Here is a 55,303-nt window from a genome sequence, read left to right on the forward strand (position 1 = left end):
GCCCGCGCCTTGCTCAAGGCTTCTGGCAACTTGCCCTCGCGCCAGGCCTTTTCATCCAGCTCACCCAGGCGGATGCTGTCTTGCGCGGCATGCCCGCGGTTGTCCAACGCCACCATCAACTGCTGCTGACGCAAGGCCAGCAAGCGTAATACCGTGTCGTCCACGGTCAGCTCGCGCTTGCCCTTGAGCTTGCCCATCAACCGCGACCCATAGTTGCGCGCGGTCTGTAGCGCGCCTCCGGCTATTGCCCCGGCCAATGCCGCCGCGCCCAGGGTGAGGCCGCCAACCAGCAAATCGACTCCGGCACCGGCTGCAGCGCCGGCAGCCACGCCGCTGCCCAGGCGAACACCGAGTAATTTCAAGGTTTCGGGGTTGAACAGATCGTCACCCCAGCGGCCATCCAGCAATGGAAGTTCGCCCGCATGGGCATCCTCACGGCGGAAGGCATACAGCTTCAACAAGGCTTCGACGCAACGCTGTTCACGTTGACGTATATCTTGTCGCAGCGCTTCTATGGCTCGGGCTTCGGCGGCCGGCTCGGCCGCGACACTGCGGCGGCAGGCGGCGCAGTCCAACAGCAGTTCGGCGATCAGACGTTTGCCGCTTTGCTGGCGAGCCAGGCGCTGTGCCTGCTGGTCGTCGATCAAGCGCTGCAAGGCTGGGCGGGCCTCCTCCAACAACAGGGCCAGGCTTTCGTACAAGCGGCGTTCACCGTCTTCGGGCGGGGCCACGCTATCGAACCGCACCAGTGCGTGCAGGCCCAGTCGGGCCAGGGCTTCACGCCACTGCGGTTCGCGGTGTTGGTGGCTGGCGACGAAGTTGAGCACGGGCAAAAGCGGCTTGCCACAGCCGGCCAACACCTCCAGTTCGTCTCGGTACTTGGCCAGCACCGGTTCGCGGGCGTCGATCACGTACAGACCGGCATTGCTGGCCAGCAACTGACGCAGGACCTTGGCCTCCTGCTCGAAGCGCTGGCGCGCTTCGCTGCCCTGAAGAAACCGTTCCAGTCGGGCCGGGCCGTCGAGGCGCTCGCCGGGGCGTTCCAGGCGCTCCAGGTAGTCGAGCAGGGCGATGGCATCTTCAAGGCCCGGGGTGTCGTAGAGCTCAAGCAGCGGCTGGCCATCCACGGACAGGCGTGCGCCTTCGACGTGGCGGGTGGTGCTCGGTCGATGGGATACTTCGCCGAAGCCGACATCGCGGGTGAGGGTACGCAGCAATGAGGTCTTGCCCACATTGGTGTGGCCTACCACGGCCAGTTTCAATGGCTCAGTCATGGCCTTGCTCCAGCCAGGTCAGGGGCGAAGTGTCGGCGTGTGGCAGGCCCAGGCGATCCAGGGCTTCATGCCAGTCGCCCAGTCGTTCGGCATCCAGTGCCTCGCCCGGTGCTGCTTGCAGCAGCCAGATGCGCGTGGCCCCGGCATTGCGTGCCAACTCGGCAAGCAAGGCGAGGCTGCCGCGGTCCGGCGAGCGGCGGGGGTCGCAGGCGATGGCCAGGCGGGCCGGGGGGAAACGGCTCAACTGTTCGAGCAGGCGGTTGCGCGACTCGCGGCTGTCGAGCACGCCAGCATCGGTGACGGCCTTGGGCAAGACGGGAGGCCAGGGGCGCTGGTCATCGAGCTCCAGCCCTACCAGCAGCGCGCCGCCATTGCCGCGCTGAGAGTGGCCCGCTTCGAAGTGCGGCAGGGTGTCGGGGGCAGCATCCTGCACACCGATACGCTCGCTACGAGGCATCAGCACTTCGCGCAGTTGCGCATAGCCTGGCAAACTCAAGTCCAGGGTCAGGCGTTCGCGACCCTGGCGCCAACGCCACAGGCAAAGCCCGGCCAGTAATAGCCGAGGGAGCAGGCCATAGACCAGCACCACGCCTAGCAACCAGCTGGCCCAGGCCTGACGAGCGACCTCCAGGGCCGGTAGTGTGTCGCCGCTGGCTCGAATCATGGTTTCGTCTGGCGTGGCGAAGCCCAGAAGCGAGGGCAGGGCACCCAGTACCTGGGTCAGGTGAATGAATGGCTCGGCGGCCAGCAAGGTGGTTTCCCAGACGAAGCCATAGCGTCGGGTGGCGAGCAAGGCGAGCAGCATCCCCAAGGCGCTTAGCATTGCCAGCAGCCATAGTCCGTGCACCAGCAGGCCAAGCAGCCAGCGATTCAGGCGTTGGCGTTGCAGCAGCACCATCAGGGCGGGCGCCAGATGCGCGGCCTTGGCATCGCGAGCGAAGCGCTCACTGAGCCAGAGCCAGAGGCGCCCAAGGCTGGCGCCATGTTCACCGCTCAGGGTGAAGCCAACAGCCCAGCCCACCAACATCAGCAGGTTCAGCCCGAGCAGGCTGCCCAGCGCCCAGAACACATTCACCGCCCGCTGGCCATCACCCAAGGCCGCCAGCGCCAGGCCAGTGCCGCTGAATACAGCCATCAGCAGCAGAGCCAGCAGCGCCAGGCGGGCGCCTTGCTTCCAGTGGTGCAAGGCAGCGGTCATGCCATCGCGCTCGGCAAGGAACAAGGCGCGGCGCTCGATGCGCACCGCCAGGTCGCCGCCTTGCTGGCGGGCGTGTCGGTTGGCTTCCTGGTCCTCCAGGGGGCCGGCGTGTTCCTCGCGCAGGCGCACCGCTTCGGTGAGCCAGCGCTTGTCGAGTTCGGTCGGTCCAGTCACAAGGTCTTCCATTGCACGGTTCAGGGCAGAAGCATAACCCACGGCGGGTTTGCTATCCTCGCCGGCATGACTACCTCACTCCCCCTCAGCCTGATCGCGGCGCTCGCCGAGAACCGTGTGATCGGCATCGACAATTCCATGCCCTGGCATCTGCCGGGGGATTTCAAGTATTTCAAGGCCACCACCCTGGGCAAGCCGATCATCATGGGGCGCAAGACCTGGGATTCTCTGGGGCGGCCGCTGCCGGGGCGCTTGAACATCGTCGTCAGCCGCCAACCTGGCCTGCAGTTGGCGGGTGCCGAGGTGTTCGCTTCGCTGGAAGCGGCGTTGGCCCGTGCCGAGCAGTGGGCGCGTGAGCAGGGCGTCGATGAGCTCATGCTGATCGGCGGGGCGCAGCTGTATGGGCAGGCGCTCGAAAAGGGGCTGGTCAGCCGGATGTACCTGACCCGGGTGGAGCTGTCTCCGCAAGGGGACGCGTGGTTCCCCGAGTTCGACAAGGCGCAGTGGGCTCTGCGCTCGAGCGATCCGCAACCCGCAGAGGGCCAGGGGCCGGCGTACCATTTCGAGGTCTGGGAGAAGGCCTGAGGGTTGGGCTTTCGGTCTTGTGACGGGGCTATGGCCTACACCCCCCCTACATCAATGGCGGTGTAGGGGCGGTTCGCGGGCGATCAGCGCTATGAACGGCTCAGGAGTGACTCAGCTCTGCATGCTGATCACCTGCCAGCACATCCTTGTTGGTCTCTTTCAGTAGCTGACTGGTCACCACACCAGCAGTCATCGAGCCATTCACGTTCAGCGCCGTGCGGCCCATGTCGATCAGCGGCTCGACCGAAATCAGCAGCGCCACCAACTCCACTGGCAGTCCCATGGCCGGCAGCACGATCAGCGCCGCGAAGGTCGCACCGCCGCCGACGCCGGCAACGCCTGCCGAACTCAAGGTAACGATGGCCACCAGCGTGGCGATCCACAGGGGGTCGAAGGTGTCGATGCCCACGGCGGGTGCCACCATCACCGCGAGCATCGCTGGATAGAGACCGGCGCAGCCGTTCTGGCCGATGGTCGCACCGAACGAGGCGCTGAAGCTGGCGATCGACTGCGGTACGCCCAAACGGCGAGTTTGCGCTTCGATGTTGAGCGGGATGCTGGCTGCACTGGAGCGGCTGGTGAAGGCGAAGGTGAGCACCGGCCAGACCTTGCGCAAGAAGCGCAGCGGGCTGACGCCGGTCATGGCAAGGATGATACCGTGGACCACGAACATCAGGCCCAGGCCGATGTACGACACCAGTACGAAGCTGCCCAACTTGAGGATGTCCTCCAGGTTGGAGCTCGCCACTACCTTGGTCATCAGGGCCAATACGCCGTAGGGCGTCAGTTTCATTACCAGGCGCACCAGGCGCATTACCCAAGCCTGTAGGGTGTCGATGGCCGACAGGGCGCGCTGGCCTTTTTCAGCGTTGTCCTTGATCAGCTCGAGCGCGGCAAGGCCGACGAACACGGCGAAGATCACCACACTGATGATCGAGGTTGGTTTGGCCCGGGCCAAGTCGCCCACCGGGTTGCTGGGGATGAACGAAAGCAGTAACTGCGGGATGTTGAGGTCGGCGACCTTGCCTGCATAGTCGCTGTGGATGGCTTGCAGGCGCGCGCTCTCTTGGGCGCCAGCTACCAGGCCCTCGGCGCTAAGGCCGAACAGGTTGGTCAGGGCGATACCGATCAGTGCTGCGATGGCCGTGGTCAGCAGCAGCGTGCCGATGCTCAGCACACTGATGCGACCCAGCGAAGAGGCATTGTGCAGGCGAGCCACTGCGCTGAGGATCGAGGCGAAGATCAGCGGCATGACGATCATCTGTAGCAAGCCAACGTAGCCGTTGCCGATCAGATCGAGCCAGCCCAGGGTGGCTTTGAGAACCGGGTGACCTGCACCGTAGACAGTGTGCAGCGCCAGGCCGAAGACCACGCCTAGCACCAGCCCCAGCAAGACTTTCTTCGCCAGGCTCCAGTCGGTGCGGCGGGTTTGTGCCAGGCCCAGCAACAAGGCCAGGAATGCCAGCAGGTTGAGTAACAGCGGCAGATTCATTGAAGCTCCAGGAAAAAGCAGAAGAGGCATCGCCTCTGTGAGCGATTGCGAACAGAAATGCTAACAGCCTGAAAACAAACGAATTTATATCTAAAAGTAATTTGGATAGTCGCTAATGGAATAACACCGTGTCGCAGGTGGCAATCAACACGGCGTTTGCAGCTGTGTGAAGGTCGTTGTGGGCCTGGGGTCTTGTTGCTTCCTGAACTAGTTTTCTTCGGTCATTTCAGGAGATCCGCACATGAAGTTCGCTCCGAAAGCTCTGGCCATCGGCCTTTCTTTGTTATTCAGTGTCGAAACCTGGGCCACCGAGCTCAAGCATTGGCCGGCCGAGGCGGCCAAACAGCTCGATTCGATGATTGCCGCCAACGCCCACAAGGGTAATTACGCGGTGTTCGACATGGACAACACCAGCTACCGCTTCGACCTTGAGGAGTCGCTGTTGCCGTTCATGGAGAACAAGGGGCTGCTCACCCGCGACAAGCTCGGCCCTTCCCTCAAGCTGATCCCGTTCAAGGACACCGCCGAGCACAAGGAAAGCTTGTTCAGCTACTACTACCGCTTGTGCGAAATCGACGACATGGTCTGCTACCCCTGGGTGGCGCAGGTGTTCTCCGGGTTCACCTTGAAAGAGCTGAAGGTCCAGGTCGATGAGCTGATGGCCTTGGGCAAGCCGATTCCCAGCACCTATTTCGAAGGCGACCAGGTAAAAGCCATCGAGGTACAGCCGCCCAAGGTGTTCACCGGGCAGACCGAGCTGTACAACAAGTTGATGGAGAACGGCATCGAGGTGTACGTGATCTCGGCCGCCTCGGAAGAGCTGGTACGCATGGTGGCTTCCGACCCCAAGTACGGCTACAACGTGAAGCCTGAGAACGTCATTGGCGTGAGCCTGCTGCTCAAAGATCGTGCAAACGGCCAGCTGACCACCGCGCGCAAACAGATTACCGAGGGGAAATACGATGCCAAGGCCAACGAGGGCCTGGAACTGACGCCTTACCTGTGGACCCCTGCCACCTGGATGGCGGGCAAGCAGGCGGCGATTCTCACCTATATCGACCAGTGGAAGAAGCCAGTGCTGGTGGGCGGCGACACCCCGACGAGCGATGGCTACATGCAGTTCCATGGGGTGGATGTGAACAAGGGTGGAATCCACCTGTGGATAAACCGCAAGGCCAAGTACATGGACCAGCTCAACGGGATGATCTCGAAGAACGCGGCGGCGCAGGCCAAGGAAGGCCTGCCGGTGACGGCGGACAAGAACTGGGTGATCGTGACGCCGGAGCAGATTCAGTAAGGGGCAGACCCACTCCATCGCTGGCCAGTCAGCGCCGACAGAGGGTGACGCACCCTATGTCGAGGCCTTGGCAGGCAAAGAAAACCGGCGCACCAGGCGCCGGTTTTTTTGCCGCGGAGCCTTACAACCCTTCGAGCATCGCTTTGTTGCGCACAGCACCCTTGTCGGCACTGGTCGCCAGCAACGCATAGGCCTTCAGTGCGGTAGTGACCTTACGGGGACGCGCTTCGACCGGCTTCCAACCCTTCTTGTCCTGCTCGACGCGGCGCTCGGCCAGCTCTTGGTCACTGACCAGCAGGTTGATCGAACGGTTGGGGATGTCGATCAGAATCTTGTCGCCATCGCGCACCAGGCCAATTGCACCACCGGCAGCCGCCTCTGGCGAGGCGTGGCCGATCGACAGGCCCGAGGTACCGCCAGAGAAGCGGCCGTCGGTGAGCAGGGCGCAGGCTTTGCCCAGGCCCTTGGACTTCAGGTACGAAGTCGGGTAGAGCATTTCCTGCATGCCCGGGCCGCCTTTCGGGCCTTCGTAGCGGATGATGACGACGTCACCGGCTTTCACTTCGTCGGCGAGGATGCCGCGAACGGCGCTGTCCTGGCTTTCGAAGATCTTCGCGGTGCCTTCGAACACGTGGATCGACTCGTCGACACCGGCAGTCTTCACCACGCAGCCGTCGAGGGCGATGTTGCCGTACAGCACGGCCAGGCCGCCTTCTTGCGAGTAAGCGTGCTCGACGCTACGGATGCAGCCTTCGGCGCGGTCGTCGTCCAGGGTTTCCCAGCGGGTCGACTGGCTGAACGCGGTCTGCGTCGGAATGCCCGCCGGACCTGCCTTGAAGAAGGTGTGCACGGCTTCGTCATCGGTCTGGGTGATGTCCCACTTGGCGATGGCTTCTTCCATGCTGCGGCTGTGCACGGTCGGCAGGTCGGTGTGCAGCAGGCCGCCACGGGCCAGCGAACCGAGGATGCTGAAGATGCCGCCAGCGCGGTGGACGTCTTCCATGTGGTACTTCTGGATGTTCGGCGCCACTTTGCACAGTTGCGGCACCTTGCGGGACAGGCGATCGATGTCACGCAGGTCGAAGGCCACTTCGGCCTCCTGGGCCGCGGCCAGCAAGTGCAGGATGGTGTTGGTCGAACCCCCCATGGCGATGTCCAGCATCATGGCGTTCTCGAACGCCTTGAAGTTGGCGATGTTGCGCGGCAGTACCGAATCATCGTTCTCGCCGTAGTAACGCTTGCACAGCTCGACGATGGTGCGGCCAGCGGTGAGGAACAGCTGTTCGCGGTCGGAGTGGGTAGCCAGGGTCGAACCGTTGCCCGGCAGGGCCAAGCCCAGGGCTTCGGTCAGGCAGTTCATTGAGTTGGCGGTGAACATACCGGAGCAGGAACCGCAGGTCGGACAGGCGCTGCGTTCATATTCGGCGACTTTTTCGTCGCTGGCCGACGAGTCGGCGGCGATGACCATGGCGTCGACCAGGTCCAGGCCGTGGCTGGCGAGCTTGGTCTTGCCGGCTTCCATTGGGCCGCCGGAGACGAAGATCACCGGGATGTTGAGGCGCAGGGCGGCCATCAGCATGCCGGGGGTGATCTTGTCGCAGTTGGAAATACACACGATGGCATCGGCGCAGTGGGCGTTGACCATGTACTCCACGGCGTCGGCGATGATCTCGCGGCTCGGCAGCGAGTACAGCATGCCGTCGTGGCCCATGGCGATGCCGTCGTCGACCGCGATGGTGTTGAACTCCTTGGCCACGCCACCGGCGCGCTCGATTTCGCGGGCGACCAGCTGGCCCAGGTCCTTCAGGTGCACATGGCCCGGGACGAACTGGGTGAATGAGTTGGCGATGGCGATGATCGGTTTCTTGAAGTCTTCGTCTTTCATCCCGGTGGCGCGCCACAGGGCGCGGGCGCCGGCCATGTTGCGGCCTTGGGTGGATGTCTTGGAACGATAATCAGGCATGAAGCACTCCTGGCGGCTGAATCAGGTCACAAAAAGGGGAGTGAGCTTCTCTTGTCCTTTGCGCCGCAGGCCGGTTGCCACTGGCACGGATGAGGCCGAAGACACTGCGGGATCGCCGCATGTTCGACCAGAGCTCATAAACCCGCCGGGGATGACTGGCGATGAATAGGTCGATTCTACACCGCTGGCGCCGCGAGGGAATGGCGATGTGTCTGGGCGGTGACTTTGACCGAATGGCCGGTCGTTTGTAGGACCGTTCTGAAATGCCTCCGGAGGGGCTGACACACCCAGCCTGGCTACCTATGATCCGCCGCGCCGCATGTGCGGCTTCACGAGAAATGACCTCAATGGACCTTCCCAGTTTCAGTTCGTACAGAACCTGCAAATTGGCACTGAGCGCGCCGTCGCCAGGGCTGCCGAGGGCTTGAGTCCGTATGACTGAGGTCTGCGGGCGCCTGGCGCGGCGTCTGGAGAACCTCATGCAACATCCAATCGATAACGACACCCTGCACCTGGACACCCGTGCAGCCCTCGAAGCAGAGCGGCGCGAAGCGACCGAAGACATTCACAAAGGCGCGTCGATCACCAATCATGTCGGCAACCTGCGGGATGCAACCCTTGGGCTGCTCTACCGCAAGCGCGTGCTATGGCTGGTGGTGCTGGTTTTCGGAAACCTGTTTTCCGGGGCTGGCATCGCGGCCTTTGAAGAAACCATCGCTGCCAACATCGCCCTGGTGTTCTTCCTACCCCTGCTTGTGGACAGCGGCGGTAATGCGGGGGCCCAGTCTGCAACGCTGATAGTGCGGGGGCTGGCGACCGGCGAAGTGGTCATGCGCGACTGGTGGCGGATGCTGGTCCGTGAGCTTGGTGTCGCTTTGGCACTTGGATGCACCATGGCATTGGCGGTGGCGTCGTTGGGCTTGTTGCGCGGCGGGCCGCTGATTGCCCTGGTGGTGGCCAGCAGCATGGTCGTGATCGTGCTGGTCGGTAGTCTGATCGGTATGAGCTTGCCGTTCCTGCTCAGCCGCTTCAGGCTCGACCCGGCCACAGCGAGTGGGCCGCTCATCACATCAATTGCCGATGCGGTGGGGGTGATGGTGTATTTCGGGGTTGCTTCGTTCGTTCTGGGCGTCTGAGACGCAGCGACCGATTCTTGAAAGGTCACCCATGGGCCAGTTCGAGAGCTGGCCCATGGGTGACCTTGGTTCTTTCAGGCTTTCATCAGCTGTTGGGCAGCAACCGGCACGTAATGCTCTTGATATAGCGGGTTTCGGCAATGGCCGGATGCACCGGGTGGTCTGGGCCTTGGCCGCCGCGTTCGAGCAGCTGCATGTTGCGGTCCAGGTGGCGGGCGCTGGTCAGCAGGATGTTGTGCAGGTCGTCCTCGGGCAGGTGCATCGAGCAGGAGGCGCTGACCAGGATGCCGTCCTTGGTCAGCATGCGCATGGCCTGTTCATTCAGGCGGCGGTAGGCCGCTTCGCCGTTTTTCAGGTCCTTCTTGCGCTTGATGAACGCGGGTGGGTCGGCAATGATCACGTCGAAGCGTTCTTCGGCGGCCTTGAGCTCACGCAATGCCTCGAAGACATCGCCTTCGATGCAGGTGAGTTTTTCGCTGATACCGTTGAGCGCGGCATTGCGCTCCACGCCATCCAGGGCGAAGCCCGAAGCATCGACGCAGAACACTTCGCTGGCGCCGAAAGCGCCGGCTTGCACACCCCAGCCTCCGATGTAGCTGAACAGGTCGAGCACGCGCTTGCCCTTCACGTAGGGGGCCAGGCGTGCACGGTTCATGCGATGGTCGTAGAACCAGCCGGTCTTCTGGCCTTCACGTACCGGGGCCTCGAACTTCACGCCGTTTTCTTCCAGCGGCACCCAGTCCGGAACTTCGCCGTAGACGGTCTCGACGTAGCGCTGCAGGCCTTCTGCATCACGCGCGGCGGAATCGTTCTTGAACAGGATGCCGCTGGGCTTGAGCACCTGGACCAGTGCCGCGATGACGTCATCCTTGTGCAGTTCCATGGTGGCCGACGCCAGCTGAACCACAAGGATGTCGAAGAAGCGGTCGACCACCAGGCCTGGCAGCATGTCGGAATCGCCATAGACCAGGCGGTAGCACGGTTGCTCGAACAGGCGCTCGCGCAACGACAGGGCGACGTTCAGGCGATGCACCAGCAACGACTTGTCCAGCGGCAGCTTGGCATCGCGCGACAGCAGGCGGGCGCAGATCAGGTTGTTGGGGCTCAGCGCGACGATGCCCAGCGGTTTGCCGTTGGCTGCCTCGAGGACGGCCTGCTGTCCGGCCTGCAAGCCTTGCAGCGGGGTCGCATTGACGTCGACTTCGTTGCTGTAGACCCACAGGTGGCCGGCGCGCAGGCGGCGGTCGGCATTGGCTTTGAGGCGAAGGCTGGGCAGGGACATGACGTCGCTCCGGGAAAAAAGAGCGGGATTATATCCTTTTGCTACGGGATCCGGGGCCAGGCGCGACAAAGTGGCGGCTGTACCGACAGGAATACGCGGCGCCGGCACGGTTCATCTGGGTTAGAATCCCCTCGACCTTCACGAGTGTGCACGTATGTCCCAAGAACTCAGCGCCGAGCAGATCCAGCAAGCCTTGCAAGGCATCACCATTCCGCCGCAACCGCAGATCATGGTCGATTTGCAGTTCGAGCAGTACATGCCTGACCCGGACCTGGAAACCATCGCCAAGCTGATTTCCCAGGACCCAGGCCTTTCGGGCGCCTTGCTCAAACTGGTGAACTCCCCGCAGTTCGGTCTCTCCAACAAGATTGGCTCGATCCAACGTGCGGTGAACCTGCTGGGCAGCCGCTCGATCATCAACCTGATCAACGCCCAGTCGATCAAGGGTGAAATGAGCGACGAAACCATCGTCACCTTGAACCGCTTCTGGGACACCGCCCAGGATGTGGCCATGACCTGCCTGACGCTGGCCAAGCGTACCGGTATCCAGGCCGTGGACGAGGCCTACACGCTCGGGCTGTTCCACGATTGCGGCGTACCGCTGATGCTCAAGCGCTTCCCCAACTACATGGATGTGCTTGAAGAGGCCTACGCCCAAGCCGGTGAAGAAACCCGCGTGGTCGATACCGAAAACCGGGCCTTCAACACCAACCACTCGGTGGTCGGCTACTTCACCGCCAAGTCCTGGCGCCTGCCAGAGCACATCAGCGGGGCCATCGCCAACCACCACAACGCCTTGGCGGTGTTCCGCGACGAATCCTCGCGCAATGCCCAGACCCAGCTGAAGAACCTGCTCGCGGTGCTGAAGATGGCCGAGCATATCTGCGCCTCGTATCGCGTGCTGGGTAATCAGGCCGTCGACCATGAGTGGAATGCGCTCGGCCCGCTGGTCCTCGATTACATCGGGTTGTCGGAGTACGACTTCGAGAACCTCAAGCAGACCCTGCGCGAGTTGGGGCACTGATTCATGCCTGAGTTACCAGAAGTCGAGACAACCCGACGTGGCATCGAGCCCCATCTGGTTGGCCAGCGTGTCAGCCGGGTAGTCGTGCGTGATCGGCGGCTGCGCTGGCCAATCCCTGAGGATCTGGACATACGCCTTTCGGGCCAGCGCATCCTCAGCGTGGAGCGACGCGCCAAGTACCTGCTGATCAACGCAGAGGTTGGCACCTTGATCAGCCACCTTGGGATGTCGGGGAACTTGCGCCTGGTCGAATTGGGGGCGCCGGCGGCCAAGCATGAGCATGTCGACATCGAGCTGGAATCGGGGCTGATGCTGCGCTACACCGACCCGCGCCGCTTCGGCGCGATGCTCTGGAGCCTCGACCCGTTCAATCACGAATTGCTATTGCGCCTGGGGCCGGAGCCGCTGACCGACCTGTTCGATGGCGAGCGCCTGTTCCAGCTTTCCCGCGGGCGCTCGATGGCCGTGAAACCGTTCATCATGGACAACGCCGTGGTGGTAGGGGTGGGCAACATCTACGCCACCGAGGCGCTGTTCGCCGCCGGTATCGACCCACGCAGAGAGGCGGGCGGCATCTCGCGGGCCCGTTACTTGAAGCTGGCCATCGAGATCAAACGGGTGCTGGCCGCAGCCATCGAACAAGGTGGCACGACGCTGCGCGACTTCATCGGTGGCGACGGGCAGCCTGGGTACTTCCAGCAGGAGCTGTTCGTGTATGGCCGAGGCGAACTGCCGTGCAAGGTGTGCGGGACGACCTTGCGAGAGGTTAAGCTGGGACAGCGGGCCAGCGTGTACTGCCCGCGCTGCCAGCGCTGAATTCCAAGGCTAGATCGCCGGCAAGCCGGCGATGGCGGCATCACGCTTTACCGGTGATCCGCCGGTACTTGGCCATCAGCTCATCATGGGTTTCTGGATGGGCCTCATCCAGCGGAATGCAATCTACCGGGCAGACTTGCTGGCACTGCGGCTCGTCGTAGTGGCCGACGCACTGGGTGCACAGATTGGGGTCGATCACGTAGATCTCTTCGCCTTGGGAGATTGCCTCGTTCGGGCACTCGGGTTCGCAGACGTCGCAGTTGATGCAATCGTCGGTGATGATCAGGGACATTGGGACTCCGGCCGGGGCTCACAGCCCGGGCATGTTCAACGCGGTAGGCACAATTGTGCCGCATTCGCGCCCGCAGTGCACGCGGGCGCGATGGTCAGGCGATGAGGGTTACTTCTTGAAGCGTTCGGTCAGGGCGTCGGCCACCGCTGGGTGGACGAACTTGCTGATGTCCCCGCCCAGCGCTGCGATCTCCCGGACCAGCGTCGAAGAGATGAACGAATAACGCTCCGATGGCGTCAGGAACAGGCTCTCGACATCGGGTGCCAGTTGCCGGTTCATGTTCGCCAGCTGGAACTCGTATTCGAAGTCGGACACTGCACGCAGGCCACGCAGGAAGACGTTGGCGTTCTGTTCCTTGGCAAAATGCGCCAACAGGGTGGAGAAGCCGATGACTTCGACATTGGGCAGGTGCTTGGTGACCTCACGGGCCAGCTCTACCCGTTGTTCCAGTGGGAACAGGGGGTTTTTCTTGGGGCTGGCCGCCACCGCGATGATCACATGGTCGAACAGGCGCGAAGCGCGTTCGACCAGGTCGCCATGGCCCTTGGTAATGGGGTCGAAAGTACCCGGGTACAACACTCGGTTCATCGCGTCATCCTGGCTGGAGTGCGTTGGGGAGTCGGATGGTAGCGCAGCGACTGCGCCCGGCCAAGTCGCGCGGCCGGAAGTTGGCACTATAGACAGAGGGGGCGCAGGTTGTCATGCGCCCTGTGCCAGCCGGGTAATCAGGGCATCGGTGAGCTTGGCGCTAATGGCGTAGACCGATAGCTGCGGGTTGGCACCGATGCTGGTGGGAAACAGTGAACCGTCGTGAATCGACAGGTTTTCCAGCTGGTGATGTCGGCCCAGGCTGTCGCACACCGCTTGGCGCGGGTCCTCGCCCAGCGCGCAGCCGCCCATGACGTGGGCGCTGCCAAGGCGGGTACGGAAAAGCTCCAGGCGCAGGCCATCGATCAGGGTCAGGGCCTGTTGCAGGTTGTCGACATAGCGGGCATCGCTATGTACGGGGGCTACCTGTCTCGCTCCAGCGGCGAACTGGATCTGCGCCATGCTTCGATAGGCCCGCCGCAGGCCGTCGCGCAGGTAGTCGGTGACGGGGTAGTCGAGCACAGGCGAGCCGTCGCCCCGCAGTTCCACTTCTCCCCCTTGGCTCTGCGGATGAAAACCGTCACGCAGCAACGCCAGCATGACATGGGTGTGGGGCAGGTCAGCCATGCGCTGGGCGTTCTCGGCGCCATACCCGCCCAGCAAGGTGCTGGCCAGGGCCGGGTGCAACGGTGGTACCTCCAGTTTGTAGCCCACAGGGCCGTCGGTACCGTCCTGCCACTGGAAGTGGTCGCTATAGATGGATTGCGGGGCGCCGTAATAAGGGTCGATGCGCGCGTCGAAGCGTGCTGCGCTGAAGTTCACCAAGTGCAGGAAGGTGCGTTTGCCCAGGCGCTTGTGCGGGTCGGGGGCTTGCGAGCGCAGCAGCAGGGCGGGGCTGTTGATGCCGCCGCCGGCGAGAACGAAGTGTCGGGCACGAACCGTGATCTGCCGGCCGTTGGGGTGCACTCCCTGAGCGTCGAGCGCCTGGCAGTGCAGTTGCACGATGCGTTCTCCGTTGTGTTCCAAGCGCACGGCCCGCGCCAGGTAAAGCAGCTCGCCCCCGTTGTCGAGGGTGGCCGGGATATGGGTCACCAGCATCGACTGCTTGGCGTTGACCGGGCAGCCCATGCCGCAGTAACCCAGGTTCCAGCAGCCGCGCACGTTGCGTGGGATCACCGCCCAGCGGTAGCCCAGGCTTTCGCAGCCACGGCGCAAGACGTCATTGTTGGCATTCGGGGGCACGGCCCAGGGGGTGATTCCCAGTTGTTGCTCCACACGCTCGAACCACGGCTTCAGCACGTCCTCGGCCAGCCCTTTCACGGCATGTTCCCTGGCCCAGTGCGCCAGGGTCTGGGGCGGCGTACGGAAGCTGGAAGTCCAGTTGACCAGCGTGGTACCGCCCACTGCACGGCCTTGGAGGATAGTGATGGCGCCCTCCTTGCTCATTCGCCCCAACCCTTCCTGATACAGACTGGCGTAGGCCTCATCCTCCAGCAGGTGGAAGTCGCTGCTGGTCTTGAGCGGGCCTTCTTCGATCAGCAGTACCTTGAATCCGGCTTCGGCGAGCATGTGCGCGCTGGTAGCGCCGCCCGCGCCGCTGCCGATGATGGCGATATCGGCCTGCAGGCTCAGGTCGTGCTCCAGACGCGAGCCGTCGTGGGTGATCCAGCCGCGTTCGAGGCCTTGACGAAACGGGTCGATGACAGGCATTGGCGATGCTCTTGTTGGGGGGTCAAATGTTCGGGGGGCCTGGGTAGCCGCACGCGGCCCAGGCTTCGGGCCGTTCGTACCAGGCCATCAGCAGCAGTTGCAGCAAGGATGAGTGGCCCATGCGTAGCAGGTTCAGCGAACTGTCCTGCCAGCGTTGCAGAAAGGCATTCACCTGCTGGGCGTCGGCCTGTTCCCAGCTACCCCAGATGCCTGTCAGTGGGCCGCGGGTGAGGGGCAGGCTCAGCACATCGAACAGCTGCCGGGTGAGCTTGAGCATCTCTGGCGACAATGCCGCCAACGTGTGATCGAGGCTGTGCAGCACCAGCTCCCGTGACGCTCGTGTACCCGCCAGCACCACGGGAATCAGGGCCTGAAGCACAGGCACATCGTCGTCTCGCAGCACCTGGAAGCCCGCCGCGGGCAATTGGGACGTGCAGCCGACCAGGCTGGTGGTGGCCAGAAACGCACTGGCGCCCAGGCTGAAACGCAGCAGATCGCGGCGATGCATGGGCGGCCCTCAGCGGATGAACAGCTTGTAGATCAAGCGCTGCACGGCTTTGCCATAGGGCGGGTAGATCAGTCGAGCCGTGTTCAGGCGCTGTTTGGCCAGCACTGCCTTGGCCTTGCTGAAGGTCTGAAACCCCTCCAAACCATGGTAGTGCCCCATCCCCGAGGGCCCGATACCGCCGAAGGGCAGGTCGTCCTGAGCGACATGCAGCAAGGTGTCGTTCAGGCACACTCCGCCCGAGTGGCTATGGCGCAGGACGTGCTCCTGTTCGCTGCGCTCGTAACCGAAGTAGTAAAGCGACAGCGGCCGCGGGCGCTGGTTGATGTAGCTGAGGGCGTCGTCGAGGGTGTCATAGGGCACCACAGGTAGCAGCGGGCCGAAGATTTCGTCCTGCATCACGATCATGTCGTCGTTCACACCCAGCAACAGGTGCGGCGGCAGGCGTCGGCCCTGCCGGGTTTCGTCCGGATACAGGTCGATGACCTGTGCCCCTTTGTGCCGGGCATCGTCCAGCAAGCCTTGCAGGCGTTGCAGTTGTCGCGGGTTGATGATTGCGCTGTAGTCGCGGTTGTCGGCAATCGTGGGATAGAAGCGTCGAACGGCGCGGCGGTAGGCATCGCTGAAGCCATCGAGCCGATCACGGGGCACAAGGACGTAATCAGGGGCGACGCAGGTCTGGCCAGCATTGAGGGTCTTGCCGAAGGCGATACGCTCGGCAGCGGCATCCAGCGGGACCGTGGCCGAGACGATGGCCGGTGATTTGCCGCCCAACTCAAGCGTTACCGGCGTCAGGTTGTGGGCCGCGGCCAGCATCACCTGTCGACCGATGCTGGTGGCACCGGTGAACAGCAGATGGTCGAACGGCAGGCGGGCAAAAGCCTGGGCGACCTCGACCTCTCCCAGTACCACGCTGACCAGGTCGCTGGGGAACACCCGTTCCAGCGTTGTCTTGAGGGCCAGTGCGCTGGCGGGTGTGGCCTCGCTGAGCTTGAGCATGACGCGGTTGCCCGCTGCCAGGGCGCAGGTGAGCGGCCCGATGGCAAGGAACAATGGGTAGTTCCACGGCACGATCACGCCCACTACGCCCAACGGCTGGTACAACACCTGGGCCTTGGCGGGCTGGAAGGCGAGTCCAACCTTTCGGCGGCTTGGGCGCATCCAGCCGTGCAGGTGACGCTCGGCATGGCGCAGGCCCTGTACCGAGGGCAGCAGTTCCGCCAGCAGCGTTTCATCGGCACTACGGCCGTCGAAGTCGGTGTCGATCGCCGCGACCAACCGGTCCTGGTCCGCCAGCAGAGCCTCGCGCAGGCTCTTGAGCCACTGTCGTCGCTGGGCTTCAGGGGGCATGGGGTTGCCGGCGAATGCCTGGCGCTGGGCGGCGAACGTCGCCGCCAGGTCGGTGTCGGAATTCACGGGAGGCAAGGCGATGGACGAGGACATTTCGGCTCCGGCGAGGCTGAGAGTCTCTAGAGCCTATACTCTAATTCGTACGGTGGTACGAAAATTTCAAGCGGTGATCCGCTGCAATACACCGTAATATGCCCATTAATGGAAGCCCGCAGACTGGGAGCTGAGCATGGCCCCGCGCATAAAGACCCGAGAGCGCATCGTGCAGAGCAGCCTGGAGCTGTTCAACCAGCAGGGCGAGCGCAGCGTCAGCACCAATCACATTGCTGCATTCATGGAGATTTCGCCCGGAAACCTCTATTACCACTTCCCCAACAAGCAGGCGATCATCGCCCTGTTGTTCAGCCAGTACGAAGCGCTGGTGGACAGTTTCCTACGCCCACCCCAAGGCCGTGCGGCGACGGTGGAAGACAAGCGTTTCTATCTCAAGGCATTGCTGGCGGCGATGTGGAACTACCGATTCCTGCACCGCGACCTGGAGCACCTGCTCGACAGCGACCCGGAGTTAGCCGCCCGTTACAGGCGTTTTTCCGAGCGCTGCCTGCGCCAGGGCCAGGCGATATACCGGGGCTTCGTCGATGCCGGGATCCTGACCATGGAATCGGCGCAGATCGAGTCGCTCACCATCAACGCCTGGATTGTGCTGACTTCCTGGGTGCGCTTTCTCAGCACCACTCGTGAACATTCCGCGCACCTGGGTGAAGAAGCATTCAAACGAGGTGTCTATCAGGTACTGGTGCTGGAGCTGGGGTTCGTGACCCGCGAGGCGCGCAGTGCCGTGGATGCGCTGTGCCAGGAATTCCATGTACCGTTCAACCAGGCCCTGGAGCCATGAACCAGGGCTTATCTGCCATTGTTCAGGAGACTGTCATGCCCTTAGCGCAATTGATCACCCCGCAGCAGCTGGCCGAGCGTCTGGACTCGCCCACGTTGGTGGTCCTCGATTGTCGTTTTGCCTTGGAAGATGTCGATTACGGCCAGCGCAGCTATGCCGGAGGTCATATCGCCGGGGCGCATTTCGCCGATCTGGAGCGCGATCTCAGTGGTCCGGTGACCAAGGGCAAGACGGGCCGTCATCCCTTGCCTGAGCCGCGCCGCCTGGTAGAGCGGCTGCGTGAATGGGGGATGGACAATGACAGTGAAGTGGTGCTGTACGACGATGGACCGGGTGCGTTTGCCGCGCGTGCCTGGTGGCTGCTGGCTTGGCTGGGCAAGCGCGATGGCGTGTTCATCCTCGACGGTGGGCTCAAAGCGTGGCACGCCGCGCACCTGCCATTGAGCCTGGATCCTCCGCCCAAGCGCCAAGGGACCTTCACCGGCGAGCCGGACATGAAGTTGCTGATCGACGCCGGGCATCTGGCCAAGCGCTTGGGGAGCCCGGACCTGACCCTGCTGGATGCCCGGGCCTTGCCACGTTTTCGTGGTGAGGTGGAGCCGATCGACCCCGTCGCGGGGCACATTCCAGGGGCGCAATGTGCGGCCTTTACCGACAACCTGGGGGCGGATGGACGATTCTTGCCGGCAGAGCAGCTCAAGCAGCGCTATGCCGAGAAACTGGCGGGGCGTGAACCTGATCAGCTGGTGGCTTATTGCGGGTCGGGCGTAACGGCGTGCCACAACCTGTTCGCGCTGGCGTTGGCGGGGTATCCGTTGGGACGGTTGTATGCGGGGTCTTGGAGCGAATGGATCAATGACCCCGAACATGGCGTCGCTACAGGGGAGTGAGTCATCGGTTGCCGGGACTGTCGCCGGCAATGGCGCTACAGGCCTTCGACCAGCCACTGCGGAATCCGGCGCTCAAGGTAGTAACCCGGATTTCGCAGGCTGCCGTCGACGAACCCCACGTGACCGCCACGGTGGTGTAACTCGAAGTGCGTTTGTGGCGCGAGTTCTTCGAGCCCAGGCAGGCTGTGGCTGGACACGAATGGGTCGTCGCTTGAGTGGATGATCAGCGTCGGAGTCCGGTTGGCGCCCAGAAAGTAGCGGCTCGATGAGCGCCGATAGTAATCGTGTGCGTCCTTGAACCCGTTCAGCGGCGCGGTAACCTTACCGTCAAAGTCCCAGAAAGTGCGCAGGTTGCGCAGCGGTCCGAGCCGCGCCAACGCCTCAAGCCCTTCATCATGGCCACGGTCGCGGAAGTGTTTCTGCTTTTGCAGCACATAGGCGAGCATTTCCCGCATGAAATGTGCCTGGTAGACCTTCGAGAAGCCCTGCCCGATGCGGTCGGCGCACTGGTCCAGGCGAAACGGCACCGACACTGCCACCGCCGCCTCCAGCCCGCTGGCTGCGCCACTTTCGCCCAGGTACTTGAGCAATACATTGCCGCCGAGCGAATAGCCCACTGCGAACAGCGGCGAAAGCGGACGCTGGGCCCGCAGGTGCGCGACGATCTCGGCAAGGTCTTCACTGGCGCCTGAATGGTAGCTGCGCGGCAACAGGTTCGGCTCGCCCGAACAGCCTCGCCAGTTCACCGCCACGCTGGCCCAGCCACGCGCTTGCAGGGCACCCTGCAAGCCTTTGACATAGGGTGAGTGGGAGGACCCGGTCAGTCCATGCAGTACCAGTACCAGGGGGGCATCCGGCTGGTGCGGTCCATGCCAGTCAAGATCGATGAAGTCGCCGTCGGCCAGCCACAAGCGTTCACGGTCGCGTGGGAGCTCGGGCAGCTTGCGCCAAAGCGGCCCCCACAACGTCTGCAAATGAGGGTTGGACAGGCCGGCGGCCGGGCGGAAAGTGACGTTGAGGCTTGGCATGCTGGGCGGCTCGTGATGTGCCCACCTAGATTGCCATGAAACACCGCGACTGTATCTGCACTATTGGTCGGTGGACGGAAGATCGGGCAAGGGGCGTTGATCGGCGGTGGGGCCGACACTCACGAACACCCGGCGCGACCATTCGAGCCGGGTTTGCAACACCGCTCGAACCGCTTCCGGGGTCACTGCCTGCAGCTGCTCGATATAGAGGTTGGTGTGGTTGGCGGGCTGACCGTGTCGGGCTGCCCCGGCCAGGAGCGCGGCCAGTGTCTGGTTACCTGCCACGGCGCTCATGAACCGGCCGGCCAACTGATTTCTGGCTAGTTCGAGCTCCGCAGCGGTCGGCCCTTGAGCAATGAACGTTTCCAAGAGTTCTGCGACAAGTGACTGGGAGGCAGTGATGTAGGCCGAGGCGATTTCCCACTCGATGTTCAGCAATCCACCTGCTTCATGCGGCGTCAGCCGGCTGCTTGCGCCATAGGTCAGGCCACGTTTCAGGCGCAGTTCCCGGAGCAGCCTGGAATCCACCCCAGCCCCCAGCACTTCGCTTGCCAGTACAAGGGCCGGATAATCAGGGTCGTCTGGTCGAACGCTCATTGGGATGGCCAGCACCATCGCATTGCTGGCCCCCGCCAGCTCGACGTGTATCGTCTTGCTCGCAACCTGCGGCACCTCGGGAAGCTGAGCGGCTGCCCAGCCCTGAGGCAGTGCCTGGGTGATGCGCTGGACGATGGCTTCTGCTTGCTCACGGGTCAGGTCACCGACCATGGCGACACAGAGATTGTTGGCGCTGTAGGCGCGTCGATGAAAAGCCACCAGCTGATCGACAGTCGTCGTTTCGATGCCTTCTGGCGTAGTGCCCAGGGGATTGCCATAGGGGTGCCCGGCAAATAGATAGCGGTTGGCTTCCAATCGGGTGCGTAGCTGCGGCGTGGTGTGGCGCGATGCCTGGTAGGGAAGCAATTGCCCTTTCATTTTTGCTAACTCCGCAGAGGCGAAGGCGGGACTGGCGACCAGGGAGGTGAACAGTTCGATTGCCGGGTCGAGGACCTGCTCGGCGGTCAGGCAGCGCAGGGATACGCTCGAATGTTCGAGGCGGATGCTTGTCTTGACTTGCGCGCCCAGGCGCTCGATCTGGCTGGCGTACTGCGTGGCATCCAGCGCGGTGGTTCCCTTGTCGAGCATGTGCAGCGTCAAGGCGGCAACACCTGAAGTATCTCCATCGAGCGAGGTGCCTGCGTTGAAGTAGAGCATGAGGTCGACCATGGGCAGTTCAGGGCGGCGCACGAACCGTACTTGGGTGCCACTCTGCGTCCGCCAGGCTTGGACCTGGATGCGAATATCATCGAAATGGCTGAAATCCCGCCCTTGCACCGATTGCAGCGCAGTTGCATTCGAGTCGTTCATGGGCGCTCTTCCTCTTTCATGTAAGTAACGGTCAGCCGTTCATGGCTCAGGTAGCGATGGGCCACAGCTCGTACGTCTTCCGCAGTGACGCTTTGCAGAATCTCGGCCTCCCGGTCGAGCGAATGCGGATCGAGGCCGCTGGCGGCCATCTGGCCAATCGCACCGGCTTGCTCGCCGATGTCGTCACGGCCGAAGACGGTGTTCGCCAGCAGCCTTGCCTTTGCCCTCGAGATCTCCCGTGCCGTCGCGGGTGTTTGCCTGAGCAGCTCGATCTGCGCCCAGACGTGCTCCATCGCCTGTTCCGGCGAGGCCTGTTGCGGATTGTTGAAGAAGTAGAACGTGAGCAGGCTGTCACCTCGCAGCACATGCAAGTACTGCGAGCCCTTCGCATGCAGAATGTCGCGTTCGCGCATCAGACGTTGAACAAGGCGCGCGCCTCTGCCCTCGGTGAGCAGTTCGGGAATCAGCCGCAGGGCCAAGGCTTCGAGGTCGGAAGCGGCGGTCGACTGGCTCGGCACATTGAACGCCATGATCAGACCTTCACGCAGGCGAGGCAGGGTGATGGTCTGTGTGCGATGAACGGATGCGGTGGCTGGCTTCGGTCGTGCCTTGCTGGGCAGGCGGTTGGCGGGAATTGCACCGAAATAGTGCTCGACCCACCCGCGTAACCGATCCGATGTCGTGTCGCCGACGACCACCAGCGTTGCGTTGTTTGGGTGATACCAGCTCTGGTACCAGGTTCGGACAGCATCAGCGGTCATGTCGGCCAGATCCGGGGCGCGGCCGATGATGGGCGTGGCGTAAGGACCGCCCTGCAGCGCCAGTGTGTCGGCTTGCTCCAGAGCCTGAGCGAGGGGGCTGTTGTCCACTCGGGTGCGGCGCTCCGCCTTGACCACTTCGAGCTCGCGGTCGAAGGCCGCTGGTTCGAGCGTGGCGCTGGCCATGGAGTCCGCCATGGCCTCCAGAACGACTTCCAGGCGATTGCTGGGCAGGGTGACGGGAAAGTAGGTGGCGTCGTGCGTGGTGGCGGCGTTCGGTGACCCGCCGAGCGTGCTGATCAGCTTCGAGTATTGGCCGCCAGCAAGCTTGCTGCTGCCTTCGAACATCAAGTGTTCCAGCAGGTGAGACAGCCCGGAATGACCTGGCGGCTCGTAGCTGGCACCCACGTGGTACCAAAGCTGGGCGCTAACCAAGGGGGCACGGTGGTCCTCACGCAGATAGACCACCAGTCCGTTGGCTAGGACGAAATGCTGCAGCGGTGGCGCGCTGGTGGCAGCGGTGGATGTCAGAGTGGCCATGACCGAGTTGCTCCTGTGTGAAAGTCGAAACAGGAGCAGCTTGTTTGAATGGGGAGGCCCGTCTGCGTTACTTACTTATGGCGACGGGCCACAGGCCTCAGCCTCGCTGCCATAGGGCGTAATGCACCTGGCCGGTTTTCTTCTCTCGGTGCAGGCGCCAGTTGGCAGGCAATTGCAGGGTCGACGGGGCAGCTTCGCTCTCGGTATAGATCCACGCCTGTTCGCGCAGCCAGTTGCCTTGTTCCAGCAGATTGCAGGCGTTTGCCAGCAGGTCCTGGTGGAAGGGCGGGTCGAGAAACACCACATCGAACTGCTGCTTGGTCGGGCCTTGCAGGTAGCGCAGGGCGTCGGTCTGCAGGATCTGCCCGCGTGGGCAGCGCAGGATCTCCAGGTTGTTCTTCAGATTGCTGATGGCTGCCGGGTTGCTGTCCAGTGCCACGGCATCCTCCGCGCCACGGGACAAAGCTTCCAGTACCAAGGCGCCACTGCCGGTGAAGGCATCCAGCACCCGGGCGCCTTCGATGTAGGGCGCCAGCCAGTTGAACAGGGTTTCACGTACCCGGTCGGTGGTGGGGCGCAGGCCATCGCCTTCAGGTACCGCCAGGCGCCGGCTGCGCCACTCGCCGGCGATGATGCGCAGGTAGCCCTGGCCCTTGCTTTGGCCCTGGTTGGGGCGGGCGGGTGGGGTGGGTCTTGGCATTAATGCTCCGGTACGCCGAGCGGTGGCTCGGCGGGTTTATCAGTGGGGGCCGGCAGCGGCTTCTGCGCCACTTTCGGGCCAGCGGTGACGATGACCAATTTGTCGGCCGACAGGTGTTTGTTCATGGCCGCCTTGACCTGCTCGACGGTCAGGGCCTGGGACTGCTGCATGAAGTCCTCCAGCCAAGTCAGGGGCAAGTTGTAGAAACCGATAGCACCCAACTGGCCAACGATGCTCGCGTTGCTGGCGTTGGACAGTGGGAAACTGCCGGCCAGTTCGCGCTTGGCGTCATCCAGTTCCTGCTGCGTCGGACCGTTTTTCAGGTATTCGGCAAGGATGTCCTGGACCAGCTTTAGGGTGCCCTCGCTGAGTTCGGCGCGGGTTTGCAGGTTGATCATGAAGGGGCCGCGTACCTGCATTGGGCTGAACACGGAGTAGACCCCGTAGGTCAGGCCGCGCTTCTCGCGCACTTCGCTCATCAACCGGGTGCCGAAGGCCCCTCCGCCGAGGATCTGGTTGCCCAACGAAAGGGCTGGCCAGTCCGGGTCCTGACGGTCGATGCCCAGTTCGGCCAGCATCAGGTGAGTCTGCTTGGATGGGAAGTCGATATGGGTCAACCCAGCCTTGGGCTCCGCAGGCTCGGCGGGTTTCGCCAGCGCGGGGCCCTTGGGCAGGGCCGAGGACACTTGTTCGGCGATGGCTTCGGCCTCGCTGCGGCTGAGGTCGCCAACCAGGGCTATGACCGCGTTACCGGCGGTATAGGCCTTGGCATGGAAGGCGCGAAGCTGTTCCAGCGTGATACCGGGCACGCTCTGTGCCGTACCGTCGCTGGGGTGAGCATACGGGTGGTCACCATAGAGCTTGGCGAACAGGGCCTTGCCGGCGATCTTGCCAGGGTTCTGCTTTTCGTACTCGAAACCGGCCAGCAGCTGGTTCTTGATGCGCTTGAGAGCCTCTTCGGGGAAGGTCGGCTTGCCCGCCACTTCGGCGAACAGCTTGAGTGCAGGGTCACGCTTGTCCTTGGCACTCAGGCTGCGCAGCGAGGCCACTGCCATGTCGCGGTAGGAACCATTGCCAAAGTCCGCGCCCAGTCCCTCGAAGCCTTCGGCGATGGCGGTCACGTCCTTGCCGGCCACGCCTTCGTTGAGCATGGCGTTGGTCAGGGCGGCCAGGCCAGGGGTGTCGCCATCCTGGCTGCTGCCGGCGGCGAAGGTCACGCGCAGGTCGAACATGGGCAGCTCGCGGGCTTCGACGAACAGCACGCGGGCGCCTTCGGCGGTGGTCCAGTTCTGGATGTTCAGCTGACGCCGGCTTGGCGCCTTGCCGTCCAGATCGGCCAGCGATTGCAGGGTGTTTGCAGGGCGCGCCGCAGGAGGCTCTGCCTCGGACTGGGCCGGGCGCGCCAGGACAGCGGCCACCGCCACTACCAAGGCAATGATGCCCGTACCGATCAGCGTGTAGCGTGGTGCGCTGCGATCACTCATGAGCGGACTCCTCAGGCAGTACGTGGGCAACGCTCAGGCGTTCGCGGGTGAAATAAGTGCGTGCGGCGTTCTGCAGGTCTTGCGGTGTCACGCGCTTGAGCTCGTCCAGTTCGCTGTCGATCAGCTTCCAGGACAAGCCAACGGTCTCCAGCTGACCAATGGTGGTGGCCTGGCTGCTGATTGAATCGCGGTCGTAGACCAGACCGGCGATGACCTGGGCACGTACGCGCTCCAACTCTTCGGCGCTGGGCGGAGTGGTCTTGAGCTCGTCGAGCAGTTGCCAGATGCCTTTTTCCACTTCTTCGAGCGTTTTCTGCTTCTGCACGTTCGGAGTAGCCGAGATCAGGAACAGGCTGTCGCCGCGTGTGAAGGCGTTGTAGCTGGACGACGCGCCGGCGACCAACTCCTGGCCACGCTCCAGGCGTGCCGGCATGCGCGCGCTGTAGCCGCCGTCGAGCAGGGCCGAGATCAGGCGCAGGGCATGTACGGTGCGCGGGTCCTTGGCGGTGGCCAATCCAGGCACGTTGAACCCGTAGATCAGGCTTGGCAGTTGGGTGCGTACGTGCAGGGTCAGCTGGCGGTAGCCTGGTTTGGCCAACTCCAGCGGCAGCTTGGCCGATGGCACGGTGCGCTTGGGGATGCTGCCGAAATACTTCTGTGCCAGGCCCTTGACCTCATCGGCGGTGACATCGCCCACCACTACCAGGGTGGCGTTGTTCGGGGCGTACCAGGATTCGTACCAATGGCGGAGCTCCTCGACCTTCATGCGTTCGAGGTCGGCCATCCAGCCGATGGTCGGGGTGTGATAGCCGCTGGCCGGATAGGCCATGGCGCGAAACAGCTCGAACGCCTTCGAACTGGGTTGATCGTCGGTGCGCAGGCGGCGTTCTTCCTTGATGACCTCGATTTCGCGTGCGAACTCGTCGGCGGGCAGGCGCAGACTGGCCAGGCGGTCGGCTTCCAGCTCCATGGCCACCGGCAGCCGATCGCGGGCAAGTACCTGGTAGTAGGCGGTGTAGTCGTCGCTGGTGAAGGCGTTTTCCTCGGCACCGAGGTCCCGCAGGATGCGCGAGGCCTCGCCGGGTCCGATCTTGGCGCTGCCTTTGAACATCATGTGTTCGAGGGCATGGGACAAGCCGGTCTGGCCCGGTGTCTCGTAGCTGGAGCCAACCTTGTACCAGATCTGCGAGACCACCACCGGGGCGCGATGGTCCTCGCGAACGACCACTTTCAGGCCGTTGTCGAGGATGAACTCGTGGGTGGGTTGCACATCGGCGGCCAGGGCCGCGAGGGGCAGGCAGAGCGTGCCGAGCAACAGGCCAGCGGCGCGGCGGGCTAGAGCATTCATACGGTGTTTAACCTGTTCGGCGGCCTGCTGGGTTTAGCGTCAGTAGGCCAGGAGGTGCTAGGATACTGATCCGGTTGCCTGGCGACCATGCCTGTCGCCGTTCTGGCCTGCAGGACCTACGACAAAACATTGCGCATGAACCAGCCGGATTCAAAATAGTCTGTTCTGCGTTTAGAGAATTCCCGATGCGCCAAGTGCTGGCCCATCGCTACCCTGAGATAGCCGTCTTCCATGTTTGGTTCCAACGACGACAAAAAAGCGCCGGCCGAGGCTGGCGAGAAAAAAGGCCTGTTCAGCTGGTTTCGCAAGAAGCCGCAGCAACCTGTCGCCGAACAGCCACAAACGCCTGAGCCTCAAGCGCAGGAGCCGCAGGCCGCCGAGCCGGTAGCACCGCAGCCCGCCGTCGAGCAGCCTCCGGTCGCTCCGGTCGCTCCGGTCGAGCCGGTCGCTCCGGTCGAGCCGGTGTTGCCCGTGGTCGAAGCGTCCGTGCCCGAGCCGGTAGCGTCCCAACCGCTGCAGGCTCCGCAACCTGAGCCTGTGGCTTCCCAGCCCCTGCAAGCCGCGACGCCCGAGCCGGTCGCCTCCATGCCGCTGCAAGCGGCGCCAGTAGAGACTGCGCAGCCGGACGAGCCCGCGGCTCCGGTCAGCAACCTGGTGCTGCCGGTTGCCGAAGAACCTGTGGCCTTGGTCCCGGACCTCGAACCGAAGGCGCCACCAGCCATCCCGGTGCGCCCCGCTGCGCAAACCCTGGCGCCTGCTGCCCCGGTCGCGGCTCCCGTGCCTGCATCTGCCCCGGCTCCGGTTGCGACCCCAGCACCAACGCCTGTCGAGCCCGAGCCCACCCCGGTCGTCGTCGAACAGTCCAAGCCAGGCTTCTTCGCTCGCCTCAAGCAGGGGCTGTCGAAGACCAGCGCCAGCATCGGCGAAGGCATGGCCAGCCTGTTCCTGGGCAAGAAGGCGATCGACGACGACCTGCTCGATGAGATCGAAACCCGCCTGCTGACCGCCGACGTGGGTGTCGAAGCCACCTCGACCATCGTTCAGAACCTTACCCAGAAGGTCGCCCGCAAGCAGCTGGCTGACGCCGATGCACTGTACAAGTCGTTGCAGGAAGAGCTGGCCGCCCTGCTGCGTCCGGTCGAGCAACCGCTGAAAGTCCAGGCCCAGAACAAACCCTACGTGATCCTCGTGGTCGGCGTGAACGGTGCGGGCAAGACCACCACCATCGGCAAGTTGGCCAAGAAGCTGCAGCTCGAAGGCAAGAAGGTCATGTTGGCCGCCGGCGATACCTTCCGCGCCGCCGCTGTGGAGCAGCTGCAGGTATGGGGTGAGCGCAACCAGATTCCGGTGATCGCGCAGCACACCGGCGCTGATTCGGCTTCGGTGATTTTCGACGCCGTGCAGGCCGCCAAGGCCCGTGGCGTCGATGTGTTGATCGCCGATACCGCGGGCCGCTTGCACACCAAGGACAACCTGATGGAGGAGCTGAAGAAGGTCCGTCGGGTGATTGGCAAGCTCGACGCCGAGGCGCCACACGAGGTGCTGCTGGTACTCGATGCCGGCACCGGACAGAACGCTATCAGCCAGGCCAAGTACTTCAATCAGAGCGTCGAACTGACCGGCCTGGCATTGACCAAGCTGGACGGCACCGCCAAGGGTGGGGTGATTTTCGCCCTGGCCAAGCAGTTCAACATTCCGATCCGCTTCATTGGTGTCGGTGAAGGCATCGACGACCTGCGCACCTTCGAGGCTGAACCCTTCGTCAAAGCCTTGTTCGCCGAGCGAGAGCACCCATGATCCGATTCGAGCAGGTTGCCAAGCGCTATCCCAATGGCCATGTCGGCTTGCATGAGCTGAGTTTCCGGGCGCGCCGGGGCGAGTTCCTGTTCGTCACGGGCCACTCGGGCGCGGGCAAGAGCACCTTGCTGCGCCTGCTGCTGGCCATGGAGCGTCCGACCAGCGGCAAGCTGATGCTGGCAGGCCAGGACCTGGGCCAGATCAGCAACTCGCAGATCCCGTTCCTGCGCCGGCAGATCGGCGTGGTGTTCCAGAACCACCAGTTGTTGTTCGATCGCACGGTATTCAACAACATCGCATTGCCGCTGCAGATTCTCGGGTTGTCCAAGGCCGAGATCGCCAAGCGCGTGGACTCGGCGCTGGAGCGTGTGTCACTGACTGACAAGGGCGAGCTGTTCCCAGCCGACCTGTCTACCGGTCAGCAACAGCGCGTGGGGATCGCCCGCGCCATCGTCCACCAGCCAGCCTTGCTGCTGGCCGACGAACCTACCGGTAACCTCGACCCACGTCTGGCCGCGGAAATCATGGGGGTGTTCGAGGACATCAACCGCCTGGGCACCACAGTTTTGATCGCCAGCCATGACCTGGCACTGATCGCGCGCATGCGCCACCGCATGCTGACCCTGCAGCGCGGTCGTTTGATCGGCGATGGGGAGGCCGGGCAATGAGCACTACACGTACACCGAAGGTGTCCGAACGGGTCGCACCCAAGGCTGCTGACCCTGCGCCAGCGAAGAAAAAGCCCGGCGAACACGACGATGACGGTCCGGATTTCCGCACCCTGCTGCACGCCTGGCTGGAAAGCCACCGCGCCAGCCTGGCCGACAGCCTGCGCCGCCTGGGCAAACAGCCGATCGGTAGCTTCTTCACCTGCCTGGTGATGGCCGTGGCATTGAGCATGCCCATGGGCTTGTCGCTGCTGTTGAAGAACGTCGAAAAACTGGGTGGCTCCTGGCAGCGTGCAGCGCAGATTTCGCTGTACCTCAAGCTGGATGCCGGCAGCAAGGCGGGGGAAGCCCTGCGTGACGATATCAAAGCCATGCCTGGGGTGGCCGATGCCCAGTATGTCAGTCGGGAGCAGGCGCTCGAGGAGTTCCAGCAGCAGTCCGGGCTGGGCGAGGCGCTGCGCGAGCTGCCCGACAACCCGCTTCCGGGCGTGGTGGTGGTGACCCCGACCGAAGTCGACAAGCCTGCTCTGGAGGCCCTGCGCCAACGTCTGTCCGAACTGCCTCGGGTCGAGGTGGCGCAGCTTGACCTGGTGTGGGTCGAGCGTCTGGCGGCGATCCTCAAGCTCGGCGACCGATTCGTCTTTGGCCTGGCCGTCATGCTGATTTCTGCGCTGCTGTTAGTAATCGGTAACACAATTCGACTACATATTGAAAACCGTCGGGTCGAGATCGAAGTGATCAAGCTGGTCGGCGGCACCGACAGCTACGTACGCCGGCCTTTCCTCTACATGGGCGCCCTGTACGGGCTGGGTGCGGGCCTGCTGGCCTGGGGCATACTGGCTTTCGGCCTGAATTGGCTGAACGAGGCCGTTGTAGGGCTCTCCGGGCTGTATGGCAGTGATTTCGCGCTGGGGGGTGTGCCAGCGTCCGATGGTTTTTCGCTCTTGATTGGTGCGGTACTGTTGGGGTATATCGGTGCATGGATCGCGGTGGCCCGCCATTTGAACGAGCTGGCGCCACGATAGTTTTTTCGTGCCAGCATTGACATTTTTTTCATTTTGGAACTTGTACCGTCGTTCCGGGTCAATGTTGGCAGCGCTCACAAGGCGCGAGTTTTGAAAGTCGGAGGTTCTTGAATGACCACATCGTTGCAACCTGCCTATGCCCTGGTTCCTGGTGCAAACCTGGAAGCCTACGTGCACACGGTCAACAGCATTCCACTGCTGACTGTCGAGCAGGAGCGTGATCTGGCCGAGCGTCTCTACTATGAGCAGGATCTTGAGGCCGCTCGGCAAATGGTGATGGCCCACCTGCGTTTCGTGGTACACATCGCCCGTAGCTATGCCGGTTACGGGTTGGCCCAAGCTGACCTCATCCAGGAAGGCAACGTCGGCCTGATGAAGGCAGTCAAGCGCTTCAATCCGGAAATGGGCGTGCGCTTGGTATCGTTCGCGGTGCACTGGATCAAGGCAGAGATCCACGAATTCATCCTGCGCAACTGGCGCATCGTCAAGGTGGCGACCACCAAGGCCCAGCGCAAGCTGTTCTTCAACCTGCGCAGCCAGAAGAAGCGTCTGGCCTGGCTGAACAACGATGAAGTTCATCGTGTGGCCGAGAGCCTGGGTGTCGAGCCGCGTGAAGTGCGCGAGATGGAAAGCCGCCTGAGCGGCCAGGACATGGCGTTCGATCCAGCGGCCGAAGCCGACGATGACAGCGCCTTCCAGTCGCCTGCGCATTATCTGGAAGACCACCGTTACGACCCGGCTGTGCAGCTGGAGGATGCCGACTGGAGTGACAACTCCACCAGCAACCTGCACGAAGCCCTGCAAGGCCTGGACGAACGTAGCCGCGACATTCTCTACCAGCGCTGGCTGGCCGAGGAAAAAGCGACCTTGCATGAATTGGCGGACAAGTACAGCGTGTCGGCGGAGCGGATTCGCCAGCTGGAAAAGAACGCGATGAACAAGGTCAAGGCATTGATCACCGTCTGATCAAGCCTGGTTGCAGCGAAAAGCCGCTGTCCCGAGGAGGGGCAGCGGTTTTTTTTGTGTGTTCGGATCCTGCCAATCGGCTTACGGCCTGCGGGAAGCGTCCAGCTGCATCAGGTAGCTGGGTCCGCCCAGCTGGCTCATCTGGCGGCGAATCCACCCGGCTCGGCTGGCCACATAGGCGCTCGGCCGGCTGGCGCTCCATTTGAGAGGGCTGGGCAGCACTGCGGCCAGTTGCGCGGCCTGCTGGCGGCTCAAGCGGCTGGCGTCGACGCCAAAGTGGTAGCGCGCCGCAGCCTGGGCGCCGAATACGCCTTTGCCCCATTCGGCGCTGTTCAGGTAGACCTCCAGGATTCGCTCCTTGGACCAGAACAATTCGATCAGCGCTGTAAACCAAGCCTCCAGCCCTTTGCGCAGCCAACTGCGCCCGGACCACAGGAACAGGTTCTTGGCGACTTGCTGCGTCAGGGTGCTCGCCCCGCGAATATTGCCGCCACGCTCGTTGTAGGCCAGCGCTGCCTGTATGGCGGGAATGTCGAAGCCCCAATGGCTGGCGAACTTCTGGTCCTCGCCGGCAATGACCGCCACTTTGAGCTCATCGGAAATCCTATCCCATGGCTCCCAGTCACGCTGCAGGTCGATGGGTTCGCCATTGAACCAGGACTGGACCTTGCGTTCGACCATCAACGCCGTGCCTGGCGGCGGTACCCAGCGAAACACCAGCACCAGCACGACACTGCCGGCGGCGAACCAGAGCAGGGCGCGGGCGAAGCGGCGAAGGAAGGATGACAGCATGGTGATAGCTTGGCCGGACCGGTGGAACGGGCCATTATACAGACCCGATACAAGGAGTCGTCCCATGCTTCGCAGCTTCCTGATGCTCGCTGCCTTTTTCGGCTTTACCGGTGTCGCCCTGGGCGCATTCGCCGCGCACGGGTTGAAAAGCCGCCTGACGGCTGACTATTTGTCGGTCTTCCAGACTGGCGTCACCTACCAATTGGTGCATGCCCTGGCGATCCTTGGCGTGGCCGTGCTCTCGGCGCACCTGCCAGGGCGTCTGGTGGGTTGGGCGGGCGGTCTGTTCGCTGTGGGTATCCTGTTGTTTTCCGGCAGCCTGTATGTGCTTACCCTGAGTGGGTTGGGCAAACTGGGCATGATCACCCCCATCGGCGGTCTGTGCTTTCTCGCCGGTTGGCTGTGCCTGGGCCTGGCAGCCTGGCGTTTGGGTTGACCGAACGGTCCACTCTCACGACTAATGGTGTCCGCCGGCCTTGGGTTGAAGCGTCGATCAGCGCTAGAATGCGGGCCCCCAAAGCACAATGGTGGCCGTGCGCATGCGCATTCAACTGAACGGTGAACCTTACGAACTGCCCGCTGGCGAGAGCGTCGCGGCCCTGCTGACCCGCCTGGAACTGGCTGGGCGCCGGGTAGCGGTGGAACTCAACCTGGATATCGTGCCGCGTAGCCAGCATGACACCACGCTGCTCAATGACGGCGACCAGGTCGAAGTGGTCCACGCCATCGGTGGTGGTTAAGCCCGGTTTGGCAATTCACCTGCAAGTCCCGCAACCTTTTCCCGAGGAACAACGATGAGCAACGTTCGTAGCGACAAGCCTTTCACTCTGGCCGGACGTACTTTCCAGTCGCGCCTGCTGGTCGGTACCGGCAAGTACCGTGACATGGAAGAAACCCGCCTGGCCATCGAGGCCTCGGGTGCCGAAATCGTCACCGTCGCCGTGCGTCGCACCAACCTCGGCCAGAACCCAGGTGAGCCGAATCTGCTCGACGTGCTGCCACCGGATCGCTACACCATCCTGCCGAACACCGCTGGTTGCTACGACGCGGTAGAAGCCGTGCGCACCTGCCGCCTGGCGCGCGAACTGCTCGATGGCCACAACCTGGTCAAGCTGGAAGTGCTGGCGGACCAGAAGACCCTGTTCCCCAACGTGATCGAAACCCTCAAGGCCGCTGAAGTGCTGGTCAAGGACGGTTTCGACGTGATGGTCTACACCAGCGACGACCCGATCATCGCTCGCCAGCTGGCCGAAGCCGGCTGCATCGCGGTGATGCCGCTGGCTGGCCTGATCGGCACCGGCCTGGGTATCTGCAACCCTTACAACCTGCAGATCATCCTGGAAGAGTCCAAGGTTCCCGTGCTGGTCGATGCCGGTGTAGGCACTGCATCCGATGCCACCATCGCCATGGAAATGGGCTGCGAAGCTGTGCTGATGAACTCGGCCATCGCCCATGCCCAGCAACCGGTACTGATGGCTGAAGCCATGAAGCATGCCATTGTCGCGGGTCGGATGGCTTACCTCGCCGGGCGTATGCCGAAAAAACTCTATGCCAGCGCCTCTTCGCCGCTGGAAGGTCTGATCAAGTAAGAGCCCCTGATGACTGAATCGCAAGATACGCCGAGCACTGCTGACGGCGAAGCGCGCCCCCACCGCCGCATCAAGAGTTTCGTGATGCGCGCCGGGCGCATGACCGAAGGCCAGCAACGCGGCCTGGACCAGGGTGGCCCGTTGTTCATCCTGCCGCTGGCCGACAGCCCTGTGGACTACGACCAGGTGTTCGGCCGCTCGGCCCCGCGCACCCTCGAAATCGGCTTCGGCATGGGGCATTCCCTGCTGGAAATGGCTGCCGCTGCCCCTGAGCAGGACTTCATCGGTGTCGAAGTGCACCGTCCCGGTGTTGGCGCGTTGCTCAACGGCGTGCTGACCCAGGGCCTGAAGAACCTGCGGGTGTATGACTGCGATGCCATCGAAGTGCTCAACCGTTGCGTGGCCGACAACAGCCTCGACCGCCTGATGCTGTTCTTCCCCGACCCGTGGCACAAGGCGCGCCATCACAAGCGGCGCATCGTGCAGCTGGAGTTCGCCGAGCTGGTGAGGCGCAAGCTCAAGCCGGGTGGCGTGTTCCACATGGCCACCGACTGGGAACCGTACGCTGAGTACATGCTGGAAGTGATGAGCGCTGCACCGGGTTACCGCAACCAGGCCACCGATGGTGCCTACATTCCTCGTCCGCCAGAACGTCCGATCACCAAGTTCGAGCGCCGTGGTGAGCGCTTGGGGCACGGGGTTTGGGACTTGAAGTTCGAGAAGGTGGATTGATCGGCTGTTTCAGCCTTCATCTGCTGGCACTTGTAGGAATACAGGCGAAAAAACCGCCTTGAGAGAGGCGGTTTATGCAAGCGAAGGGACTGAGTATTCTTCGCTCAAGGAACTCACTGAAAACGCCCACTTGGCAACATCATCCTAGGCAGCCTAGGGTCAACGCTCAGAAACTTCCCGCAGAGCGTGTGTCTGGGGACCGTTTTGGCAGGTTCTAGCCCCGGCGATCAGCCACCACGCCAATCAATACCAGCACCACCAGAAGTACCGGTGCCAGCGCATAGTTGTTGAACTGGCCAAGCCCTTTCACCACCCATGGCGTGGCGTAGATCAGCGCCGCGCCGCTGCCAATCATCACCAGCAAGGCCATGAACGGCACACGCAGAGCGCCAGCCAGACCGCCCAGGCGTTGTTCCACCCAGCCTTTGATATCGGTGCCAAACAGCACCAGCAGGCAGCCTACCAGCGCCAGGGAGATTTCCGACAGGTTGCTGCGGCTCCAGCGAGAAACGGTCGCGAGCAGATCAAGTACCAGATCCATGGGTCATCCTTAGGTCAAGAAATACTGCAGCAGGTCATTGAGGAACAACTGGCCCCGCGGCGTGGCCACCAGTCGATCCGGTTCGACCTGCAAAAGGCCCTTTTGTTCGGCGGCGCTACGCGCATCGGCCAGCTGTTCCAGCGGCAGGCCGGTGCGCTGGGTGAACAGCTCGGCTTCAACGCCCTGGGTCAGGCGCAGGGCGTTCATCAGGAACTCGAACGGCAACTCGTCGGCTGGCAGTAGCTTCTCGCCGGCCTTGAACGGTTTGGCCAGGTTCAGGTAGTCCTTGGGCAGCCGGGTTTTCCAGGTTCGCAGGATGCGTCCGTCGGCGAAGGTCAGCTTGCCATGGGCACCTGCACCAATGCCGATGAAGTCGCCAAAGCGCCAGTAGTTGAGGTTGTGTCTGGCCGGTCGGCCCGGCTGGGCATAGGCGGACACCTCGTACTGGGCGAAGCCATTGCTGGCCATCAGGGCCTGGCCTGCCTCCTGGATATCCCAGAGAATGTCATCTTCCGGTAACTCGGGCGGCTGGTTCCAGAACACCGTGTTCGGCTCGACAGTCAACTGGTACCACGACAGGTGCGTCGGCCCCAGGTCGATGGCCTGGCGCAGATCGCCCAGTGCGTCTTCCAGCGACTGGTCAGGCAAGCCGTGCATCAGGTCCATGTTGAAGTTGTCGAAGCCTGCAGCCCGTGCCATGCCGGCAGCGCGGATCGCTTCATCGCCATTGTGGATACGCCCCAGTGCTTCGAGCTTGGCCGGCTGGAAGCTTTGCACACCGATGGACAGGCGGTTGATCCCGGTCTGTCGGTAAGCCTTGAACTTCTCCTGCTCGAAGGTGCCTGGGTTGGCCTCCAGGGTGATTTCGATATCCGCCGCGAACGGAATGCGCCGCTCGACGCCACGCAGAAGGCGGCCTAGGGCGTTGGCGCTGAACAGGCTTGGGGTGCCGCCGCCGAAGAAGATCGAGCTGATTGGACGGCCTTGTACCGCCACCAACTCCTGGTCGAGATCGGTCAGCAGTGCGTCGACATAGGCTTCTTCCGGCAAATCAGGCCCGGCAGCGTGGGAGTTGAAGTCGCAGTAAGGGCATTTACGTACACACCATGGAATATGGATGTACAGCGCCAGCGGCGGTAGCACGGCGAAACCCGCCGCACCCGGCAGGTGCGGTCGGGTGGACAGCGTATCGGTCATGCCAGGCCCAGACGTTGACGCAGCAGGGCCATGGCGCGGGCGCGGTGGCTAAGCTGGTTCTTCTCTACAGGAGGCAGTTCGGCGCTCGAACAGTTGCGCTCCGGCACCCAGAACAGCGGGTCGTAGCCAAACCCATGTTCGCCACTGGCCTCGAACAGGATCTGTCCGTGCCACAGGCCTTCACACAGGATCGGCAGTGGATCGTCGGCATGACGCACAAGAGCCAGCACGCAGACGAACTGGGCGCCACGCTGCTCCTGTGGGACGTCTTTCAGGGCTTCGAGCAGCTTGGCATTGTTGGCTGCGTCGCCCTTGCCGTCGGCGTAGCGCGCCGAGTAGATGCCTGGTGCACCGCCAAGAAAGTCCACAGCCAGGCCCGAGTCGTCGGCCAAGGCCGGCAGGCCGGAGATGCGTGCTGCGTTACGTGCCTTGAGAATGGCGTTTTCGACGAACGACAGGCCGGTCTCTTCGGGTTCTACCTGGCTGAACTCGCCAATCGAGCGCAGTTGGACGGAGGCTCCAAGCATGGCTTGGAGTTCCTTGAGCTTGCCGGCGTTGTGGCTGGCCAATACGAGTTGCTGGAAATTCATCATTCGCCTGGGAACACTTCCTGGTTGAAGCTGAGTTTATGGCTGACGCCACCGGTTTCGACATTCACATCGAATGTCAGGGTCTCCGCCTGTTCGATCTTGAACTGGGCGATGTAGTACACGGCACCCCGGTCGGTGATTTGCTTGAACGACAACGGGCTGCTACGTCCGGTCAGGTCTTTCACCGTGCCGCTGACGACGGCTGTCGCTGGCTTGCTGGCCTTGAGTACGGCAATGTTCAGCACGCCTTGGTTCTTGCTGCGGGTAAGCCCGGTGGCGGCGGCGATTTCCGGTTGCAGCATGCTCGAGGTAAAGGCGCTGTAGTGGACCGTCACATCACCGAATACTTCCTTGCGATCGGGTTTGGCGGCATCGGCAGCCAGTACCGGCAGGGCCAGGCACAGGCTGATCAGGAACAGGGCGAGTCGACGCATGGTGCATTCCTCCGGTGGGCGTCAGACGGCCAGCTGGTGCTCCTGCAGGCCAGGGCTGCTAACGCGATAAATGCCGATTTCACCTAGAAGATTAGGCCAAAGCCGTCCACCCCACCCATTGCGGTGCAAATGGTCGACCGCCAGGCGGTCGAGAACCTTGGCGTGGCGTTCGCGGCACAGCTCTTCGAAGTCGGCGAAGGTGCAGAAGTGGATGTTCGGCGTGTTGTACCAGGTATATGGCATGAAGTCCGATACCGGCATGCGGCCTTTGGTCGCCAGGTACCAACGGCAGCGCCAGTGGCCGAAGTTGGGGAAGGTGATGATGCATTGGCGGCCCACGCGCAGCATCTCGTCGAGGATGCGGTCGGGGTATTCCACCGCCTGCAGGGCCTGGGTCATGATGACCACATCGAAGCTGTTGCTGGCGAAGTTGCCCAGGCCTTTGTCCAGGTCCTGCTCGATGACGTTGACCCCTTTGGCCACGCAAGCGGCGATGTTGTCGGCGTCGATCTCAAGGCCGTAGCCAGTGACTTGCTTGCGATCACGCAGCGAAGCCAGCAGCTCGCCATTACCGCAGCCCAGGTCGAGTACCCGGCTACCGGCGGGGATCCAGTCGTGGATGATTTCCAGATCGGCTCTCATGCTGTCCTCAGATGGCGATGCGGTTCATGTAGTTCGAGAAGCCCTGAATGTACCGAGGTGTCGGGATCAGGAAGGCATCGTGCCCATAGGGTGAGTCGATATCCAGGTAGCAGACGTTCTTGCGTGCGGCCATCAGGGCATCGACGATCTCCCGTGAGCGGGCCGGCGAGAAGCGCCAGTCGGTCGTGAACGACATGATGCAATAGTCGGCCTTGACGTGGGCCAGGGTCGCCGCGAGGTCGCCACCGTGGGCGGCGGCGGGGTCGAAGTAGTCCAGCGCCTTCGTCATCAGCAGGTAGGTGTTGGCGTCGAAGCGGCCGGAGAACTCTTCACCCTGGTAACGCAGGTAGCTCTCGACCTGGAATTCGACGCTGTGGAAGTCGTAGTTGAGCTTGTCGCTCTTGAGCTCGCGCCCGAATTTCTCACCCATCGAGTCATCGGACAGGTAGGTGATGTGGCCCACCATGCGGGCCAGCATCAGGCCGCGCTTGGGGATCACGCCCTGGTCCTGGAACGAGCCACCGTGGAACTCGGGGTCGGTGAGGATGGCCTGGCGAGCGACTTCGTTGAACGCGATGTTCTGCGCCGACAGCTTGGGGGCCGATGCGATGTCGACGCAATGGCGCACGCGGTCGGGGTAGGTGATGGTCCACTGCAAGGCCTGCATGCCGCCGAGGCTGCCGCCCACGACCGCGGCCCACTGCCGGATGCCCAGACGATCGGCCAGGCGCGCCTGGCTGTGTACCCAGTCTTCCACCGTGAGGACCGGGAAGTCGGCGCCATAAGGCTTGCCGCTGGCAGGGTTGATGCTGCTGGGGCCAGTGCTGCCGTTACAGCCGCCCAGGTTGTTCAGGCTGACGACGAAGAAGCGGTTGGTATCGATCGGTTTGCCAGGGCCGATGCAACTGTCCCACCAGCCCGGCTTGCGGTCGGTGACGGCATGGTAGCCTGCGGCATGGTGATGGCCAGACAACGCATGGCAGATCAGCACGGCATTGCTCGCGCTGGCGTTCAGGGTGCCATAGGTCTCGAATACCAGCTCATAGCTGGCGAGGGAGCGGCCACAGGCCAAGGCCAACGGTTCATCGAACCGGGCAATTTGCGGTGTTACCAGACCGACGGAATCTTCGGGAAGGACAGTGGACATCGACCCTGCTCACGCTTGACGGAGGCGTAAGTCTAAAGAGCGCTACCCCTAGCGGCAAGCGAAGGCTTGCCGCTAGGTATCACGCAGGGTCAGATCATCCGCCACAGCTCTTGTGGCATGCCCGCGTAGGCCGCCAGCGGAGGCATGACGAACGACTGGACCACCTGGATGGCCAGGAAGGCGAAGATCGGCGAGATGTCCATGCCGCCAAGGTTCGGCACGATACGGCGGAACGGTGCCAGCACCGGCTCGCTGATCTGGTAGGCCAGTTCGGCGGCAGGGTTGTGGCTGTTCGGTGCGACCCAGGAAACGATCACCATCACGATCATTGCCACCCAGAAGATCTTCAGGAACAGCGAGGTGATACCGATGATCGCCCACATCAGCAGGTGCAGGATATCGCCGAAGGTCCCGTAGGTGACCATCAGCACGAAGCCCATCAGCAGTGCCTGGATGACCACCGACAGCAGCAGCGAGGATGTATCCAGGCCACCGACGCTGGGGATGATGCGGCGAATCGGCTTGAGCAGTGGCTGGGTAGCGCGCACCGCGAACTGGCACAGCGGGTTGTAGAAGTTGGCCTTGACCAGTTGCAGCACGAAGCGCAGCAGGACGATCACCAGGTACAGGCTGACCAGGGTCTGCACCACGAAAATCAAGGCGCCGGACAGTGCATTCATCAAAAGCTCCTTATTTGCCCAATTGTTCGGCCAGTTCGGCGGAACGTTTCGCCGCTGCTTCCAGCGCCTGTTCCACGATGGCTTCGAAGCCGTTTGCCTGGAACGACTTGATGGCCGCTTCGGTGGTGCCGGCAGGCGAGGTGACACGGCGGCGCAGTTCGGCGGCATCGACATCGCTGGATACGGCCATGTGTGCGGCACCCAGCGCTGTTTGCAGGGTCAGCTTGGAGGCGGTTTCGCGCGGCAGGCCGAGTTTTTCACCAGCGGCGGTCATGGCCTCAATCAGCAGGAAGAAATAGGCCGGGCCGCTGCCGGAAACAGCGGTTACCGCATCCAGTTGCTGTTCTTCATCGAGCCACAGGGCGATGCCAACGGCGGACAGCAGTTGCTCGGCCTGCTGGCGTTGCACGTCGGAGACTTCCTGGGTGGCATACAAGCCGCTCACACCCTGGCGCAGCAGTGCCGGTGTATTGGGCATGCAGCGCACAACCGGGCGCGGGCCGAGCCAGGCTTGCAGGCTGGCGCAGGTGATGCCGGCGGCGATGGAGACGATCAGTTGGCCTGCTTTGAGGTCAGGGGACAGCGCCTCGCAAACGGCCTTCATGACCTGCGGCTTGACGGCCAGGACGATCACATCGGCACCGTCGATGGCCTGGGCGTTTTTTTCGAAGGTTTCGATACCGTGCTCGGCCTGAACGCGGGCGCGGGTTTCGGCACCTGGGTCGCTGGCGCGGATCTGCGAGGCGTCCAGGCCCTGGGCGCGCAGGCCGCCGATCAGGCTGGCAGCCATGTTGCCGGCGCCGATGAAGGCAATACGTGTCTTGCTCATGTCAGGTCCTTGAGGGAAAGAGTGAGTAAAGCATGGAATCAGGCGGGGCCGTAATTGCGCGCGCCGAACAGGGCGGTGCCAATGCGCACCCAGGTCGCTCCCTGAGCGATGGCCGCTTCGAGATCGTGGCTCATGCCCATGGACAAGGTGTCGCAATCAAGGTCCAGGCCTTCCTGCAAACGGCGCAGGCTGGCGAAGGCCGCCTCCTGGGCTGCGCGGTCTTCGGTGGGTTCGGGAATCGCCATCAGGCCACGCAGGCGCAGGTTGGGCAGCGCAGCCACCGCCTTTGCCAGCGCAGGCAAGTCGGCCGGAGCACAGCCAGACTTGCTGTCCTCGCCGCTGACGTTCACCTGCAGGCAGATGTTGAGCGGCGCTAGGCCGGCAGGCCGTTGTTCGGACAAGCGTTGAGCGATTTTCAGGCGGTCCACGGAATGTACCCAGTCGAAGTGCTCGGCGATGGCTTTGGTCTTGTTCGACTGAATGGGGCCGATGAAGTGCCAGATCAAGGGCAGGTCGCGCAGTTCGTCCTGTTTGGCCAGGGCCTCCTGCAGGTAGTTTTCGCCGACGTCGCGGACACCGGCGGCATGGATCTCGCGGATGGCACTGGCCGGTTTGGTCTTGCTCACGGCCAGCAGTTGGACGCTGGCCGGCTCACGCCCGGCAGCCCGTGTCGCGCTTTCGATGCGGTTGGCGAGGGCGGAAAGGTTGTCTGCTATGGTGGACATGGATCGCTGCCGTCGGCTCATGGGTCTGCGGCATTCTACCTGCTTGATGGTCTTTAGGGAGTCTCATGGACGTGACTGACCTCTTGGCCCGGGCGATGGCTGCAGGGGCGAGTGACCTGCACCTGGCCGCGGGCGACGTACCGCTGATTCGCCTGGATGGCGAGCTGCAACGCCTGGATCTGCCGCCGTTGTCGGCGACGGCGCTGCACGACGGGCTGGCGCCTTTGCTGGCCGAAGCGCAGTGTCGCCAGTGGGCGCAAGGTGATGAGCTGGACCTGGCGCTCGATCTCCCCTCGCTTGGGCGTATCCGCTTGAATCTGTTTCGCCAGTCGAATGGGCCTGCGGTGGCCATGCGGATCATTGCGCAACGAATCGCCACACTCGAAGCGTTAGGCCTGACAGAAGTGTTTCGAGCTTTTGCCCAACACACCGATGGCCTCGTCCTGGTAGGTGGGCCGACCGGTAGCGGGAAGTCCAGTACGCTGGCCGCGCTGGTCGACCAGCTCAATCGCGAGCGCTCGCTGCACATCATCACATTGGAAGACCCTATCGAAGTTATCCACAGTTGCCAGCGCAGCCTGGTCAACCAGCGCGAGATCGGACGCCACTGTCGTGACTTCGCCCAGGGGTTGCGCAGTGCACTGCGCCAAGACCCGGATGTCATCGTGATCGGCGAACTGAGGGATCTCGAAACGATTCGTCTGGCGCTCCGGGCTGCCGAGACGGGGCATCTGGTGCTGGCGACCGTCCATACCCGGTCGGCGATCAACAGCATCGACCGTCTGGTGGAGGTGTTTGCCGCCGAGGAGAAGCCGTTGGTCAGGGCCATGCTGGCCGAATCGCTGCGCTTGGTGGTAGCGCAGGTGCTGGTGAAACGAAGAGGTGGCGGCCGGGTGGCGGCGCGGGAAGTGTTGGTGGCGACGCCCGCTGTGCGTAACCTGATCCGAGAGGGGCGAGCGGCGCAGTTGCAGTCCGTGATGCAGTCGGGGGCGGCGGCGGGGATGAAGACGATGGAAGGAGCGATGGAGGCGTTGAGGGCAGAAGGGCTGATCGACGCGTTGTAGCGGCCTATTCGCCGACAAGCTGGCGCCTACAGGTTGTTGTGCGTTCTGCAGGTGCTGGCTTGTCGACGCTGAGGTTTAGCGCTTGGCCAGCGCCAATTGCTGCTGTTGCTTGGGCAAGACCCGCTTGGCCACTACATAGTGCTTCTGCCAGTAAGGTTTGCTCAGGGTGTCGATGCTCACACGCTTGCCGCGGCGCGGTGCATGGATGAAGCGGTCGTTCCCCAGGTAGATCGCCACGTGGTTGACGCGGCGGCTCTTGATGTTGAAGAAAATCAGGTCGCCTGGCTTGAGGTCGCTCTTCGCCACCTTCACGCCCTGGCCCTGAGCCATCGCATTGGAGGTGCGCGGCAGGTCGACGTCGGCCACATCGTTGAAGGCGTATTTCACCAGCCCACTGCAGTCGAAGCCCTTGGTCGGGCTGCTGCCACCCCAGCGATAAGGGGTGCCCAGGACATTGACTGCCCGGCTGAGCACATTGCTGCTCTGCTTGGGCGACATCGCTGCCACCGGCTGGTATTGAGCGTTGGCGACGTTGCTGGGACGCACGCGCAGGTTGGCCTGCTTGATCGGCGCATGTTTCACCGTGGCATTGGTGGTGTAGCCAGTGAAACCGTTGGGAAGACGTTGCTCACGATTGGTGGCGTGGGCGGCCAGGGGCAATAATAGGCAGAGGGTCAGCCATGTCTTGAACAAAGGCGGCATAGTTGAAGCTCTTATGAATGTTTTGTGTGTGTTGGCGCGCAACTTTATAACAGCTTTTTGACCACGTTCTGATCCGTTGGTCGATTGTCATGCTGCCGTACGTCGGCCTGCGCCGAAAAAGTCACATTTTCCGTTAGAAAATTTTTGGATAACCCACGGGGGCTATGAATGAACAGTTATCAACAGGGGGCGCCGTTCCACGATACCCACAGCAAGGTACTCGGCTATCTGCTCTGGATTTTCGGCTTCACCGGGTCGCACCGCTTCTACTACGGCAAACCGATCACCGGGACGATCTGGTTTTTCACCTTGGGCCTGCTGGGCATCGGCTGGCTGATTGACCTGTTCCTGATCCCGTCGATGGATCGCGAGGCCGACCTGCGGTTTCAGTCGGGGCGGGTGGACTACAACCTTGCCTGGATCTTGCTGACGTTCCTGGGGATCTTCGGTGCACATCGCCTCTACCAGGGCAAATGGATCAGCGCGATCATCTACTTCTTCACCGGCGGGCTGTTCCTGTTGGGCGTGCTGTATGACTTCTGGACGCTGAACAGCCAGATCTCGCAGGTCAACGCCGAGCGCCGCTGATAGAAAAAAGGCCTTGTCGCGTTGGGCGGCAAGGCCTTTCTTCACTGGCGGGTTTGTCGCTGCTGCAGCAACAGGTTGCTGAAGCCAGCCCCTGCCAATTGCTTTTGGGCCACGGTCAGCTGTTCACGGTTGCTGAACGGCCCGACCAGCACGCGGTACCAGGTCTCTTCCTTGACTGTGCCGGACTCCACCTTGACCGCTTGGCCGAGCAGAATGATCTGCGCCCGCACCTTGTCGGCATCGGCCTGCTTGCGGAACGAGCCTGCCTGCAGGAAGAACTGGGTGGTGGCCGCAGGCTTGATCACTGGTGGTGCCGGAGGCGGCGTTTGCCCCATCAGGGCTGCCTGGGCGCGGGCGGTGTCGATCTTGGCCGCTTCAGCGGGTGTGACCGGGGTCACCGGCTGTGCCGGTACTGGGGGTGTCTTTTCCGGTACAGCCTCCGGTGGCACGATCACCTCGGACTCTGGCAGCAGGGTGTAGAAGTCGTACTTCGGTTTCACTGGCTGCTGTGGGGTGACCGGAGCCGTCTTGCTGGCTTCTGCCACCTTTTCTGGCTTCTGCTGTTCCGGCTTGGTGCGCTTGATGTCGCCGCCACCTGGTTCAAGCTTCATCAGGAAGACAATGAAGGCACCCACGGTCAGACCGACCGCCAGCCATACCCAGCCTGGGATCGGCTGCTTGGTCGGCGCCTGTTGACGGCTCGCGCCGCGCTTGGGAGCAGGTTTTTTCTTGGCAGCCAACTTACATGCGCTCCAGGGTTTCCAGGCCGAGCAGTTCCAGACCTTGTTTCAGGGTGCGGCCGGTCAGTGCGGCCAGGCGCAGGCGGCTTTGCTGCTGTTCCGGGTTCTCGGCAGCCAGGATCGGGCAGTTCTCGTAGAAGCTGGAGAACAGGCCGGCGAGGTCGTACAGGTAGCTGCACAGTACATGCGGAGTGCCTTTGTCGGCGACGTTGTTGAGGATTTCGCCGAACTGCGCCAGGCGTGCGGCCAGGTCCTGCTCGTGAGGCGCCTGCAATACGATCTTGCCCTCGACCTCGTCAAAGCCTTTGCCGAGCTTGCGGAAAACGCCGGCTACGCGGGTGTAGGCGTACAGCAAGTAGGGGGCGGTATTGCCTTCGAAATTGAGCATCAATTCGAAGTTGAAGCTGTAGTCACTGGTGCGGTGCTTGGACAGGTCGGCATATTTGACAGCGCCGATACCCACCACTTCGCCGATGTGGCGCAGATCGTCCTCGGCCAGGCTTGGGTTCTTTTCCTTGACCAGGGTGTAGGCGCGCTCCTTGGCTTCGGTAAGCAAGTCGATCAGCTTCACGGTGCCGCCGTCGCGGGTCTTGAATGGACGGCCATCGGCGCCGTTCATGGTGCCGAAGCCCATGTGTTCCATTCGCATCGGATGGCCGACGAAGCCGGCACGGCGGGCCACCTCGAACACTTGGTTGAAGTGCAGGGCCTGGCGCTGGTCAACGAAGTACAGGGCGCGATCGGCCTTGAGCACGTTGCTGCGGTAGCGCACTGCAGCCAGGTCGGTGGTGGCGTACAGGTAGCCGCCGTCGGCTTTCTGCACGATTACCGGCAGAGGTTCGCCTTCGCTGTTCTTGAATTCCTCGAGGAACACGCATTGTGCGCCCTGGTCTTCGACCAGCAGGCCCTTGGCCTTGAGGTCGGCGACCACATTGGCCAGGTCATCGTTGTAGGCGCTTTCGCCCATCACGTCGGCCATGGTCAGTTTGACGTTGAGCAACTCGTAGGTTTTCTGGCAGTGCGACAGCGAGATGTCCTTGAAGCGTGTCCACAGCGCCATGCAATCCGGGTCGCCGGCTTGCAGCTTCACGACCAGGCCACGGGCGCGGGTAGCGAACTCTTCGGATTCGTCGAAACGTTTTTTGGCGGCGCGGTAGAAGTTTTCCAGGTCCGACAGTTCGTCGCTGGTGATTGGGTTTTCTTCCAGATACGCCAGCAGCATGCCGAACTGGGTCCCCCAGTCGCCCACGTGGTTCTGGCGGATCACGTCATCGCCGAGGAATTCCAGCACGCGCGCGACACTGTCACCGATGATGGTCGAACGCAGGTGGCCGACGTGCATCTCCTTGGCCAGGTTCGGCGCCGACATGTCGATCACGACCTTTTCCGCCGGCCCCGCCTTGTGCACGCCCAGGTGGGCATCGGCCAGTGCGGCGTCCAGGCGGTTGGCCAGGGCGTCGGTGTTCTGGAAGAAGTTCAGGAAGCCTGGGCCGGCGATCTCGACCTTGCTGATGTCGGCGCTGGCCGGCAGCGCATCGATCAGCTTTTCGGCCAGGTCGCGGGGCTTCATGCCCGCAGGCTTGGCCAGCATCATGGCGATGTTGCTGGCGAAGTCGCCGTGGGTCTTGTCCCGGGCGTTTTCCACCTGGATCGCCGGCGACAGCCCTTCAGGCAGCACACCGTCGGTGACGAGTTGGGTGAGGGCTTGCTGGATCAGCTGGCGAATGGTGTCTTTCATGGGGTTCTCTTTTCGACCGCAAGCGCGGTGGAGCGCCTGGATGCGCAGGTGGAAAAACTGGGCATTATCCGTTGCTGGGGCCGGGTTGCCAACCTTTGCGCGGCAACCTTAATAAAGGTCGACTGGATCGACATCCAGTGACCAGCGTACCTGACGCCCGCTCGGCATCTGCTCCAACACTAGCAACCAGGCGCTGATCAGTCGATGCAAGGGGGCGCGGGTGTTGGCCTGGATCAAGAGTTGAGCGCGGAAGCGTCCCGCGCGGCGCTCCATCGGTGCAGGCACTGGGCCCAACAGCTCGATACCAGGCAGGGCCTGCTCGGCAACCAGTCGCTCGGCTGCGGCGCACGCCTCGTCGAGGAAGCTTTCTGCCTGGCCCGGTTTGTGGGCTTCGGCACGCAGCAGGGCGAGGTGGGAATACGGCGGGAGGCCCGCCGTGCGGCGCTCGCTCAGGGCCTGTTCGGCGAAGGCGAAATAGCCTTGCTCGGTCAGTTGCACCAGCAGCGGATGATCGGCCAGGTGGGTCTGGATGATGACCTTGCCTGGCTCCTCCGCACGGCCAGCACGGCCTGCTACCTGGACGATCAACTGCGCCATGCGCTCGCTGGCGCGGAAATCGCCGGAAAACAATCCGCCATCGGCATCGAGAATGGCAACCAGGGTCACCCGCGGGAAGTGGTGACCCTTGGCCAGCATCTGGGTGCCTACGAGAATGCTCGGCTGGCCGCGCTGGATGGTGGTGAAAAGGTTGTGCATGGCGTCCTTGCGAGCGGTGCTGTCGCGGTCGACGCGCAGGATCGGGTAGTCCGGGAACAGAACCTTCAGGCGCTCTTCGGCCCGCTCGGTACCGGCCCCCACAGGGCGCAGGTCGACGTGATTGCACTGCGGGCACTGCTGCGGCAGGCGCTCGTCATAGCCGCAGTGGTGGCAGCGCAGGACACCGGAGCGCTGGTGCACGGTCATGCGGGCATCGCAGCGCGGGCATTCGGACAACCAGCCGCAGTCATGACACAGCAGGGTGGGGGCAAAGCCGCGCCGATTGAGGAACACCAGCACCTGCTGGCCGGCTTCCAGGGTCTGGCGGATGGCCTGCTGCAGTGGGCCACTGATGCCACTGTCCAATGGCAGGCTTTTCACATCCAGGCGCAGCATGCGCGGGGCGCGGGCGCCGCCGGCGCGCTGGTTCATGCGGAGCAGGCGGTAGCGTCCGGTCAGGGCGTTGTGCAGGGTTTCCAGCGAAGGTGTCGCGGAGCCGAGTACGATCGGGATGTTCTCTTGATGCGCCCGTACCAGCGCGAGGTCGCGGGCGTGATAGCGCAGCCCTTCCTGCTGTTTATAAGAGCCGTCGTGCTCCTCGTCGATGATGATCAGGCCTGGGTTCTTCATCGGCGTGAACAAGGCCGAACGCGTTCCGATGATGATGTCGGCTTCGCCATCACGGGCGGCCAGCCAGGCGTCGAGGCGCTCGCGGTCGTTGACGGCCGAATGCAGCAAGGCGATGCGGGCATTGAAGCGTTGCTCGAAGCGCGCCAGGGTCTGTGGGCCCAGGTTGATCTCCGGAATCAGCACCAGTGCCTGCTTGCCGGCCTCCAGGGTTTCGCGGATCAGTTGCAGGTAGACCTCGGTCTTGCCGCTGCCGGTGACACCAGCCAGGAGAAAGGCGGCGAAGCTGCCAAAGCCCTCGCGCACGGTGTCGAAGGCCTCGCGCTGCTCTTCATTGAGCGGCAGTTCCGGCTGAGCCAGCCAGTGCTCATGCCGTGCCCCGGGCAGATGGCGGCGGACCTCGACCTGGACCAGGTCCTTGGCCAGCAGCAGGTCCAGGCTGTCCTTGTTCAGGTTGAGTTTGCTCAACAGGCTATGGGCCACGCCGTGCGGATGCTGGGCCAGTGTCTTGAGTGCATCACGCTGGCGCGGAGCACGGGCGATGCGTGGGTCTTCCAGGCGCGCGCCAGGGGCGACGTGCCAGAAGCGCTCCTGGCGCATCTCGGCCGGTTCACCCTGGCGCAGCAGGGAGGGCAGCGCCCAGCTCAGGGTGTCGCCCAAGCTGTGCTGGTAGTACTGGGCGGTCCACAGGCACAGCTTGAACAGGGCAGTGGGCACGGGTGAGACCGGGTCGAGCAGGGTAATCGCCGGCTTTAGCTTGTCAGCGGGCACTTCGCTCTGGTCGCAGACCTCCACCAGCACGCCGATGATTTCGCGCCGGCCGAATGGCACGCGAATACGCATGCCAGGCTCCAGTACCTGGCGCGCCATGCTCGCCGGTGCCCGATAGTCGAACAGGCGACGCAAGGGAGAAGGGAGGGCAAGGCGCAGTATGACGTCGGACACGCGGAAGGTCTCGGCAGGGTATTTCAACGAGTGGCGAGACTAGCAGACGACCGTCGGTGCAAGCGACAACTTGCGCTGACGCTGTGCTCTGGTATTATTCGCCGCCTAATTACGTGCGGTATTCAACAATTGGTGTTGGGTGGCGGCACGCAGCTCGAGGAAGTGACCATGAAAGCAGATATTCATCCGAACTACGAAGTAGTTGCAGTCACCTGCAGCTGCGGCAACAAATTCGAAACCCGTTCGACCCTGGCCAAGCCGCTGGCGATCGACGTGTGCTCCCAGTGCCACCCGTTCTACACTGGTAAGCAGAAAGTCCTGGACACCGGTGGTCGCGTACAGAAGTTCGCCGATCGCTTCGGTATGTTCGGTACCAAGAAGTAATCATGCGCATGGCGAATCCTTCGGGCTTCGCATTGCTGCAAAAAAAGGCGCCCCTTGTGGGCGCTTTTTTTGTGGGCGCGATGTGGCATTTTCCGGCTCTGGCGTTCTGCCCGCTGCCGGAAAACCCGCAGATGGTAGCCGTGCGACAGATCGTCGATGGCGATACCTTGCGCCTGACCGACGGTCGCAGTGTGCGTCTGATCGGTATCAATGCCCCGGAGATCGGGCGCCAAGGGCGCAGCAGTGAGCCTTACGCCGAAATGGCCAGGCAACGCCTGCAGGCGTTGGTCAAGGCCAGTGATGGCCGCGTAGGCCTGGTGCCGGGTGTCGAGGCAAAGGACAGGTACGGCCGCACCTTGGCCCATGTCTACGGCCGCAATGGCGACAATTTCGAAGCTCGTTTACTCAGCGAGGGGCTTGGCTATCGTGTCGCGGTCGCGCCCAATGTTCGCCTCGCCGGTTGCCAGCAGAGCGCCGAACAGGCAGCGCGTGCTTCCGGAGCGGGGTTGTGGCGACGTTCACCGGTGGTGCGCAGTGGCGATGTCAAACGGTCCGGGTTTGCCGTGATCGGCGGCAGAATCACCGGCATCGAGCGCAATCGCGGTGGTGTCTGGCTCGAACTCGACGATGCGCTGGTGCTGCAGGTTCCCGCTCGTCTGCAACGCAACTTCCCTTCGAGCTTCTTCGATAACCTCAAGGGACGCCAGGTCGAAGCGCGTGGCTGGGTGCTGGACCGTTCCCGCAAGGGGGCGCTTAAGCCAGGGCAGCGACGCTGGGTGTTGCCATTGACTGATCCGAGCATGCTGGAGCGCGTTTCACGGTGAAATAATTGTAGACATTTCGCTATCAGATTGTACACACTGGAAGCCGTATCCACCGTGGGTTGTAGCGTAAAGTCGTAGGCTAAAGGCCTTGACACAAGTGACTGACCAGTCTTGTGGCTCCCCGGCTCTTTGCGTATCCTCGGCGGTCCGTCAGAACAGTAAATAGCGGAATGCCCACCATGTCAGACCTGAAAACCGCCGCTCTCGAATATCACGCTCAACCTCGTCCGGGGAAACTGAGCGTCGAGCTCTCCAAGCCAACTGCCACCGCCCGCGACCTCGCCCTGGCCTACAGCCCAGGTGTTGCCGAGCCCGTGCGCGAGATCGGCCGTGATCCGGAGCTGGCCTACAAATACACCGGCAAGGGCAACCTGGTTGCGGTGATCTCCGATGGCACTGCCATCCTCGGTCTGGGTGACCTCGGCCCACTGGCGTCCAAGCCGGTCATGGAAGGCAAGGGTGTTCTGTTCAAGCGTTTCGCTGGTATCGATGTATTCGACATCGAAGTCGACTCCGAAAGCCCACAGGCGTTCATCGACACCGTCAAGCGTATCTCCATCACCTTCGGTGGTATCAACCTCGAAGACATCAAGGCGCCTGAGTGCTTCGAGATCGAGCGCACCCTGATCGAGCAGTGCGATATCCCGGTCTTCCACGATGACCAGCACGGCACCGCTATCGTGACTGCCGCTGGCATGATCAACGCCCTGGAAATCGCCGGCAAGAAACTCGAAGATGCCAAGATCGTCTGCCTGGGTGCTGGTGCCGCCGCTATCTCCTGCATGAAGCTGCTGGTCAGCATGGGTGCCAAGGTCGAGAACATCTTCATGATCGACCGTAGCGGCGTGATTCACGCCGGTCGTGACGACCTGAACCAGTACAAGGCTCAGTTCGCCCACGCCACCGACAAGCGCACGCTGGCCGATGCCCTGGATGGTGCCGACGTGTTCGTTGGTCTGTCCGGTCCGAACCTGCTGAGCGCTGAAGGCCTGAAGTCGATGGCAGCCAACCCGATCGTGTTCGCGTGCTCGAACCCTGATCCGGAAATCTCCCCAGAGCTGGCCCACGCCACCCGCAGCGATGTGATCATGGCGACCGGTCGTTCCGACTACCCGAACCAGGTCAACAACGTGCTGGGCTTCCCGTTCATCTTCCGTGGCGCTCTGGACGTTCGTGCCAAGCGCATCAACGAAGAAATGAAGATCGCCGCCGCCGTCGCCCTGAAAGACCTGGCCAAGCTGCCGGTGCCGAAGGAAGTCTGCGAAGCCTACGGTGTTGAAGGTCTGGAGTTCGGCCGTGAGTACATCATTCCGAAGCCGCTGGATGCACGTCTGATCACCGTCGTTTCCGATGCCGTGGCCAAGGCTGCGATCGAATCCGGCGTGGCTACCCTGCCGTATCCGAAGCACTACCCGCTGAAAAGCGTGGATGAAGTGTTCAACGGCTGATCCAGTCGTAGCGATGTGAAAAAGCCCTGGCTCGCGAGAGTCGGGGCTTTTTTTCGCTTGAGTTTTGTGGGGGTGTAAATCGAGCGGCGCATCGCGAGCAGGCGCGATAAAAGGCGCTTGCGCGCATCTACCACTGACGTTACTGGCCCGAAACAGACGTAGGAGCGAGCCTTGCTCGCGATGCGCCGCGCGGGCGGCGCTCGATTCACGTACCGCCGCGGCGCTAGGCAAGCACCCGAACGGGCTTAGAACAGATCCATCGGCGCTGCTTCATCCGCTGGCAGCGGGCTACCTGGCGCTGCGCCATTGCCCAGTTCATCCACCGAGGGCGGTGAGTCTTCGGCCTTGAACAGCTCGAAGTAGGCGTTCGGCGTGCTTGGCGAGGCGGCACGACCGCTGATGGGGTCGACCCGCAGGCTGAGAATGCCTTCCGGCTCGGCCGGCGCATGGTTGGGCTTGTCCTTCAGCGCCGCGCCCATGAAGTTCATCCAGATAGGCAGGGCCACGGTGCCGCCATATTCGCGGCGGCCAAGGGTTTCCGGCTGGTCGAAACCGACCCATACCGTGGTGATGTAGTCGGCGTTGTAACCAGAGAACCAGGCGTCCTTGGACTCGTTGGTGGTACCGGTCTTGCCTGCCAGGTCGGTACGGCCCAGGGCCAGCGCACGACGGCCGGTGCCTCGCTTGATCACGTCCTGAAGCATGCTGGTCAGGATGTAGGTGGTGCGGCCATCAATGATCTGCTCGGCAGCCACCGGTGCTTGTGGGGTCGGTGCGACCTGGCCGTAGCTGGACGGTGCTTCACCTGGCATCGCGGCCGTGCTGATCGGCTGCTCCGGCGCAGCCAGACCTGCATGGTCTTCGGCGCCTTGCGGGACGCGTGCCGGATTGGCGGTGAACAGGGTCTCGCCGTTGCGGCTCTCGATGCGCTCGATCAGGTAGGGGTTGATCTTGTAGCCGCCATTGGCAAAGGTGCTCCAGCCGGTGGCGATTTCCATGGGCGTCAGGGTTGCGGTCCCCAGCGCCAGCGACAGGTTGCGCGGCAAGTCCTGCTTGTTGAAGCCGAACTTGGCGATGTAATCGATGGTGCGGTCCACGCCCATCGCCTGCAGCAGGCGGATCGACACCAGGTTTCGCGACTTGTACAGGGCTTCGCGCATGCGAATCGGCCCCAGGAACGTGTTGGTGTCGTTCTTCGGACGCCAGACCTTGTCCAGGTACTCATCGACGAACACGATCGGCGCATCGTTGACCAGGCTGGAGGCGGTGTAGCCGTTGTCCAGCGCAGCGCTATAGATGAAGGGCTTGAAGCTCGAGCCCGGTTGGCGCTTGGCCTGCATCGCGCGGTTGTAGTTGCTTTGCTCGAACGAGAAGCCGCCGACCAAGGCGCGGATCGCGCCGTTGTAAGGGTCGAGGGTTACCAGAGCGCTTTGTGCGCCGGGAACCTGGCTGAACTTGAGCTTGCCATCATCCAGGCGCTGCAGGCGCACCAGGTCGCCGATCTGGGCGACATCGGCCGGCGATTGAGGCGCGCGACCCTGGGAGTTGGTGTTGATGAACGGGCGGGCCCATTTCATGGTGTCCCAGGAGACTTCTTCTTCCTGGCCGCCACGGGTGAGCACTTTCAGGCCGCTCTTCTCGACCCGGGTAACGATGGCAGGCTCAAGCCCGCCCAGGGTGCGCTGCTTGTTAAGCTCTTGCAGCCAGGCTGCCTGGGTCTTGCCCGGGAAACGTGCCTCGGGGCCGCGGTAGCCGTGGCGCTCATCGTAATCGGAAAGCCCATTGAGGACGGCCTTGTTGGCCATTTCCTGCATGTCGCTCGGCACCGTGGTGGTCACCCGGAAACCTTCGGTATAGGCATCGCTGCCGTAGCGGCCAACCATCTCGGCGCGGGCCATCTCGGCGATGTAGGGTGCATTCACCTCGGGCGTCGGCACGTGGTAGCTGGCGTTCAACGGTTCGGCCAGGGCGGCCTGGTAGCTTGCCTCGTCGATTTTGCCGAGCTTGTACATGCGGCCGAGAATCCAGTCGCGGCGCTCCTTGGCGCGTACCGGGTTGGCCAGCGGGTTGAAGCGAGACGGAGCCTTGGGCAGGCCGGCGATCATTGCCATTTGTGCCAGGCTCACGTCACGGATCGACTTCCCGTAGTAAACCTGAGCGGCGGCCTCGATGCCGTAAGCGCGGTTACCCAGGTAGATCTTGTTGACGTACAGCTCGAGGATCTCGTCCTTGGTCAGTTCGCGTTCGATCTGCAAGGCAAGGAGGATCTCGTTGGTTTTACGCGAGAAGCTGCGCTCGCTGGTGAGGAAGTAGTTCTTCGCCACCTGCATGGTGATGGTGCTGCCGCCGGTCTGGATGTGCCCGGACTTTACCAGCTGGCTCGCAGCGCGCATCAGGCTGCTTGGGTCGACGCCATAGTGGTTAAGGAAATTGTCGTCCTCGGCAGACAGAAGCGCCTGAATGAACTGTGGGGGAATTTCCGCGAAACGAATTGGCGAGCGGCGCATTTCGCCGAACTCGGCAATCAGCTTGCCGTCGCTGCTGTACACCCTGAGCGGGATCTGCAACTGGATACTTCTGAGCGATTCGACCGAGGGCAGGCTGGGACTAAGATACAGAAACGCACCGCTCACACCGAGTACGAGCGCGCAGGTGACTGCGACGAGTGACCACCAGAAGAACTTCAGCAGGCGTATCAAGGCTTTTGGGTGTCCAGGTTGAGGAGTGAATTGCGCGTGGGTCCGGCGGACAAAAAACGCTGGGCATTATAAGCATTTTTCGTCTTTCCGGGTGACCGGCCGGGTGGCTTGCGCAACCGTCCGGCCCATCAGGCCAGGTTGTGGTCTGCCCATTGAAGCAAGGAAACAAGGATGTTTGGACGCTTCGGCAAGGATGCCGGTTCATTGTTGGGGGTGGAAATCACCTCGGATTCCGTACGAATGCTGCAACTTCAGCGGCGACGTGGGCGCTGCCAGGTGCTGGGGTGGGCCGTAGAGCCAATCGATCTGCCTTCGGTGGGCGAACAGCTGGCGGATCCCGAGCGGATCGTGTCGGCTTTGCGACGGGCCCATCGGCGAACGGGCATTCGTCAACGCCAGGTTGCCATGGCCCTGCCGGCGAACCAGGTGATCTGCAAGGTGTGCCAGTTGCCGGCAGGTCAGTCTGAAACCGAGCTCGAAGCGCAATTGCTGCTCGATGCCGATCAATTGTTTCCCTTCCCGCTTGAAGACCTGGCGTTGGACTTTCAGATATTGGGTGCTTCTCCGGTGCAGCCCGGTACGCTGGACGTCATGGTGGTGGCGTGCAGGCAGAGCGCCCTCGACCCGTTCGAGGCGCTGTTCCTCGATGCCGGCCTGGCGCTTGAGGTGGTGGAGGTCGACAGCCTGGCCTTGCAGCGGATGCTGCCAAAGCCCGGTGCCGATGATCTGGCTTTGGTCCGGATCGAGAGGGGCAGTGCGACCTTGCATTACTGGCCCCAAGGCGCGTTGCCGCAACGCCGGGAGGTGCAGTTAGCGCCGCCCGCCACCCGGGAGCAGGTGCGCTGTGCCGTGCAGCAGCTGCTGGACGAGCATGTGTCGGTCAGCGACATTCTGGTCGCCAGTCATGCTCCTCCCGAGCCAGGGCTGTTCCCTGAGTGGCGGACGCAGCGTGTGGCCCCTTGCCGGCGACTTCCGCCAAGGCCTGGCCTGGGTAATTGCAGCGAGACGTTGGTCCTTGCCTATGCCCTGGCGTTAGGAGGTATGGGTCAATGCCGCGCCTGAACCTGCTGCCTTGGCGTGAACGGCATCGACAGGCCGCGCTCAAGCGATTCAAGGTCTCCTTGGTTGCCAGTGGGGCCCTGGCTTTGTGCCTGGTGATCGCGCTCGATCAGCTCGCTCGCCAGCGTGTGCAGCGTCAACTTGCGCTCAACCAGCACAAGGAGGCGAAGCTTGCCGAGTTGGGTGAGCGAATGCAGTTGCTTGAGGAATCCCAGGTGGCCCTTGCGTCACTGCGCGAACAGCTCCAGGCGCTGGAAGGGCTACGGGCGGAGCAAGGTGTCCTGCAGGCCGTGTTCGTCGATCTGGAACGCGCTATTGCGCAGGGCGTTCAACTGACCGAGCTGAAGCTCGTGGATGGGCGACTGCGGATCGTCGGGCTCGCGGGGTCTGGTGCGCTGCTGGCCCAGTTGCTGCGCGATCTGGAGCGCTCATCGGTGTTGCTCGATCTTCAGCTGCACAGGGTCAGGAGTGTGCCGGGTGGTGACGAATTCTTGCTCGTGGCTCAGGTGCGAGCGTCCTGGTCATGAGGAGGCTGCAGGCAGTGGACTGGCAGGGGCTCGTGGGGCGCTCCACGGCTTTCAGGGTGCTTGTGCCCGTCGGTCTGGCGTTGACGGTGCTCATGCTGGGTGGCTTGCTCAGGTGGCCGGAGCTGCGTGAGCGCCAAGGCTTGCAGCTGGCCAGGCACGCGCAGTTGGAGCAAGAGCATCGGTCCAGGGTCGGGCAGTTGCAAACGCTGGCTGGTGCGCAGGAGGCGCTCAGCGATGCCGAGCGGCGTTTGGATCAGGCGCGCTGGAGCCTTGCAGCCGGCGAAGGCATGAGTGACCTGCTCGATCGGTTGGTGACTTCCGGGCATACGCAGGGGTTGCACATCGAACAACTGGATGTGCTCGATCACGTCATGCAGGCCGGCTACCGCCAGACGCCTTTGAATGTGCAGGTGGTGGGGCGCTACTCGGCGGTGCGGCAATGGCTGGACGACTGGCTCGGCCAAGTGCGCCTGTTACGGCCCGCTGATATGACGTTGTCAGCGGTAGAAGGTCGCCCAGGGATGTTACGACTGCGCTTGCAAGTGCACACCTACCATGCCGAAGCGCCCGAGCCGGCCAATGAGTGGCTGGCCCAAATACCTGCAAAGGCCCAACCCCTGGCTCCAGTGGTCGATCCGTTTGCCGCGTGGTCGAGTCGTTCGCCTCGGGTCGGGCTGGAGGGCATGCCTCTGGCGCAACTGGAAATGGTCGGCAGTCTTGCGCGTGGACATACATACGAAGCCTTGTTGCTGGCTGCTGGGCAGCTGCACCGCGTGCGTGCCGGTGACCGGCTGGGGCGAGACGAAGGCATTGTGGTGCGAATCGACGAACGATCGACGCAAGTGCGCGAGCGCCTCTACCTGGGCGGCGCCTGGCAGGCGCGTACGGTTGTTCTGGCGATGCGCAAGCGCCTGGAAGAGGGGAGCAGGGAAGACGATGAAATGCCTGTTGAGGTGGATCGCGGCGGCGTTGTTGGTAGTCCCGCCGGTCATGGCGGCGCCTGACCGGGGGGAGCCGCTGTCGCTGAATTTCCAGGATGTGCCCGTGCGCTCAGTGTTGCAGGTGATGGCCGACTACGCGGGCATCAACCTGGTAGCCAGCGATGCCGTGCA

The 55,303-nt window shown here is 62.9% G+C and carries 55 protein-coding genes (2 of these 55 running past the window's edge); 24 read left to right on the plus strand and 31 right to left on the minus strand.

Features of this window, described 5'->3' with window-relative positions; genetic code table 11:
* Window positions 1-1,274: the 5' portion of a GTPase/DUF3482 domain-containing protein gene (locus P3R38_RS01295; RefSeq protein WP_023378171.1), read on the minus strand. It extends 91 nt beyond the left edge of the window; 1,274 of the gene's 1,365 nt are visible here — the first part of the coding sequence; the start codon lies at window positions 1,272-1,274; the stop codon falls past the left edge of the window.
* Window positions 1,267-2,658 carry a DUF2868 domain-containing protein gene (locus P3R38_RS01300; RefSeq protein ID WP_277686761.1) on the minus strand — a complete coding sequence of 464 codons (1,392 nt, stop codon included), beginning with the start codon at window positions 2,656-2,658 and terminating at the stop codon, window positions 1,267-1,269. The genes P3R38_RS01295 and P3R38_RS01300 overlap by 8 nt, the downstream gene beginning before the upstream one ends.
* Before the next feature lie 54 nt (window positions 2,659-2,712).
* Here P3R38_RS01300 and P3R38_RS01305 point away from each other — a divergent pair, with 54 nt between their 5' ends.
* The gene (locus P3R38_RS01305) at window positions 2,713-3,231 is read left to right on the plus strand and encodes a dihydrofolate reductase (RefSeq protein WP_023378173.1); all 519 of its coding nucleotides are present in this window, start codon (window positions 2,713-2,715) and stop codon (window positions 3,229-3,231) included.
* A gap of 100 nt (window positions 3,232-3,331) precedes the next feature.
* On the opposite strand, the gene P3R38_RS01310 is transcribed toward P3R38_RS01305, so the two are convergent.
* Window positions 3,332-4,723, minus strand: a complete 1,392-nt coding sequence (locus P3R38_RS01310; RefSeq protein ID WP_277686762.1) for an L-cystine transporter — start codon at window positions 4,721-4,723, stop codon at window positions 3,332-3,334.
* Window positions 4,724-4,964: 241 nt separating this feature from the next.
* On the opposite strand from P3R38_RS01310, the gene P3R38_RS01315 reads away from it, so the two are divergent.
* Window positions 4,965-6,020, plus strand: a complete 1,056-nt coding sequence (locus tag P3R38_RS01315) for a haloacid dehalogenase-like hydrolase (RefSeq protein WP_277686763.1) — start codon at window positions 4,965-4,967, stop codon at window positions 6,018-6,020.
* A gap of 121 nt (window positions 6,021-6,141) precedes the next feature.
* Here the strand turns inward: P3R38_RS01315 and ilvD are convergent, their stop codons facing one another.
* Window positions 6,142-7,983 carry a dihydroxy-acid dehydratase gene (ilvD, locus tag P3R38_RS01320; RefSeq protein WP_023378176.1) on the minus strand — a complete coding sequence of 614 codons (1,842 nt, stop codon included), beginning with the start codon at window positions 7,981-7,983 and terminating at the stop codon, window positions 6,142-6,144.
* Between the two features lie 479 nt (window positions 7,984-8,462).
* Between ilvD and P3R38_RS01325 the strand changes: the two genes are divergently transcribed.
* Window positions 8,463-9,119 carry a magnesium transporter gene (locus P3R38_RS01325; protein WP_081669746.1) on the plus strand — a complete coding sequence of 219 codons (657 nt, stop codon included), beginning with the start codon at window positions 8,463-8,465 and terminating at the stop codon, window positions 9,117-9,119.
* Between the two features lie 85 nt (window positions 9,120-9,204).
* Here P3R38_RS01325 and P3R38_RS01330 read toward each other — a convergent pair whose 3' ends face one another.
* A complete protein-coding gene (locus tag P3R38_RS01330) occupies window positions 9,205-10,401 on the minus strand; it encodes a class I SAM-dependent rRNA methyltransferase (RefSeq protein WP_023378178.1) in 1,197 nt (398 codons plus the stop codon).
* Between the two features lie 208 nt (window positions 10,402-10,609).
* On the opposite strand from P3R38_RS01330, the gene P3R38_RS01335 reads away from it, so the two are divergent.
* Entirely contained in the window at window positions 10,610-11,425 is an 816-nt protein-coding gene (locus tag P3R38_RS01335; protein WP_177325253.1) for an HDOD domain-containing protein, read from the plus strand.
* Between the two features lie 3 nt (window positions 11,426-11,428).
* The gene (mutM, locus tag P3R38_RS01340) at window positions 11,429-12,241 is read left to right on the plus strand and encodes a bifunctional DNA-formamidopyrimidine glycosylase/DNA-(apurinic or apyrimidinic site) lyase (protein ID WP_023378180.1); all 813 of its coding nucleotides are present in this window, start codon (window positions 11,429-11,431) and stop codon (window positions 12,239-12,241) included.
* A 40-nt stretch (window positions 12,242-12,281) separates the two neighbouring features.
* On the opposite strand, the gene P3R38_RS01345 is transcribed toward mutM, so the two are convergent.
* The 5 genes from P3R38_RS01345 to P3R38_RS01365 all read right to left on the minus strand — a co-directional run bounded on the left by P3R38_RS01345 (window position 12,282) and on the right by P3R38_RS01365 (window position 16,779).
* Window positions 12,282-12,533, minus strand: coding sequence for a YfhL family 4Fe-4S dicluster ferredoxin (locus P3R38_RS01345; protein ID WP_023378181.1), 252 nt, complete (start codon window positions 12,531-12,533; stop codon window positions 12,282-12,284).
* Window positions 12,534-12,641: 108 nt separating this feature from the next.
* Complete coding sequence (gene coaD / locus P3R38_RS01350) at window positions 12,642-13,121, minus strand: pantetheine-phosphate adenylyltransferase (protein WP_023378182.1); 480 nt, start codon at window positions 13,119-13,121, stop codon at window positions 12,642-12,644.
* Window positions 13,122-13,232: 111 nt separating this feature from the next.
* Entirely contained in the window at window positions 13,233-14,831 is a 1,599-nt protein-coding gene (locus P3R38_RS01355; protein WP_277686764.1) for a GMC family oxidoreductase, read from the minus strand.
* 22 nt (window positions 14,832-14,853) lie between these two features.
* Window positions 14,854-15,339 (minus strand): hypothetical protein, encoded by a 486-nt coding sequence (locus tag P3R38_RS01360; RefSeq protein WP_023378184.1) that lies wholly within the window; start codon window positions 15,337-15,339, stop codon window positions 14,854-14,856.
* A 9-nt stretch (window positions 15,340-15,348) separates the two neighbouring features.
* Window positions 15,349-16,779, minus strand: coding sequence for a coniferyl aldehyde dehydrogenase (locus tag P3R38_RS01365; RefSeq protein WP_027907897.1), 1,431 nt, complete (start codon window positions 16,777-16,779; stop codon window positions 15,349-15,351).
* Between the two features lie 136 nt (window positions 16,780-16,915).
* Here P3R38_RS01365 and P3R38_RS01370 point away from each other — a divergent pair, with 136 nt between their 5' ends.
* A complete protein-coding gene (locus P3R38_RS01370) occupies window positions 16,916-17,581 on the plus strand; it encodes a TetR/AcrR family transcriptional regulator (protein ID WP_023378186.1) in 666 nt (221 codons plus the stop codon).
* A 35-nt stretch (window positions 17,582-17,616) separates the two neighbouring features.
* Window positions 17,617-18,471: a sulfurtransferase gene (locus P3R38_RS01375; RefSeq protein WP_104882290.1), complete on the plus strand. Its 855-nt coding sequence runs from the start codon at window positions 17,617-17,619 to the stop codon at window positions 18,469-18,471.
* Between the two features lie 35 nt (window positions 18,472-18,506).
* Here P3R38_RS01375 and P3R38_RS01380 read toward each other — a convergent pair whose 3' ends face one another.
* The 6 genes from P3R38_RS01380 to P3R38_RS01405 form a co-directional block, all read right to left on the minus strand.
* Entirely contained in the window at window positions 18,507-19,499 is a 993-nt protein-coding gene (locus P3R38_RS01380; RefSeq protein WP_023378188.1) for a hydrolase, read from the minus strand.
* A gap of 60 nt (window positions 19,500-19,559) precedes the next feature.
* Complete coding sequence (locus P3R38_RS01385; RefSeq protein WP_104883051.1) at window positions 19,560-20,906, minus strand: pitrilysin family protein; 1,347 nt, start codon at window positions 20,904-20,906, stop codon at window positions 19,560-19,562.
* Window positions 20,903-22,204: a pitrilysin family protein gene (locus tag P3R38_RS01390; RefSeq protein WP_023378190.1), complete on the minus strand. Its 1,302-nt coding sequence runs from the start codon at window positions 22,202-22,204 to the stop codon at window positions 20,903-20,905. Before P3R38_RS01390 ends, P3R38_RS01385 begins: the two co-directional genes overlap by 4 nt.
* Window positions 22,205-22,301: 97 nt before the next feature.
* Complete coding sequence (rsmD, locus tag P3R38_RS01395) at window positions 22,302-22,904, minus strand: 16S rRNA (guanine(966)-N(2))-methyltransferase RsmD (protein WP_023378191.1); 603 nt, start codon at window positions 22,902-22,904, stop codon at window positions 22,302-22,304.
* A complete protein-coding gene (locus tag P3R38_RS01400; RefSeq protein WP_023378192.1) occupies window positions 22,904-24,388 on the minus strand; it encodes a pitrilysin family protein in 1,485 nt (494 codons plus the stop codon). The genes rsmD and P3R38_RS01400 overlap by 1 nt, the downstream gene beginning before the upstream one ends.
* A complete protein-coding gene (locus tag P3R38_RS01405; RefSeq protein ID WP_023378193.1) occupies window positions 24,381-25,736 on the minus strand; it encodes a pitrilysin family protein in 1,356 nt (451 codons plus the stop codon). Before P3R38_RS01405 ends, P3R38_RS01400 begins: the two co-directional genes overlap by 8 nt.
* 231 nt (window positions 25,737-25,967) lie before the next feature.
* Between P3R38_RS01405 and ftsY the strand changes: the two genes are divergently transcribed.
* From ftsY to rpoH, 4 genes are all read left to right on the plus strand, one after another.
* Entirely contained in the window at window positions 25,968-27,533 is a 1,566-nt protein-coding gene (gene ftsY / locus P3R38_RS01410) for a signal recognition particle-docking protein FtsY (protein ID WP_277686765.1), read from the plus strand.
* Window positions 27,530-28,201, plus strand: coding sequence for a cell division ATP-binding protein FtsE (ftsE, locus tag P3R38_RS01415; RefSeq protein WP_023378195.1), 672 nt, complete (start codon window positions 27,530-27,532; stop codon window positions 28,199-28,201). The genes ftsY and ftsE overlap by 4 nt, the downstream gene beginning before the upstream one ends.
* Window positions 28,198-29,226 carry a permease-like cell division protein FtsX gene (ftsX, locus tag P3R38_RS01420; protein ID WP_023378196.1) on the plus strand — a complete coding sequence of 343 codons (1,029 nt, stop codon included), beginning with the start codon at window positions 28,198-28,200 and terminating at the stop codon, window positions 29,224-29,226. Before ftsE ends, ftsX begins: the two co-directional genes overlap by 4 nt.
* Before the next feature lie 111 nt (window positions 29,227-29,337).
* On the plus strand, window positions 29,338-30,192 hold the full coding sequence (gene rpoH, locus P3R38_RS01425; RefSeq protein WP_023378197.1) for an RNA polymerase sigma factor RpoH: 855 nt from the start codon (window positions 29,338-29,340) through the stop codon (window positions 30,190-30,192).
* An 81-nt stretch (window positions 30,193-30,273) separates the two neighbouring features.
* Here the strand turns inward: rpoH and mtgA are convergent, their stop codons facing one another.
* Window positions 30,274-30,984 (minus strand): monofunctional biosynthetic peptidoglycan transglycosylase, encoded by a 711-nt coding sequence (gene mtgA / locus P3R38_RS01430; RefSeq protein ID WP_202675813.1) that lies wholly within the window; start codon window positions 30,982-30,984, stop codon window positions 30,274-30,276.
* A gap of 64 nt (window positions 30,985-31,048) precedes the next feature.
* Between mtgA and P3R38_RS01435 the strand changes: the two genes are divergently transcribed.
* The 4 genes from P3R38_RS01435 to trmB all read left to right on the plus strand — a co-directional run bounded on the left by P3R38_RS01435 (window position 31,049) and on the right by trmB (window position 33,305).
* A complete protein-coding gene (locus P3R38_RS01435) occupies window positions 31,049-31,420 on the plus strand; it encodes a DUF423 domain-containing protein (RefSeq protein WP_023378199.1) in 372 nt (123 codons plus the stop codon).
* A 103-nt stretch (window positions 31,421-31,523) separates the two neighbouring features.
* On the plus strand, window positions 31,524-31,724 hold the full coding sequence (gene thiS / locus P3R38_RS01440) for a sulfur carrier protein ThiS (protein WP_023378200.1): 201 nt from the start codon (window positions 31,524-31,526) through the stop codon (window positions 31,722-31,724).
* Between the two features lie 54 nt (window positions 31,725-31,778).
* Window positions 31,779-32,573, plus strand: a complete 795-nt coding sequence (locus tag P3R38_RS01445; RefSeq protein WP_023378201.1) for a thiazole synthase — start codon at window positions 31,779-31,781, stop codon at window positions 32,571-32,573.
* Window positions 32,574-32,582: 9 nt separating this feature from the next.
* Window positions 32,583-33,305: a tRNA (guanosine(46)-N7)-methyltransferase TrmB gene (gene trmB / locus P3R38_RS01450; RefSeq protein ID WP_027907904.1), complete on the plus strand. Its 723-nt coding sequence runs from the start codon at window positions 32,583-32,585 to the stop codon at window positions 33,303-33,305.
* A gap of 214 nt (window positions 33,306-33,519) precedes the next feature.
* On the opposite strand, the gene P3R38_RS01455 is transcribed toward trmB, so the two are convergent.
* The 9 genes from P3R38_RS01455 to P3R38_RS01495 all read right to left on the minus strand — a co-directional run bounded on the left by P3R38_RS01455 (window position 33,520) and on the right by P3R38_RS01495 (window position 40,090).
* Entirely contained in the window at window positions 33,520-33,846 is a 327-nt protein-coding gene (locus tag P3R38_RS01455) for a DUF3392 family protein (protein ID WP_023378203.1), read from the minus strand.
* A 9-nt stretch (window positions 33,847-33,855) separates the two neighbouring features.
* Entirely contained in the window at window positions 33,856-35,043 is a 1,188-nt protein-coding gene (gene hemW / locus P3R38_RS01460; protein WP_104882287.1) for a radical SAM family heme chaperone HemW, read from the minus strand.
* Window positions 35,040-35,636 (minus strand): RdgB/HAM1 family non-canonical purine NTP pyrophosphatase, encoded by a 597-nt coding sequence (gene rdgB, locus P3R38_RS01465; protein ID WP_023378205.1) that lies wholly within the window; start codon window positions 35,634-35,636, stop codon window positions 35,040-35,042. Before rdgB ends, hemW begins: the two co-directional genes overlap by 4 nt.
* Window positions 35,633-36,067 carry a DUF4426 domain-containing protein gene (locus P3R38_RS01470; protein WP_023378207.1) on the minus strand — a complete coding sequence of 145 codons (435 nt, stop codon included), beginning with the start codon at window positions 36,065-36,067 and terminating at the stop codon, window positions 35,633-35,635. Before P3R38_RS01470 ends, rdgB begins: the two co-directional genes overlap by 4 nt.
* Window positions 36,068-36,088: 21 nt before the next feature.
* Window positions 36,089-36,709 carry a methionine biosynthesis protein MetW gene (gene metW / locus P3R38_RS01475; RefSeq protein ID WP_023378208.1) on the minus strand — a complete coding sequence of 207 codons (621 nt, stop codon included), beginning with the start codon at window positions 36,707-36,709 and terminating at the stop codon, window positions 36,089-36,091.
* A 7-nt stretch (window positions 36,710-36,716) separates the two neighbouring features.
* The gene (locus tag P3R38_RS01480; protein ID WP_027907907.1) at window positions 36,717-37,856 is read right to left on the minus strand and encodes a homoserine O-acetyltransferase; all 1,140 of its coding nucleotides are present in this window, start codon (window positions 37,854-37,856) and stop codon (window positions 36,717-36,719) included.
* Window positions 37,857-37,945: 89 nt separating this feature from the next.
* Window positions 37,946-38,536: a YggT family protein gene (locus P3R38_RS01485; RefSeq protein WP_023378210.1), complete on the minus strand. Its 591-nt coding sequence runs from the start codon at window positions 38,534-38,536 to the stop codon at window positions 37,946-37,948.
* Between the two features lie 10 nt (window positions 38,537-38,546).
* Window positions 38,547-39,365 (minus strand): pyrroline-5-carboxylate reductase, encoded by an 819-nt coding sequence (proC, locus tag P3R38_RS01490; protein WP_023378211.1) that lies wholly within the window; start codon window positions 39,363-39,365, stop codon window positions 38,547-38,549.
* Window positions 39,366-39,403: 38 nt separating this feature from the next.
* A complete protein-coding gene (locus tag P3R38_RS01495; protein ID WP_277686766.1) occupies window positions 39,404-40,090 on the minus strand; it encodes a YggS family pyridoxal phosphate-dependent enzyme in 687 nt (228 codons plus the stop codon).
* 65 nt (window positions 40,091-40,155) lie between these two features.
* Here P3R38_RS01495 and P3R38_RS01500 point away from each other — a divergent pair, with 65 nt between their 5' ends.
* The gene (locus P3R38_RS01500; protein WP_027907908.1) at window positions 40,156-41,154 is read left to right on the plus strand and encodes a PilT/PilU family type 4a pilus ATPase; all 999 of its coding nucleotides are present in this window, start codon (window positions 40,156-40,158) and stop codon (window positions 41,152-41,154) included.
* A gap of 75 nt (window positions 41,155-41,229) precedes the next feature.
* Here P3R38_RS01500 and P3R38_RS01505 read toward each other — a convergent pair whose 3' ends face one another.
* A complete protein-coding gene (locus P3R38_RS01505; protein WP_104882285.1) occupies window positions 41,230-41,856 on the minus strand; it encodes a C40 family peptidase in 627 nt (208 codons plus the stop codon).
* Window positions 41,857-42,024: 168 nt separating this feature from the next.
* Here P3R38_RS01505 and P3R38_RS01510 point away from each other — a divergent pair, with 168 nt between their 5' ends.
* Window positions 42,025-42,444 carry a TM2 domain-containing protein gene (locus P3R38_RS01510; protein ID WP_023378215.1) on the plus strand — a complete coding sequence of 140 codons (420 nt, stop codon included), beginning with the start codon at window positions 42,025-42,027 and terminating at the stop codon, window positions 42,442-42,444.
* Window positions 42,445-42,485: 41 nt separating this feature from the next.
* Here P3R38_RS01510 and P3R38_RS01515 read toward each other — a convergent pair whose 3' ends face one another.
* From P3R38_RS01515 to P3R38_RS01525, 3 genes are all read right to left on the minus strand, one after another.
* On the minus strand, window positions 42,486-43,184 hold the full coding sequence (locus P3R38_RS01515) for an SPOR domain-containing protein (protein ID WP_023378216.1): 699 nt from the start codon (window positions 43,182-43,184) through the stop codon (window positions 42,486-42,488).
* Between the two features lies 1 nt (window position 43,185).
* The gene (gene argS, locus P3R38_RS01520; RefSeq protein WP_023378217.1) at window positions 43,186-44,922 is read right to left on the minus strand and encodes an arginine--tRNA ligase; all 1,737 of its coding nucleotides are present in this window, start codon (window positions 44,920-44,922) and stop codon (window positions 43,186-43,188) included.
* A 108-nt stretch (window positions 44,923-45,030) separates the two neighbouring features.
* The gene (locus tag P3R38_RS01525) at window positions 45,031-47,250 is read right to left on the minus strand and encodes a primosomal protein N' (RefSeq protein WP_023378218.1); all 2,220 of its coding nucleotides are present in this window, start codon (window positions 47,248-47,250) and stop codon (window positions 45,031-45,033) included.
* Between the two features lie 168 nt (window positions 47,251-47,418).
* Here P3R38_RS01525 and rpmE point away from each other — a divergent pair, with 168 nt between their 5' ends.
* From rpmE to P3R38_RS01540, 3 genes are all read left to right on the plus strand, one after another.
* A complete protein-coding gene (rpmE, locus tag P3R38_RS01530; RefSeq protein WP_023378219.1) occupies window positions 47,419-47,634 on the plus strand; it encodes a 50S ribosomal protein L31 in 216 nt (71 codons plus the stop codon).
* 2 nt (window positions 47,635-47,636) lie between these two features.
* Window positions 47,637-48,458 carry a thermonuclease family protein gene (locus P3R38_RS01535; RefSeq protein WP_104882284.1) on the plus strand — a complete coding sequence of 274 codons (822 nt, stop codon included), beginning with the start codon at window positions 47,637-47,639 and terminating at the stop codon, window positions 48,456-48,458.
* Between the two features lie 179 nt (window positions 48,459-48,637).
* Complete coding sequence (locus tag P3R38_RS01540; RefSeq protein WP_023378221.1) at window positions 48,638-49,906, plus strand: malic enzyme-like NAD(P)-binding protein; 1,269 nt, start codon at window positions 48,638-48,640, stop codon at window positions 49,904-49,906.
* Between the two features lie 245 nt (window positions 49,907-50,151).
* Here the strand turns inward: P3R38_RS01540 and P3R38_RS01545 are convergent, their stop codons facing one another.
* A complete protein-coding gene (locus P3R38_RS01545) occupies window positions 50,152-52,605 on the minus strand; it encodes a penicillin-binding protein 1A (RefSeq protein ID WP_027907909.1) in 2,454 nt (817 codons plus the stop codon).
* A gap of 171 nt (window positions 52,606-52,776) precedes the next feature.
* Here P3R38_RS01545 and pilM point away from each other — a divergent pair, with 171 nt between their 5' ends.
* The 4 genes in view from pilM to P3R38_RS01565 are tightly spaced (at most 56 nt apart) and all read left to right on the plus strand, a layout consistent with a single transcriptional unit that may run on beyond the window.
* The gene (pilM, locus tag P3R38_RS01550; protein WP_104882282.1) at window positions 52,777-53,667 is read left to right on the plus strand and encodes a pilus assembly protein PilM; all 891 of its coding nucleotides are present in this window, start codon (window positions 52,777-52,779) and stop codon (window positions 53,665-53,667) included.
* Window positions 53,655-54,191, plus strand: coding sequence for a PilN domain-containing protein (locus P3R38_RS01555; RefSeq protein WP_277686767.1), 537 nt, complete (start codon window positions 53,655-53,657; stop codon window positions 54,189-54,191). Before pilM ends, P3R38_RS01555 begins: the two co-directional genes overlap by 13 nt.
* 56 nt (window positions 54,192-54,247) lie before the next feature.
* Window positions 54,248-55,195, plus strand: coding sequence for a pilus assembly protein PilP (locus tag P3R38_RS01560; protein ID WP_238546532.1), 948 nt, complete (start codon window positions 54,248-54,250; stop codon window positions 55,193-55,195).
* Window positions 55,128-55,303, plus strand: the 5' portion of a protein-coding gene (locus tag P3R38_RS01565) for a secretin N-terminal domain-containing protein (protein WP_081669738.1). Its footprint extends 1,093 nt past the window's final position; the window shows 176 of its 1,269 coding nt (coding positions 1-176); its start codon is at window positions 55,128-55,130; the stop codon falls past the right edge of the window. The genes P3R38_RS01560 and P3R38_RS01565 overlap by 68 nt, the downstream gene beginning before the upstream one ends.

The organism is Pseudomonas sp. NyZ480 (genome assembly GCF_029537255.1).
Taxonomy (GTDB): domain Bacteria; phylum Pseudomonadota; class Gammaproteobacteria; order Pseudomonadales; family Pseudomonadaceae; genus Aquipseudomonas; species Aquipseudomonas taiwanensis.

Bases quoted from the DNA above. Each gene is read 5' to 3' on its own strand.
- rdgB (WP_023378205.1), bottom strand. From the start codon at position 35,636: ATGATGAATTTCCAGCAACTCGTATTGGCCAGCCACAACGCCGGCAAG.
- P3R38_RS01345 (WP_023378181.1), bottom strand. From the start codon at position 12,533: ATGTCCCTGATCATCACCGACGATTGCATCAACTGCGACGTCTGCGAA.
- pilM (WP_104882282.1), top strand. From the start codon at position 52,777: ATGTTTGGACGCTTCGGCAAGGATGCCGGTTCATTGTTGGGGGTGGAA.
- hemW (WP_104882287.1), bottom strand. From the start codon at position 35,043: ATGACCGATACGCTGTCCACCCGACCGCACCTGCCGGGTGCGGCGGGT.
- P3R38_RS01480 (WP_027907907.1), bottom strand. From the start codon at position 37,856: ATGTCCACTGTCCTTCCCGAAGATTCCGTCGGTCTGGTAACACCGCAA.
- P3R38_RS01390 (WP_023378190.1), bottom strand. From the start codon at position 22,204: ATGGCCACTCTGACATCCACCGCTGCCACCAGCGCGCCACCGCTGCAG.
- P3R38_RS01535 (WP_104882284.1), top strand. From the start codon at position 47,637: ATGCGCATGGCGAATCCTTCGGGCTTCGCATTGCTGCAAAAAAAGGCG.
- P3R38_RS01310 (WP_277686762.1), bottom strand. From the start codon at position 4,723: ATGAATCTGCCGCTGTTACTCAACCTGCTGGCATTCCTGGCCTTGTTG.
- rpoH (WP_023378197.1), top strand. From the start codon at position 29,338: ATGACCACATCGTTGCAACCTGCCTATGCCCTGGTTCCTGGTGCAAAC.
- mtgA (WP_202675813.1), bottom strand. From the start codon at position 30,984: ATGCTGTCATCCTTCCTTCGCCGCTTCGCCCGCGCCCTGCTCTGGTTC.
- P3R38_RS01300 (WP_277686761.1), bottom strand. From the start codon at position 2,658: ATGGAAGACCTTGTGACTGGACCGACCGAACTCGACAAGCGCTGGCTC.
- ilvD (WP_023378176.1), bottom strand. From the start codon at position 7,983: ATGCCTGATTATCGTTCCAAGACATCCACCCAAGGCCGCAACATGGCC.
- P3R38_RS01305 (WP_023378173.1), top strand. From the start codon at position 2,713: ATGACTACCTCACTCCCCCTCAGCCTGATCGCGGCGCTCGCCGAGAAC.
- P3R38_RS01355 (WP_277686764.1), bottom strand. From the start codon at position 14,831: ATGCCTGTCATCGACCCGTTTCGTCAAGGCCTCGAACGCGGCTGGATC.
- P3R38_RS01365 (WP_027907897.1), bottom strand. From the start codon at position 16,779: ATGTCCTCGTCCATCGCCTTGCCTCCCGTGAATTCCGACACCGACCTG.
- P3R38_RS01385 (WP_104883051.1), bottom strand. From the start codon at position 20,906: ATGAACGACTCGAATGCAACTGCGCTGCAATCGGTGCAAGGGCGGGAT.
- ftsY (WP_277686765.1), top strand. From the start codon at position 25,968: ATGTTTGGTTCCAACGACGACAAAAAAGCGCCGGCCGAGGCTGGCGAG.
- P3R38_RS01485 (WP_023378210.1), bottom strand. From the start codon at position 38,536: ATGAATGCACTGTCCGGCGCCTTGATTTTCGTGGTGCAGACCCTGGTC.
- P3R38_RS01330 (WP_023378178.1), bottom strand. From the start codon at position 10,401: ATGTCCCTGCCCAGCCTTCGCCTCAAAGCCAATGCCGACCGCCGCCTG.
- metW (WP_023378208.1), bottom strand. From the start codon at position 36,709: ATGAGAGCCGATCTGGAAATCATCCACGACTGGATCCCCGCCGGTAGC.
- argS (WP_023378217.1), bottom strand. From the start codon at position 44,922: ATGAAAGACACCATTCGCCAGCTGATCCAGCAAGCCCTCACCCAACTC.
- P3R38_RS01370 (WP_023378186.1), top strand. From the start codon at position 16,916: ATGGCCCCGCGCATAAAGACCCGAGAGCGCATCGTGCAGAGCAGCCTG.
- P3R38_RS01455 (WP_023378203.1), bottom strand. From the start codon at position 33,846: ATGGATCTGGTACTTGATCTGCTCGCGACCGTTTCTCGCTGGAGCCGC.
- P3R38_RS01405 (WP_023378193.1), bottom strand. From the start codon at position 25,736: ATGAATGCTCTAGCCCGCCGCGCCGCTGGCCTGTTGCTCGGCACGCTC.
- P3R38_RS01470 (WP_023378207.1), bottom strand. From the start codon at position 36,067: ATGCGTCGACTCGCCCTGTTCCTGATCAGCCTGTGCCTGGCCCTGCCG.
- P3R38_RS01375 (WP_104882290.1), top strand. From the start codon at position 17,617: ATGCCCTTAGCGCAATTGATCACCCCGCAGCAGCTGGCCGAGCGTCTG.
- rsmD (WP_023378191.1), bottom strand. From the start codon at position 22,904: ATGCCAAGACCCACCCCACCCGCCCGCCCCAACCAGGGCCAAAGCAAG.
- ftsE (WP_023378195.1), top strand. From the start codon at position 27,530: ATGATCCGATTCGAGCAGGTTGCCAAGCGCTATCCCAATGGCCATGTC.
- coaD (WP_023378182.1), bottom strand. From the start codon at position 13,121: ATGAACCGAGTGTTGTACCCGGGTACTTTCGACCCCATTACCAAGGGC.
- P3R38_RS01500 (WP_027907908.1), top strand. From the start codon at position 40,156: ATGGACGTGACTGACCTCTTGGCCCGGGCGATGGCTGCAGGGGCGAGT.
- P3R38_RS01445 (WP_023378201.1), top strand. From the start codon at position 31,779: ATGAGCAACGTTCGTAGCGACAAGCCTTTCACTCTGGCCGGACGTACT.
- P3R38_RS01435 (WP_023378199.1), top strand. From the start codon at position 31,049: ATGCTTCGCAGCTTCCTGATGCTCGCTGCCTTTTTCGGCTTTACCGGT.
- rpmE (WP_023378219.1), top strand. From the start codon at position 47,419: ATGAAAGCAGATATTCATCCGAACTACGAAGTAGTTGCAGTCACCTGC.
- P3R38_RS01380 (WP_023378188.1), bottom strand. From the start codon at position 19,499: ATGCCAAGCCTCAACGTCACTTTCCGCCCGGCCGCCGGCCTGTCCAAC.
- ftsX (WP_023378196.1), top strand. From the start codon at position 28,198: ATGAGCACTACACGTACACCGAAGGTGTCCGAACGGGTCGCACCCAAG.
- P3R38_RS01540 (WP_023378221.1), top strand. From the start codon at position 48,638: ATGTCAGACCTGAAAACCGCCGCTCTCGAATATCACGCTCAACCTCGT.
- P3R38_RS01495 (WP_277686766.1), bottom strand. From the start codon at position 40,090: ATGTCCACCATAGCAGACAACCTTTCCGCCCTCGCCAACCGCATCGAA.
- P3R38_RS01325 (WP_081669746.1), top strand. From the start codon at position 8,463: ATGCAACATCCAATCGATAACGACACCCTGCACCTGGACACCCGTGCA.
- thiS (WP_023378200.1), top strand. From the start codon at position 31,524: ATGCGCATTCAACTGAACGGTGAACCTTACGAACTGCCCGCTGGCGAG.
- mutM (WP_023378180.1), top strand. From the start codon at position 11,429: ATGCCTGAGTTACCAGAAGTCGAGACAACCCGACGTGGCATCGAGCCC.
- P3R38_RS01315 (WP_277686763.1), top strand. From the start codon at position 4,965: ATGAAGTTCGCTCCGAAAGCTCTGGCCATCGGCCTTTCTTTGTTATTC.
- P3R38_RS01400 (WP_023378192.1), bottom strand. From the start codon at position 24,388: ATGAGTGATCGCAGCGCACCACGCTACACGCTGATCGGTACGGGCATC.
- P3R38_RS01555 (WP_277686767.1), top strand. From the start codon at position 53,655: ATGCCGCGCCTGAACCTGCTGCCTTGGCGTGAACGGCATCGACAGGCC.
- P3R38_RS01510 (WP_023378215.1), top strand. From the start codon at position 42,025: ATGAACAGTTATCAACAGGGGGCGCCGTTCCACGATACCCACAGCAAG.
- proC (WP_023378211.1), bottom strand. From the start codon at position 39,365: ATGAGCAAGACACGTATTGCCTTCATCGGCGCCGGCAACATGGCTGCC.
- P3R38_RS01505 (WP_104882285.1), bottom strand. From the start codon at position 41,856: ATGCCGCCTTTGTTCAAGACATGGCTGACCCTCTGCCTATTATTGCCC.
- P3R38_RS01360 (WP_023378184.1), bottom strand. From the start codon at position 15,339: ATGCATCGCCGCGATCTGCTGCGTTTCAGCCTGGGCGCCAGTGCGTTT.
- trmB (WP_027907904.1), top strand. From the start codon at position 32,583: ATGACTGAATCGCAAGATACGCCGAGCACTGCTGACGGCGAAGCGCGC.